Consider the following 57,671-nt stretch of genomic DNA (forward strand, 5'->3'; position numbering starts at 1 on the left):
AGAAAAACGTAATCACACGTAATTGTAGATTACTCAAAAGCATAAAAACATGATCACAGGAAAAAATTATATAGGAAATCAAACTTCTGCTCAAGGTGATAAAACCTTTAAGACGTTCAATCCATTGTTAAACATAGAGAATCAATGGGAATTAACAGAAGCAACAGTAGCAGAAGTAGAAGCCGCTTCTAACTTAGCAACAGAAGCTTATAAAACATATTCTAAAACTTCAGGTGCACAAAAGGCAACGTTTTTAAGAGCAATTGCTGAAGAAATTGAAGCTTTAGGAGATGAACTTTTAGAGGTGTATCAGTCAGAAAGTGGATTGCCAAATGGACGTGCCAAAGGAGAACGAGGAAGAACTTTAGGGCAATTAAGAGCCTTCGCTGATTATGTAGAAGCTGGTGAATGGGTAGAAGCTTCAATTGATACTGCCCAACCAGAACGTGAACCAATTCCAAAAGTAGATTTAAGAAAAATGAATATTGCTCTAGGACCAGTTGTGGTTTTTGGAGCTTCTAATTTTCCATTAGCATTCTCTACAGCTGGAGGAGATACAGCTGCTGCATTAGCTGCTGGATGTCCAGTGATTGTAAAATCGCATCCTATGCATGCAGCAACAGGAGAAATGGTTGCTGGAGCAGTGATTAAAGCCGCAGAGAAAACAGGTATGCCAAATGGTGTGTTTTCAAACTTAAACAGTAGCGGTATTGAAGTAGGACAACAATTGGTATTGAACCCAAATGTAAAAGCGGTTGGATTTACTGGAAGTATAAGAGGAGGACGTGCTTTATATGATTTAGCAGCACAACGCGAAGAACCAATCCCTGTATTTGCAGAAATGGGAAGTATCAATCCAGTAGTAATGTTACCAAATGCATTAAACAACAGAGCTGAAGATTTAGCAAAAACCTATGCAGGTTCAATTACATTAGGAACAGGGCAATTTTGTACAAACCCAGGATTAATTCTTGGTGTAAAATCAGAAGGTTTGGGTCGTTTTGTTCAAACTTTAGCTGAAGAGATTGTAAAAGTTGAACCATCATGTATGTTGCATCCAAATATTGCTGGTGCTTATGAATCTAATAAAGCTAATGCTTTAGCGCAAAATGGTATAGAGGTCTTAGCAAGTTATGCTTCAGATGTAAAACCAAATCATGCACGTCAAGTGGTAACCACTGTTGAAGGGGAAACATTTTTGAATAATCCAACATTACACCATGAGGTGTTTGGACCATTTTCATTAGTAGTACAATGTGAAAATGAAGCACAATTAGAAACTGTAATTTCAAAATTAGAAGGACAGTTAACAGGAACGATTATTTCAGACGCTAACGAAATTAGTAACCATCCAAAAGTGGTTTCAGCATTACAAAACAGAGTTGGACGTATTATTTTTAACGGTGTTCCAACAGGAGTAGAAGTGTGTCCATCTATGCAACATGGAGGACCTTATCCAGCAACAACAGATAGTAGATTCACAGCGGTTGGTGTAAATTCTATCAAACGATTTGTAAGACCATTTAGTTTTCAATCTTGGCCAAATGAATTATTGCCAGATGAATTAAAGAATGAAAATCCTTTAGGTATTGTAAGAACCATAAATGGCGTAGCTACAAAACAAACGCTTTAAGTCAATGAGCTAATGTTTCATTAAATCATTGAATATTATGAGAAAAACTTTTTTTTGTGTAGATGCACATACCTGCGGAAATCCAGTAAGAGTAGTAGCTGGAGGTGGTCCAAATCTAAAAGGTGCTAATATGAGCGAAAAACGCCAGCACTTTTTAAAAGAATATGATTGGATTAGAAAAGGACTAATGTTTGAACCACGAGGTCATGATATGATGAGTGGTTCTATTTTATATCCACCGCATGATCCTAATAATGATTTTGGAATCCTATTTATTGAAACTTCAGGTTGCTTACCTATGTGTGGACATGGAACTATAGGAACCATAACGATAGCTATAGAAGAAGGTTTAGTTACGCCAAAAATACCAGGGAAAATAAAAATGGAAGCACCTGCAGGATTGGTGGAAATAGAATACCAACAAACAGGAAAAAAAGTAGATTGGGTAAGACTAACCAATGTAAAGAGTTACCTAGCTGCTGAAGGATTAACCATAGAATTGGATGACCTTGGATTGATTACATTTGATGTGTCTTATGGAGGGAATTATTATGCTATTGTAGATCCGCAGTCTAATTTTGAAGGTATCCACAAATACACAGCCTCTGAGATCATTCGTTTTTCTCAAGAAGCGCGCCGAAAGATTAATGAGAAATATCCAGACTATTTTATCCATCCAGAAAATGATACTATCAGAGATGTCAGTCATATGCTTTGGACTGGTAACCCTATAGACCCAAGCTCTTCTGGAAGAAATGCCGTGTTTTATGGCGATAAAGCCATAGATAGAAGTCCTTGCGGAACAGGAACCTCAGCAAGAATAGCACAATTACATGCTAAAGGCCAATTGAAAAAAGGGGAAGATTTTGTACATGAGAGTTTTATTGGTTCAAAATTCATTGGTCGCATAGAAGAAGAAACTACTTTAGACGGAAAAACGGCTATTGTACCTAGTATTCAAGGTTGGGCAAAAGTTTATGGATATAACAATATTATTATTGATGATGAAGATGATCCATATGCGCATGGATTTCAAGTGATTTAACAATGCATAAAAAAGTTATTATCATAGGCGGAGGTATCATTGGTTTATGCTCCGCTTATTACCTTCAAAAAGAAGGCCATAAAGTTACTGTTATCGACCAAGGTAACATGAATGCTGGTGCATCTCATGTAAATGCAGGATACATTACACCTAGTCACATTATTTCGTTAGCAGCACCAGGAATGATTACCAAAGGCATCAAGTGGATGTTTAATACTGAAAGTCCGTTTTACGTAAAACCAAGGATCGATTTAGATTTTATGAAATGGGCTTGGGCTTTTAAAAAATCGGCAACAAAAGCTAAAGTAGAAAAAGCCATAAAGCCAATTTTAGATATCAATTTATTTAGTAGAGAATTGTATGAAGATCTAAAATTGAGTTCAGATTTTAATTTTCACTACGAGCGAAAAGGTTTATTAATGGCCTACAAAACAGATAAGGTTGGTGAAGAAGAATGGCATGTTGGCAAACGAGCTATTAAAGAAGGTCTAAATGTAAAAAACTTAACCAAAGCCGAAGTCACACAATTAGAACCTAATGCTAATTTAGATATAAAAGGAGCTGTGTATTTTGATTCTGACGCACACATGACACCTTCTAACTTTATATCTCAAATGGTTGCGTATTTAAAAGGTAAGGACGTTACGTTTTACACCAATGAAGAAGTTACCTCTTTTGAGCAAAACAACAATTCTATTTCAAAAATAACCACAAACAAACAATCTTTTATAACAGACGAAGTGGTTATTGCTACTGGTTCTTGGTCTCAAGATCTAGCAAAAAAACTAGCGTTGAACATTCCTGTGCAAGCAGGAAAAGGTTATAGAATAAATCATAAGTCTAAAACAGGTATTAGTATACCTACAATCCTTTGCGAAGCTAAAGTAGCTGTAACTCCTATGGAAGGTTTTACACGTTTTGCTGGCACTATGGAAATTGGAGGTATTAATCACAACATAAATCCTGTTCGCGTTAATGCAATTACAAAAGCTGCAAAAGCTTACTATCCAAATATTAAAATTACCGAAGAAGAAAAACAACAAGCAGATTGTGGATTAAGACCTTGCTCACCAGACGGATTACCATACATCGGAAAACCTTCAAAATACAATAACTTAACCATTGCTACAGGTCATGCAATGATGGGTTGGAGCTTGGGTCCTGCTACGGGAAAATTAGTAACTGAAATCATATCTAATCAAAAACCTTCATTACATTTGGAAGCCTATAATCCTGATAGAAAATTTTAACTATGATAGCAGAACGATTAGTTGCATTACGTGCCCAAATGAAGACACAAAATGTCGATGCATTTATAATTCCATCAACAGATCCTCATCAATCCGAATACGTTTCTGGACACTGGAAACTAAGAGAATATTTTTCAGGTTTTACAGGCTCTGCAGGAACTTTAGTCATAACACAAGATATTGCAGCACTTTGGACAGACTCACGATATTTTCTTCAGTTTGAAGACGAATGTGCCAATACCGAAGTACAATTATGCAAGCAAACTATTCCGCATGCACCAGAGCATGTAAAATGGCTTTGCGATTTATTACCAGAAGGCACAACTATTGGAGTAAATTACTTTCAGTTTTCAAAATCGCAAATAGACCTTATTAATACACATGCTAAAGCGAAACACATTCAGGTTAAAAACCAACCCGATTTTGCAGATGCTGTATGGACCAATAGACCTTCATTACCAAATGAAACTATAGACACACATCCTCTAGAATTTAGTGGTGAAACAACAGCTTCTAAATTAAAAAAAGTTAAGCATACAATTTCTACGCAAAAAGCTAATTACTATTTATTTTCGGCGTTAGATGAAATTGCTTGGCTGTTTAACATTCGTTCTCGCGATGTAGATTTTACACCATTAGTTACAGCCTATGCATTAGTTGGCATTGATAAAACACTTTTATTTTGTAAAAAAGAACGTTTATCAAGTACTGCAATAGAAGCATTTTCAAAATTAAATGTTGAAATAATAGATTACGACAAAATGGTTTCTGAAATGGAAAGAGTAGCTTCAGAAAGTGTCATAATCACAGATCCTTCATCCTTAAATTATGCAACATACAATGCTACAAAGGCAACATTTATATATCAAAAATCATTAGTAAAAAAACTAAAAGCAATTAAAAATGAGACAGAAATTGAAGGCGCAATTAACTGCATGCATAAAGATGGTGTAGCCTTAACAAAATTCTTTATTTGGCTAGAAAATGAATTAGAAAAACGTGAAATTTCAGAATATGAAATTGGTCGTAAACTCAATAGTTTTAGAGCGCAACAAGAGTATTACACAGGTGAGTCGTTTGCCGCCATTGTTGGCTATAAAGGTAATGGAGCCATTATTCACTATACAGCAGCAAAAGAAGGTTCTGCCATGGTTAAGAACGAAGGTATCTTACTCATTGATAGTGGTGCGCAATATCGTAATGGCACTACAGATATTACACGTACAATTTGGTTGGGAGGCACACCATCAAAAACCATTAAAACGGCTTATACTTCAGTTTTAAAAGGTTACATTCAGTTAGAAACACAACAATTTCCACAAGGTACTACAGGAACACAATTAGATACTTTAGCACGAATGCATATGTGGAATTCAGGTCTCAACTATCCACATGGCACAGGACATGGCATTGGTAGTTTTGGTATGGTACACGAACCAGCTCAAGGATTTGCAACTAGCGGAACCACAGAGAGAGGAACCACACCACACTTACCTAACCAATTTACAACCATAGAACCTGGATGCTATGTAACTAATGAATTTGGAATTAGAACCGAAAACGTAGTTGTTTCAAAAGCAATTAAAACAACACCTTTCGGTACATTTTTGGGTTTTACACCAATAACATTATGCTACATAGACACACAATTAGTTTCAGAAGAATTATTGACATCTACTGAAAAAACTTGGTTAAACAACTACAACGAAATGGTTTTTAACAAATTAAAACCACAATTAAACGACAACGAACAAAAGTGGTTAGCCAACAAATGTAAATCAATATAAAATGATAGGAATAGGAGGATCTACCATCGAAGCAGAATTAGCTGCCATACGACCAACAGCACATTTGGTAAAACCAATTCAAAAAGAAGAATTTGCAAAACGTATGCAGCACGCCACAACATTAATGCTAAAACACAATGTAAAGGCAATATATCTGCACGCAGGAACCAATTTGTTTTATTTTACAGGAATGCGTTGGAACTCTAGCGAACGTATGGTTGGCGCTATTTTATTTACTGATGGAACATTAGAATATATCACTCCTAAATTTGAAGAAGGTACTATTTTAGACTTTATGCTAATTGATGGTGAGGTGAAATGTTGGGAAGAACATGAGAGTCCGTATCAATTGTTTTGCAATTTAATTGCGGATAAAGGCATTTCTGAAGGTAATGTGTCTATAGATGAAGCAACACCTTTTTTTATTAGCAACGGTATTCAATTAGTAAATACAGCACTAAATTTAGTAGACGCCAAACCTATAATTGCAGGTTGTAGAATGATTAAATCTAAAGCTGAAATTGCAATCATGCAACACGCTATGAACATTACTTTAGACGTTCAAAAAGCGGCTGCTAGAATATTACGACCAGGAATTAGCGCACAAGAAGTTACTAATTTTATAAACGAAGCGCATAAACGTTACGGAGCTTCATCAGGATCTTATTTTTGTATTGTATTATTTGGAGTAGATTCCTCATTTCCGCATGGTGTAAAAGCACCTAAAAATTTAGAAGAAGGAGAAGTCGTACTTATAGACACAGGATGTATTATTCACGATTATATTTCAGATATTACCCGAACTTACGTATATGGAGAATCAACTGATGAACAACGTCGTATTTAGAATATTGAAAAAGAAACACAACAAGCTGCTTTTGAAGCTGCAAAACTAGGTGCTTCATGTGGCTCAGTTGATGATGCCTCAAGGAAAGTTCTAAAATCTTATAGTCTAAGTGGTGATTATGAACTTCCTGGCTTACCTCATCGTACAGGTCATGGTATTGGTTTAGATATTCACGAATGGCCATATATAGTTAGAAACAACAATACAGTTTTAAAAGAAGGCATGACCTTTAGCAATGAACCTATGATTTGTGTACCTAACAAATTTGGAATTCGTCATGAAGATCATATATACATGACTGCTGAAGGCCCAAAATGGTTTACTAAGCCAATGCACACTATCGAAGACCCTTTTGGTTATAACATATAGCTATAAGTTAGCTACATGAAATAGACATAAATAACTAGTACAATTATACAGACTAAAACACCAACTATTTTGGTATACTTCCAAGCAGCAATATTTACTTGATTAGTATACTCTTGTTGATAAGCAGTTAGTCTTGGTTTTGCTTTTCCTATAAGCAACATTATTATAACGTTAATCACAAATAGTATAGCCATAATATGTAAAAAATGTGGATAGTTATCATTACCAAACACAAATGGCTTCAGAATAAATTGACTAATACTATAAAGTGCAACTCCTGAAAGAATAGCAATTTTTGCTGCGATGGCAGGAACGTGTTTTGTGAGATAGCCTACTACAATGATGGTTAAGATAGGAATGCTATAACAACCATTGACTTCTTGTAAATAACCAAATAAACCATCTGGTGCATTAGCGATAAGTGGTGCAATACACATAGAGATTATGGCTAAAATAATTCCAAAGTTTTTTCCAGTTTTAACGACTTGCTTTTCGTCTGCATTTTTGTTGAAATGCGATTTGTAAATGTCAACACCAAATAAGGTAACCGAACTATTAAGAGCAGAGTTAAATGAACTTAAAATAGCTCCAAAAAGCACAGCTGCAAAGAAACCTAACCAAGCATCTGGCAATACACGCTCTACGAGCATAGGGTAAGCCTCATCTGGATTGTCTAGTTGCCCTCCAAACATATGGTAAGCAATAACTCCTGGAAGTACAACGATTAATGGTCCAAGTATTTTTATAAACGACGCTAATAATAAACCTTTTTGCCCTTCTTTTAAGTTTTTAGCACCCAAAGCACGTTGAATAATGGCTTGATTGGTTCCCCAATAAAACAATTGTACGAGCATCATTCCTGTAAAAATAGTTTCCCATGGAATGGATGATTTTGGATCACCTAATGATTTGAATTTTTCAGGATTTTCAGTGATCAATGTCGAAAACCCTTCAGTAACACTTCCGTCTCCAATGGCCATAAGTCCAAAAATTGGAATTAACATACCACCAATAAGTAATCCTATAGCATTGATAGTATCTGAAATAGCAACCGCTTTTAAACCTCCAAAAATAGCATATATAGAACCAACAATTCCAATACTCCAAACTGTTATCCAAAGTGCAGTAGATTTTGATACACCTAACAGTTCTGGGATGTCAAACATGTTACTTAATGCCAAAGCACCAGAGTATAATACAATAGGTAATAATACAATAGCATAGCCACTTAAAAAAAGTGCTGAGGTGAAGGTTTTTGTAGTTCTATCATAACGCTGTTCTAAAAATTGAGGTACTGTTGTTATACCACCTTTTAAGTAACGTGGCAATAAAAATACTGCGGTAACTACCATAGCTATAGCTGCAAGGGTTTCCCATGCCATAACTAAAATACCATCTTTAAAAGCTGCGCCATTAAGTCCAACAATTTGTTCGGTTGAGAGGTTGGTAAGTAATAGTGAACCTGCAATAACTACGCCTGTTAAACTTCGTCCTCCAAGAAAATAACCATCGTGGCTAGACTCGTCAGTTTTTCTGGTTTTCCAATAAGAAATGAACGCTACACAAAGTGTAAATAGGATAAAAGTAAGTATTTGCATTAGTTCTTAAGTGTTGGTTGAATTGTAAAATTGTAACTATAGGCTTTGTCTGTTGGAATGGTATATTCAGGATGCACTAGTCGTCCCCAAGAGGTGTCACCTCCAACTCCCATTTGAAGGTAATCGATATTCCATTGCACGAGGTCTCCTGTTTTTATATCTGCACCATGTTTTTTGGTTACTGGTACTAATCCTGAAGCAGATTGACCTCCTTCTTCATTACTAAAATCCAATTCGGTCATAGCAAAAGGCCATACACTAGAATTTAGTAAATCGGTACTTGAAGCCTTAAGTTTAAGAGCTTTATTTGAAATTGTAATCCAACGTACATCTGTTTTATTTCCGGTTTCTTGCGGACGTGAATAACGATGAAATTGGTCGCTGATATTTCCAGAATATAATCCTGTTTTTTGCCCAGTTTTTCTATCCCAATAGCTCTCGTTAGGACCTTTACCATACCAACTTACATCATCAAATGTATTTGATAAAGTCATATACATGCCAATACGTGGGATGTTTGGTAATTGTGTATCTCTAGGTTTTACAGTTAGCGTTACCGAAAGTGTACCATTCGTGTTTATTGCGAAATCACTACGAACTTCAGTCGCATTTTGCGGTAATTTATAATTAATGCTAAATTGCGCTAAGCCATTGTTATCTTTAGGCTTTTCAATTAAGCTAGCTTCATAATGATAGCTAGCATCTTGCCAAGTTTTAGCCCATTTTGGCATACCATTTCCGAGGTCATTGTCTGTTGGTGGTCTCCAAAAATTAGGTTTAATAGGCTGGTTTGTGACTTCGTTTCCTTGATGAAACCAAGACATAATTTCGCCTGTTTTTGAGTTAATTTTCAGATCAATGATGTCATTTTTAATTTGAATATTTTCACCTTCAACGATTTGTAAAGGATTACCTGATTCAGTAGAATTAATAATGTTTGATTTTTGAAGTACAAATTGATCCCAAGCAATTTCATGATCTTTCGGGATTAAATTATTGGCGTCTTTTTGAAGCAAACTAACTTCAAGAATATATTCGCTTTCAGGAATGAACATATCTGGAATTTCAGGGACTTTAATTGTGGATTTACTTCGAGGTGCAATATCTAATTCAATATTCGATGTTAATTCATGTGTTTTTCCATTTGCAATTAATTTTATTGAAAGCGTTTTGTCTGTTAGGTTGGTGAAGAAATTTTTGTTTTCAATTTCGATATTTCCGTTTCCTAGATAGTTAAACTGAACAGGCTCATATACTTTTTTGACTTCAGATAAATGTGGGTGAGGATTGCGATAAGGATCCACCAAACCATTGTTTAAGAAGTTACCATCTGTTGGTAAATCTGGGTGGTAATCATGACCATAAGCTAGGTAAGGTTTTCCGTTTTCGTCTTTATATTCTAAAGATTGATCGACCCAATCCCAAATATAACCACCTTGAAGATTGTCATAGGTTTCTATAATATCCCAATAATCTTGAAGATTCCCAACGCTATTTCCCATGGCATGCGCATACTCAATCATAATTGAAGGTTTGTCAGAATTGGATTGTCCATGTTTAATTAAGTATTCAGGTTTTGGATACATTGGACAATAAATATCTGTGTAGTCTTCTTTATAAGCAGGTTCATATTGTACAATACGATTGTTGTCTTGTTCCTTTAGCCATTTGTAAGTGTTTCTGAATATGTCACCTTCTCCAGCTTCATTTCCTAAAGACCATGAATATATTGATGGATGATTTCTATCACGATAATACATATGCTTAGTGCGTTCTAGATGCGCTAGTAACCAAGACATTTCATTACCCAGTTGTGTGTCTTCTGAAATGGCTAAGGGATGACTTTCAATGTTAGCTTCGTCAACAACATACAGTCCATATTTATCACATAAATCTAACCAATAGGTATTGTTTGGATAATGCGCAGAACGTACTGCATTAATATTGTTTTGTTTCATTAACTGAATGTCTTTGAGCATGGTTGCTTTGGTAACTACATGCCCTGTAAAAGGATCTGTTTCATGACGATCTACACCACGAATATAAATGGGCTTACCATTAATGAGTACTTGAGAATTTTTAATTTCTACACGTTTAAAACCTATCAGTTTGTTGATGTACTGTTCATCATTAAGATTGATTTTTAAAGTATAAAGATTTGGCGTTTCGGTACTCCAAGATTTGATGTTTTCTATGATAGTTTCTGGATTGAAATTCGATATACTTTCAGGTTTTAACTCAATGGTTTGATTGGTCTTAAAAAGCGATTGATTGTCGTCTATAAGTTCTAGTGTAATATCTTTTTTTACAAGTTCTGATGACGTATTGTTAATACTAATTTGCCCTTTGAAAATTCCGTTTTTGTAATCGTCACTTAAATTAGTATTGGCATAGATATTTTCAATAAATACTTTGGGACGTGTATATAAATATACCTCACGTTCAATACCACTCATGCGTAGCATATCTTGACTTTCTAAATAGCTGGCATCAGTCCAACGATACATTTGTAATGCAATCAGATTTTCACCTTCATTCAAATAGGTGGTAATATTGAATTCGGCAGAGGTTTTATTGCCTTGAGAATAACCAATATATTCACCATTGATATAGATATATACAGCTTTAATGGCTTCAAAATGAAGGATAACATCTTCAGATAGAAAATTTTTATCTAGTGTAATGATTTTTCTATAGGTGCCAACTGGGTTATAGTCTTGCGGCACATTTGGCCATTTAGTAGTAAATGGATAACGCTCATCTAAATAAATAGGTTTTCCAAAACCTTGTGTTTCCCAATTCCCTGGAACTTTAATAGAATTCCAATCGCTATCATCATAAGCGATGTGATGAAAATCTTTAGGTCTTTCATTTGGGTTTTTTACCCAATGAAACTTCCAATCGCCATTTAAACTTAGAAAACGTTTTGAGTTCTCTTTTTCTGAAAGTGTTTGATTCTCAAATGCAAAAAAAGAGGATCTAGGCTCTAAACGATTATCTTCAAAGATTTCGTGATTGTAATGAAACGTTTGTTCAGGAACTTCGGTAAGCAGTTCTTGTTTGCATGAAATGATGCATAAAATGATTGGTATTAATAGTAATTTTTTCATTCTGTTATATTAGTTCTCGATACAATTCGCTTTTAGCGAATCACTCGAACTGACAGAATTTGTCACATCGAGTGATTTTGGATTTTAATCAAAATCGTATCGAGATGTCATAAAATCTTCTTTCAAAATTTTGGTTAAATAAAAAATCAATTCTTCAGCATTATCTTTTGTAAACACAATAGGTGGTTTAATTTTTAGGACGTTATAATCTGGACCATCAGTACTCATTAAAATACCATGATCTTTCATTCTATTTGCGAGATAATCGGTTTGTTTAGCTAGTGGATTCATGTTGGTGTCTACGAGCTCAATTCCTAAAAACAAGCCTTGACCACGTACATCTCCAATAATTGGAAACTTCTTAGAAAGTTTTGTTAGTTCAGCTTTTAAAAACTCACCAACATCTAATGCGTTTTGTTGTAGTTTTTCGCGTTTAACGATTCGTAATACTTCGGTTCCTATAGCACAAGACACAGGATTACCTCCAAAAGTGTTGAAATATTCCATACCATTGGCAAACTTATCTGCAACTTCTTGCGTACAAGCTACTGCTGCTAATGGGTGTCCATTACCTAATGGTTTTCCAATAGTTACGATGTCTGGAATAACATTGTGTAATTGGAATCCCCAAAATGTTTTTCCAACACGTCCACAACCAACCTGAACTTCATCTGAAATACAAAGTCCGCCAGCGTTTCGCGTATATTCATAGGCTTTGGCAAGAAACCCTTCTGGTAATTCAATTTGTCCACCACAGCTAATAATAGGTTCTATAATAAAAGCACCAACACCACGACCTTTATCATGAATATTGTCAATACATTTTTGAACTTCTTCAGCATATTTTATTCCAGTGTTTTCGCCTCGATATTTTCCTCTAAAGGCATCAGGTAATGGAAATATCTGTGTGTGTTCTGGTGCTCCTTTTCCGCCTTTGCCATCAAATTTATAAGAGGATATATCAATACACATATTCGCATTTCCGTGGTAACCAACTTCACTAGCTATAATGTCGCGTTGTCCTGTATTAGCTTTTACCATTCTTATGGCAAGCTCATTGGCTTCGCTTCCTGAATTTACAAAGTGTAATACGTTCAATTCTGGCGGCAACGTTTCAATCAGCTCTTTAGCTAATTCGTTTATATTGTCATGCAAGTAGCGCGAATTGGTATTTATAAGTGCCATTTGCTGCTGGCCAGCTTCAACAACCTTTGGGTGTTCATGTCCAACATGAGCCACATTATTGACGGTGTCTAAATATTGTCTCCCAAATTGATCTACTAAATATTGACCTGCACCACGAACCATTTTAATAGGTACTTTGTATTGCAAGCTTAAACTTTTGCCTAAATGCTGTTTGCGATAGGAAATAAGCTCTTGGTTTGTAGTTGTATTTGAAGGTTGAAGTGTTTCAAGTTTGAACAATAAATTAGGGTCTGGACACAGACTTTTCCATACGTTCTGTTGACTGTAGTAAGCCACTCCAGGGAAATCTATGGTGTAATCTAGCATTGACAACATAATTTGAAAATGTAGATGTGGTGCCCAATTCCCATTCTCTGGATAGCTGGCTAATTCTGCTACTTTTTCACCTTTTTTAATACAATCTCCAATGCTGTGTTTGGTCGCGCTTTCAACCGTATTGTGACCATAAAGTGTAAAGAATTCAAAGGCTTCAGCTTTGTGTTTTAAAATGACTAAGCCGCCATATTCTTTGTTACCAGAATCATTGATAGCACAAACCACTTCACCATCAAAAAGTGCATGTACAGGTGTGTGTGCTGGTAGCCAGAAATCTACGCCTAAATGAATAGTTCTACTTTCGCGACCGTAATTGCCAATTTTATCATAAGAATCCGAAGTGTAAATGGAACGTGGTTCTAAATAACCTCCAGAGATAATTTTATTAGGATGTTCTTTTTGAAGTTTATCAATTTTGAATTGGAAAAAATCTAAGTCATTAAAATCTTTTTGATGTCCAATCCATGTACTAGAAACACTTAAATCTAAATGACGCGCTTCGGTTTTATTGATTGTTGGGAATAAAGTTTCTAATGAAAATTCTTGAGTTTTTGCCCAAGTTTCAAATTTTGTTTGATTTGGGTGTGCTTCAAACTCACAAGCTGCTCTAAAGGAATAATGAGCAAAATCTGGACTAATTTTAAACCATTTTTTAAGAACTTCCCAAGCAGGCTTTTCGCTAATTAAAAGGTATTTGTTATCAGGCTCTTTGATTTTATTGATAGCAGATTTTGTAACTGAGATAATCAATCGCATTGCAATGGCATCGTATAAATGCTCTAATTCCTGTTCTTCTAAAGGGTATGTAGAATGATACCCTTTTACAATTGGCAAAGCTGCATCCAAGACATCCTTATGATTCATGATGGCGTAAGCACATGCAATAGCAACGTCATTAATGATTTGTGTATGAATGGCATCGCCATAATCAATGGCTGCTTTAACTTTTGGATTGATTAACTCCGATGAAACAATCACATTATTGTCATTAGCATCGTTATGAACTACGGATGTTCTAAGTGAATCGTATGCGGTTTTTGAATGCTCAAATCTATTTTGAAAAGCGGTAATGATTTTTAATTCTTCACCTTCAAAAAGATGGATATGCGCTTTAGTCCAAAGCGATTGTGCGACGTCCCATTCAAAATCTCGATGTGCTTCTTTATGATCAAAACCTTGTAGTGCTTTGGTAAGTAAACCACATTGTTCACCTAAACTGAATCGCAAATCGTTTAGTTGCGGATTAACACTACTCCAAACACGACCAGAAACCCAAGTAAGCAAACGGACTTTTCTGATGTTTCCATGATTATCTGTAATTTCAGAAATAGATTTATCATCCTTGTCTTTGATGACTTTTGGCGCAATTATATTTTTGCCGTTAGTTTCAACATGTTGTAAAAGTTTTTGTTGAAAATCTAGATAATTAAGGTCTTCGTTAGGACGTGATATTTTTAAAATATAGCCTTCTTCATTTTCAACTTTAATTCTGAAATTAAAATCAACTTCTCCAGGTAAAGACGATGCTTTTCCTTTGATGTTAAAAAGCTTAAAGAGTATATCTTCAGCTTGCTTAGGTTCTATTTTTATCTGGTTGTAATCCAATGTCAATATGTTAGAGTTGTTTTTCAAAAGCTAAACGCAATGCGCCACTTGTTAATGTGATAATGCCACAATAGATATAACCAAGTGATTTGAGAATATGCTGCATTCCCAAATTGTCTTGATGTGTATCTATACGCATGGAACTAATGTTTTGTTTTTTTAGTTCTTGTTCACAATGTGCAATGATGAATTTTGCAACGCCTTTATTCGTGCAATTTTCTGCTACAGCAATGCGATGTATGACACCATATTTTGTTTGGTTATGCGTAAGCCATTTACCATCAATAGTATCATATGTAGGCTCTTTTGATGTGGTAAACATAAAAGTGGCTATGATTTGATTGGCTTCATCTAACAGCACAAAACTTTCTTTATTGAAGATGTCGTTTAAAATCTGTGCTTCATTGGGATAACCATCTTGCCATTGGTCAATTTTTAAGCTGGCTAAATAGCGTTGCGCATAATGGATAATGTCCATTATCGCTGGTAAATCGTATTGTGTTGTATTGCGAATTGTCATTAGTTAATCATTTTGTAACATCATTATTATATGTGCAGCACTCCAACTAAAGTTATGAGCATGCAAGCCTTTTCCAGTCAAAGGATGATAGTTTTCTCTGATTGCTTTTCCTTTTTCAAGTATACCATTGGCACCTTTTAACAATTGGATAGTAGCTTTGTCAGCGTCTTCAATATAACCATAATTGCGCAATCCTTTGATGCCAAAATACGCTTGGTCTAACCAATTTGGTCCACGCCAATAGCCTTTTAATGGATCAAATTTTTCATGGTCAGCGCTCATAGTTTGGAATGGTACTTTAGTGAAGAATTTTTCTGGATTCATCATTCTATTTTTCACTTGTTCTGCTTGCTTTTTTGTAGCTGCATTTGCCCAAAGTGTAGTCCAACCTTCACTACCTTCTCCTTTGATAAAAGTGTTGCCATCTAAGGTGGTGTCATAAAACCAACCATCTTCCTCATCATAGAATTGTGTTTGAATGTTTTGTTTTAAGGTTTCAGCTTCTTTTAAGTAGGTTTTAGAATCTTCATTTTGAAGTGCTTTAGCTAATTCTGAAAGGAATAATTTTTCGGCATATAAATAGGCATTAAGATCTACACTTTCTTGATCTAAAGAATAAGCGCCTTCACTGTTTTTTAGGATTTTTGAGTTGTCAAATCGGATAGCATTATCCATACCACTTTCCCATTTTGCTGCTACCAAGCTTCCGTCTGTTGAACCATATTCGCAAACACCATCTTTGTCATGGTCACGTTTGTTATACCACCAATAGTGATATTTTTTCAGTTTTGGATACATGTATTTTACAAAGGCAATGTCGTTGTCTTTCTCATAGATTTTTGCAACTGCCCAAGCAGAGAGTGGTGGTTTGGTATCTCTATAATTATGAGCTTCTATAGTAGTGTCGCGATACACGCAATCTGCTACAAAGCCATCTTCATTTTGAAACTTAAACATCAGCTTTATTTGTTCTTTTGCTAAAGGTAAATCGTAGTATGATAATCCAACTGAATGTTTCCAAGAATCCCAAGACCAAAAGCCATTAAACCATACATAGTGATAACTTGGGAATAAGCCTTCATGTGAGATTTCACCAGCAGGAATGCGCCAATTGTTTTGTAAAGTTAATTGTGCTTTAGCTAAAACTTGGGCATAAATACTATCTTGAAATTGTGGTTTTCTGTTTTCAATTAATGATTTTAACTGAGCATTTTTTTCTGATTTACGAGCACTTAAAACCGAGTCGAAATCTATAGAAGCTATCAGTTTTTGTTCGTCTTCCCAAGAGTATTCTGGGAAGATGAAGGATTGGGAAATGACGAAGGATTTTGATTCGTTTGGTTTTAAAAATGATGTTTCTAAATGCGAATTGTAAAACAAGCTATCAGACATTGTAGAAATATCTTCATTTAAAAACTGAATTACGCCTTTTGCTGACGATTTATTGGAATTGAAAGTAACCTGATTATCATTATGCGTGACTTCGGAAAATACTTCAAAAAGGTTAGCGCCAAAAGAAGGATGTATCGTCAGGCTTTCGATAGAGTTATTTGTTATAGTGAAACGTTGTAAAGCTGTATGGCCTGAAATAAAAACTAGCTCTTTTTTTAGTTCAATTTTATCATTTTTTTGAATTTCTTCAAGATGACTATTAAAGTTATTTGTTTTCGTTGAACTAAAGTTTAAAAACGAACTGTTTTTGTTATCTTTAAGTTTTAAGTTGGCTAAAGATGTACTCGACCAAACACCATTTTGCTGAGTCATTAAAAATGGTCCAGAAAAGCCATCAATTCCAGTAGAATCTGAAAAACTATAGGCAAACCAAGCGCCTTGGTCAGAAAACATTAAACCGTCTTTGTCGAACTTGTGCTTTGGTGTGATACGATAATCTAAACTGTTCTTGCTGAATTTGAGATGATAATATTCAATTTTAGTTTTTGGTTTCGAATTACAGCTAAAAAAAAACGCTAATGCAAAGAGTGTAATTAGTTTTTTCATCTAATTAAATTTTAGTGAAGACTATGAGTTAATAATTTAGATATGAAATTGTTATTTATAATACACAAATATCTATCATGGATATCTATCGTAAAATAAAACCATCTTTCATTGGATCTTTCGGGTCAATGACAAACGTTTGCATCCCAGTAATATGAGCAGTACCTTCCACTTGAGGAATGACGGCTTTAAAAGGTCCATAATCTTCTTCGGAAACAACAGAGCCTACAAACACAGAACCTGTAATACTTTCAATAGACATGGTGTTGCCAAAATCTATTTCTTTTCTTGCTTTATGAATGGCCATACGTCCAGAAACGCCAGATCCTGTTGGACAACGATCAACTTCGCCTTCTGCAAAAATGCAAACATTTCTACTATCTACGCCTGATGGTTGTTGTGTGTTATCAATAAAAATGGTTCCATAAAGAAAACTTAAATCATTTTCAAAAGGATGTAGAATTTCTTTATCAGCTTTCATAACAGCATGCTTGATGTCCATTCCTGTTTGAATCAGTTGACGATAAGAATTTGGACTTAAGTCAAAGTCAAAATTGTTCTTTGCCATATCTACATATGCATAAAAAGCACCTCCATAAGCTAAATCATAGGTTACAACTCCTAATCCTTCGATAGTTACAGTTCTGTCTAATCCAACTACAAAACTTGGTACACAGTGAAAACGAACTCCTGTTACTGCTCCATCTTTTACATGAGCATATGATGTAATACGTCCACAAGGTGCATCAATTTTAATAATATTGTCACCTTCTTTTACGTCTATCCAATTCATTTCTATAGCCAAAGTTGAAATGGCAATAATAGCATGACCACACATCGTGGAATAGCCTTCATTGTGTAAAAATAAAATTCCGAAATCGCCTTCATCATCATTTGGTGGAACCAAAATGCAACCATACATATCAGCATGACCACGAGGTTCAAACATTAAAGCTGTACGTAAATGATCATAATTGTCTTTACAATAGCGTCTATAGTCTAAAACAGAATTTCCTTTTAATTCAGGGAAACCATCAACAATGACACGAAGTGGTTCACCTCCTGTGTGCATGTCAATAGTTTTGATTTGTAACCAATCTTTTGATGGTGTAAATTCTGTGTTGTTTAGTATGTTTTGGTAAGTATTAGACATTGATAAATTGATTATAATAATATTTGGCAGCAATCAAATCTTCTAGCGCATGACCAACCGATTTAAATAGTGTGATTTCATCCTTTGATTGTCGTCCTTGTTTTTCTTTAGAGCAGAGTTGAAATAAATCTGCTTTTATATCAGCTTCGTTAATAATTCCTTTTTCTAAGGGAATTACAATATCTCCACTTTCTTTTAGTCCACCTTGCATAGTATCTACAAATACCGAAGCTGTTCTAATAGCGTCATCATCAGCTTCTCGCATATCTTTTTTGTAGGCACCAACTAAATCTACATGTTGACCAGCTTTAAGGTGTTTTCCTAATACTAATGGTGTTTTGGATAAGGTAGCACATGAGATGATATCAACTTCAGCTATTTTATCTTCAATATTTTGAATAGTTTCTACCGAGAATCTTGAGTTTGATAGTGCATCGCAAATAGCTTGAGCTTTTTGAATATTCCTTCCCCAGACATAAACGGTCTTTATAGGTCTTATTGATGCATGCGCCTTAATTAGATTAATGGAAAGTGCACCTGTTCCTATCATCAATAAACTTGATGCTTCTTTTTTTGCTAAAAAATTGGATGCAAGTGCTGAAGCAGCAGCAGTGCGTTTTGCAGTTAAGCTTTTTGCTTCTAGAATAGCTTTAAGAGCGCCAGTTTTAGCATCCATATAGATGTATGTTCCATGAATGGATGGTAAATCGAATTGACTATTTTCTGGACTAACGGTTACTATTTTAACGCCAGCTTCCTTACTAGGATTCCATGCAGGCATTAATAGTAATGTAGAGTCTGCTTCAACTTCAGGATTAGGAAAATCGTGATGATGACGCATTGGCACAATCACATTTTTCGAAGAAAACCCTGAGTCGAGTTCTGAAATTAAAGCAGGAAAATTTGTGTTTTCTTCAATGAATTTTGCGTCAATCAGCTTAATGTTTTCCATTAACTAAATATAGTCAAAACATCGAACAGCAGCGTATTTTATCCTTAAACAAGTTAAAATAGCATAATGATTGGATAATATTTCATCAAAACAGAAAGACTCCTATTCCATTAATTGTTTATCCAGGCATTTACTATTTTATATATACGTTCTTGATCCTCTGAGCTAAAACTTTTAATTCGGGTTCTATGATCTCCCTTTTCTTTTACAAACTTGTACAAACCTCTTTGTTGAGCGTTAGAACTTAAATCTACAGCTGTTGCACTCCAAGCATCATATTCACCATAAATGAATAGAATATTTTCGGCTGACGTATCTAAATATGTTTTTATTTCTTGCATAGGCTTTGCATCAAATGGCTTAGAAACACCTTCAGGGAAAGCCCAATCGAATTTATAAACTTCTTCAGTATTTAAATACTCTTTAAAAGGTGCTGTTTCGTAACCATAAATTCCTTGCTGAGTTAAAGCTGCCCAGAAATAAGGCTGTAAATCATCTACAGCTTTTTCTTCAAAAAAACCATAACCAACCACTGCAATAAGGTGCTTATACATCGTTTCTACAGAAACCCCTTCTTTAGGAATACTACTTGCCGGAATTCCCCATTGCCAAAAAGCAAATGAATATTCTAAAATAGTATAATCAATAGCTTTATCTACACCAAACTCCCAAGTCATTTTTTGCTTCTCCGCTTCTTGCTTCATCATTGCTAACAATGCAGCTCTATTTTCAAAACACAACTTCTGAAACGCTTCAACCTTATCTCTATCTGCTTTTGTAGCAACCGTCTTTAAAAATTGATATACTCGTGGATCTTCACGTTTATAATTTAGAGGCCCTACATAACACACACTTGCATCTACATTGTTTGGAAAAAATCTACGATGCGCCATTGTTGTTTGACAGCCTTTAGAAATTCCGGTAGATACAAATTTTGCTTTAGGAAAAAGCGCAGCTCTTATAGCATCTATAATTCTTGCCTGATCTTTTGCTGCATTTTCAATAGTTAAAGTATTCCAATCAATAGTCTGTGGACGAGAGTCATTAAAATAACGATGCTCAATAGTTAACTGATTAGCTTGATAATGCGCAGCTAACTCACCAGCTCTTTCAGAATAAATACCATACCCTTGCAACTCCACTATCACTGGTAATGTGTCATTTTCAAAACCCAATAACACACGTTGTTGAAACGTACCTTTTGAAGCGTCATTGTAATCTACAGGCTGTGCAAACCACAATTCATAATTCTCATCAAAATGGCTCGTTATTGTTTTCTTTTCTATTCTTACAACATTTTCAATCGAAGCTAATTTTTCAAAATTAGACACTTTCTGATTTATTGTAACAACTTCTTGGGCGCTTTTACAGCTAAAAAGAAGACTAACTAAAAGAAGGCTAAAAATAAGATGGTTGGTTTTCATTGTTTTGTTTTTCTATAATTCTACAAAGTAAAGCTTGCTTTGTGTAAAACTAATAAAATCTTTATACAGAATAACTATTAGCTAAAAAATTCATAAAACCCATCTTTAAATCCTTTTATTTTTGTTAAGTTTCCATTACATATACGACAAACAACTCATAAAAATATTTCTATGTCTAAAACCTATTATGACCCAGCAGATTTAAGAAAATTCGGAAAGATCACAGAATGGAATGAAGAGCTAGGAAACAAGTTTTTTGATTACTACGGAAAGGTATTTGAAGAAGGCGCCTTAACTGCACGTGAAAAAGCTTTAATTGCTTTAGCTGTTTCACACACAGAACAATGTCCATATTGCATTGATGCTTACACTAAAGACACTCTACAACGTGGAGTAACTAAAGAAGAAATGATGGAAGCTATACATGTTGGTGCAGCTATTAAAAGCGGAGCTACTTTAGTACACGGTGTACAAATGATGAATAAAGTAAATAAGCTAGACAGCTAATTACAAATGACAAAATTAAAAACACAATCCTTAAAAAAACGCGAAAGCGAATTAGCTAATAGTAAACGACAGCTTGAAATTCTTTCTAATGGTATTTTTAAAAATGGTGAACTTCCTACATTTGCTAATAAAATTGCAGAAAGCAATCAGTTTCCACTTAAATCTAAAGCCTTAGAAATTCTACAGATTAATCTTGGCTATATGTGCAATCAAGTATGCGAGCATTGCCATGTAGATGCTGGTCCAGATCGCAAAGAAATTATGACCAAAGAAACAATGCAGCAATGTTTAGAAGTCATAAGAACTACTGGTGCACACACCTTAGATTTAACTGGAGGTGCTCCAGAAATGAATCCTAATTTTAGATGGTTTGTTGAAGAAGCTGCAAAAGCAGGTATTAAGGATTTTATTGTACGCTCTAACCTTACTATTATTCGCGCCAATAAAAAGTATTACGATTTACCAGAGTTTTTCAAAAAACATAATGTACATGTGGTGAGTTCAATGCCACATTGGACACGAGGAAAAACAGACAAACAACGTGGAGATGGTGTTTTTGACAAATCTATTAAAGCATTACAAGAGTTGAATGCTGTAGGTTATGGCATACCAGATAGCAATCTTAGATTAGACTTAGTTTATAATCCATCTGGAGCTTTTTTACCAAGTGACCAAGCTTCTATGGAAAAGGATTTTAAGAAAGTCTTAATGGAAGATTTTGAAATTCAATTTCATAATCTATTTGCTATTACCAATTTACCAATAAGTCGATTTTTAGATTATCTAATTGCTTCAGATAATTATGAAGATTACATGTATCAATTGGTAGATGCTTATAACCCAACAGCAGTAAGTAATGTAATGTGTACCAATACACTATCAGTTAGTTGGGATGGCTATTTATATGACTGCGATTTTAACCAGATGTTAACCTTACCTGTAAACAGTAAAATAAAGCATATTTCGGAATATAGCGAACAACTACTAGAAGGCAGAAACATTGTTATTTCTCAGCATTGCTATGGTTGTACTGCTGGCGCAGGAAGCAGTTGTCAAGGAACTGTAGCATAATTCGGTGTGAAGTTAAATATAGACTTATGAAAACTAAAATAAGCTACATACTATTATTTATTTCAGTATTTGGATATGCTCAAGAATCACTTTCAGAATTACTAAAAAAACATAATAATGAAAGTATACCTTATATCTCTGTACAAGAATTAGCTATGCCCAAAACCAAAGCTATCATTCTAGATGCAAGAGAAATAGCTGAATATAATGTTAGTCACCTTAAAAATGCTATTTATGTTGGTTATAAAAGTTTTAATACAGAAACAGTAACAAAACAAATCACCAATAAGCAGCAAACTATTGTAGTTTACTGCTCATTAGGTATTCGATCAGAAGATATAGCAGAGCAAATAAAAAAAGAAGGCTACACCAATGTTTACAATTTATTTGGAGGTATTTTTGAATGGAAAAACAACGACTATATCGTTTACGACAACAATAATGAACCTACTGAAAATGTACATGCATTTTCTAAAGAATGGAGCCAATGGCTTTTAAAAGGCAATAAAATATATGACTGATGCACTTGTAATTGTATTTGTTAAAAATATAAAACTAGGTACTGTAAAAACTAGACTTGCAAAAACTATTGGTAACTATGGTGCTTTTGAAGTATATTCTGAATTGGTGAAAATCACCGAAAAAGCAACTAGCAACTTAAATGTAGATAAGCACATTTATTTCTCTACCAAAATAGAAGATGTACTTTGGCAGGACGATCATAAAACCGTTCAAAACGGAAAAGATCTAGGAGAACGTATGCTGAATGCTTTTAAAAATGGTTTTGAAGCAGGTTATAAAAGAATTGTTTTAATTGGTTCAGATCTTCCAGACATCAATGAAACTCATATTAAAAAGGGCATTGAAACATTAGAGAATAATGAAGTAGCTTTTGGTCCTGCTGAAGATGGCGGATATTATCTTATTGGTTTAAAAAAACTAATACCCGAAATCTTTTTAAATAAACCATGGAGTCAACCTAATTTACTCAACGAAACGTTACAAGAGTTACAAAGGCTTAACACAACTGTTAGTACTTTAGAACCCTTGAATGATATTGATACTTACGATGATTTAATTGCCTCTAATTTTTATAAAAACAATATAAAACTACAAGAAAAAATACAAGAGCTTTATGATTAAACAAATTACTGAAAGCACCGAATATCTACAAAGCAAAGGCTTTGACAATCCTGAAATAGGCATTATTCTAGGTACAGGATTAGGACAATTGATCAATGAAATAGACATTATAGCTCAAGCCAGCTATAATCATATTCCTAATTTCCCAACAGCAACGGTAGAGTTTCATAAAGGCAAACTAATTTTCGGAAAACTCGAAGGTAAAAAAGTTGTAGTAATGCAAGGGCGTTTTCATGTTTATGAAGGATACACGCTTCAAGATGTTACCTTTCCTGTAAGGATAATGGAAAAGCTAGGCATTAAAACACTGCTAGTATCTAACGCAGCAGGAGCTGTTAATTTAAACTTTAAAAAAGGAGAATTAATGCTTATTGACGATCATATTAATCTTCAAGGTAGTTCTCCTCTTGCTTTTAAAGGTGTATCAGAATTAGGTGAGCGATTTGCAGACATGAGTGCTCCTTATGATTTTGAAATCAATTCTAAAATTGAAACTATTGCCAAAAACAACAACATAAAACTTCATAAAGGTGTATATGCGAGTGTGGTTGGGCCACAATTAGAAACCAGAGCTGAATACAGAATGTTAGGAATCATAGGAGCTGATGCTGTTGGCATGAGTACTGTGCCAGAAATTATTGTTGCTAATCATTTAAAATTAAAAGCCGCAGCCGTGTCAGTTTTAACAGATGAATGCGACCCAGATAATTTAAAACCTGTAGATATTGCAGAAATCATTGATATGGCAAACAAAGCAGAGCCAGATATGATTACGCTATTTAAAGAATTGATTAAAAACCTATAAGTAATAAAGTGTAAAATGAATAATTGATTTACATTAATTACTTTACACTAAACTACTAATTACAAAAACATGAGCTACCTAGAAACCACAAAAGATGTTTATAAAGAAGCAGCCTTAACACCAGATGTTGGCCTATGCTGTACTACAAATCCTATTTGGGAATTACCAGGCTTAAAGATTCCTAAAATTATGCAAGAAATGAATTACGGTTGTGGTTCTACCGTGCATGCTCGCGATTTAACCAACAACCCAAAAATGCTATATGTTGGAGTTGGAGGTGGTATGGAACTATTACAATTCTCATATTTTAATAGACAAAAAGGTGGTGTAATTGGTATAGATGTGGTGGACGAAATGCTGCAAGCTTCACGCAAAAACTTTAAAGAAGCCGAAACACTTAACCCTTGGTTTAAATCTGAGTTTGTAGATCTTAAAAAAGGAGACGCTTTACATCTTCCTGTTGACGATAATAGTATAGATGTTGCCGCTCAAAATTGCTTATTCAATATTTTTAAAGAAGACGATTTAAAAGCAGCAATTGCAGAAATGTATCGTGTTTTAAAACCTCATGGTAGGTTGGTAATGAGCGATCCTACCTGCGAACAACCAATGAATGATGAATTAAGAAATGACGAACGCCTTAGAGCGCTTTGTTTAAGTGGGAGTTTACCAATTGCAGAGTATGTGAAAATGTTAACTGATGCTGGATTTGGAACGATAGAAATCAGAGCCAGAAAACCATACAGAATTTTAGATCCTAAGAATTACCCAACAGAAGAATTGATCTATATTGAATCTATAGAAGTTGCAGCCATCAAAGACCCAATGCCAGCTGATGGACCATGTATTTTCACAGGTAAAGCAGCCATTTATTATGGAAAGCAAGATTATTTCGATGACAACGCTGGTCACGTTTTACTTAAAAACCAACCGTTAGCTATTTGTGATAAAACTGCTGGAGTTTTAGCCAACTTAGATAGAGATGATATTTTTATAAGCGAATCTACATACCATTATGATGGTGGAGGTTGTTGTTAAGTAACAAATAATCATATTATAAATAATGAGATTATCTTTTTTAATTATTATAATTTTCTCTATTTCTTGTTTAGGTTTTTCTCAACAAGTACACAAAGGAAGCGTTATAAAGGATCGTCAATTCTTAATAGATAAAAAAGAACTTACGGCAAGTGATAGTTTAGGCAACTTTGTATCTATTAGACCGCACACTATTAATGGCACACTACGAAATTACTTTGTAGAACTCTATGAAAACCTTGATTTCACCAATCGTATTGAAATTGAAACAAAGGGTGATACCGATATTCTAAAGACTTTTTTGTACAATGGTAAAAGTTATGTTTTTCTAAAAGAGAAAAACGGAAAAACTATTTCTTTAATACTCAATAGTATTGATATAAAAACTAAAAAAATATCAAGTCAATTACTCTATTCTGTTAGTAAAGAAGAGGATTCTTCAATATTCAAAGCTCTTAAAAACAATTTCTTCATTGATCTTGATATTGCCTCAGAAATCACTCTAAGTTTTCCTGTACTAAACAATAAAGTAAACCATGTTATTGTAAAAATATTTTCAAAAGATTTACAACTCAAAAGCACATTCACTATTTCTCCAAACGCATCAAAATCATACAAAAACATTAAGTTTTTAACCACAATGCGTTTTGATGATAAAATCTATACGCTTTTTCAAGTTAATAATTCTGAAGATGATAATTTCTATGAGCTAATAAAAACCTCAAATAACAAAACACAATCATTAAAAATACAAATCCCCTCAAAGAGTTATGAACTCATCAACTCTAAAATAAAGAATAATCATTTTATTATTAGCGGCATTTTTTCTAATGTAAAAAAAGGAGGATATAAAGGATTTACTTATTACAATATTGATCTTAATACTTTTACATTAAATTCCTCAAAACAGAGCCTTTTTCAAAATAAAAAAGCCGAAACCTATTTTTCTGGATTTTTTAAAGACAATAGAAGTATTGATATTAAAGATATTTTTATAAACGATGCATTAGAAACCTATATTGTAGGTCAATTCTACATAAAAAAACGACAAAGCTTACCTGTTGGGATGCCTATTGCTTCATTTTCATTTTCGGGATTTGCTGGCTATATTACCATAAACCCTATTAGTACGAGTTATAAAGTTTTTGATGATCTCTTAATCGGAAAAATTAAAGCCAACGGCTCTTTAGAATGGGATAATTTATTACAATTACGACAAACCGAAAAAATTACTTCTAAATCTAACAAAAGAGACTCTTCTACGTTTACATTTTTTGCTAATGAACAAATAAATATTCTCATCAATGGCTTTATCGAAGAAAAAAAAGGACGATTATTTGTAAAACAAGACAAGCGCCCAAATAAGACTAATTTCTATAACATTACTGTAAACCCTTATGGAGGCATTTCGCAGAATATTATATTTTCTAATGCTAATTCTGAAACTATTTTTAGAGCTGAAAACTCAATAAAATCTAATAATATCATCCATATTTTAGGACAAGGAAATATGAGAAAGCAATTATTGATGTTAAAATTTTAATCTTTGGAAAAGTACATAGATATTATAAAAAACTCGTATTCTAATTATTGGAATTATCTAAAACACGAGCTTATAGACCTCAACCATTGGGATAACTATTTCTATGGACTTATAATCATTTCTATTTTGGTTTGGATTTTAGAAATTGCATTTCCTTGGAGAAAAGAACAAGCATTGTTTAGAAAAGATTTTTGGTTAGACACATTTTACATGTTCTTTAATTTCTTTCTACTTAATCTTATTGTTCTAATTGCCTTATCTAATACAGTTGCAGAGATATTTAATGACATATTAGATTCTATTGGCTTATCCTTATCTAGTTTTCAGTTATTTGACTCTACCGATTTACCTAAATGGTTAGGCTTACTCATTTTCTTTTTAGTAAATGATTTTGTGCAATGGAATACACATCGTCTTTTACATAGATTTGAATGGCTTTGGAATTTTCATAAAGTACATCACAGTGTAAAACAAATGGGATTTGCAGCACACTTACGCTACCACTGGATGGAACCAATAGTTTATAACTCTATACGTTATATTCCTTTAGCTATTATTGCTAATTACAGTTCACAAGATGTCGCCATTGTTTATTTCTTTGCCATAATAATAGGTCATTTAAATCATGCCAATCTAGGTTGGGATTATGGTATTTTAAAATACATTTTTAACAACCCTAAAATGCATATTTGGCACCACGCTAAAGAATTACCGCAACATGTAAGGTATGGAGTTAATTTTGGACTAACATTGAGTATTTGGGATTACATCTTTAAAACCAATTATATACCACATGATGGTAGAGATATTGAATTAGGTTTTGAAGGTGACGAAAATTTTCCTAAAGATTTTGTGGGTCAAGAATTATATCCCACATTCTCGGCTAAGCGAGAATCTCATGAATAAAATAACCTAACATGAAATATCTTTCAATTTTAATTGTATTCATTTTTTCACCTTCAAACTTTGAAACTAAAAATGAATTTACACAGAATCAAAATATTAAAACTACCTCTAGTATATCTAAACAACTTAAACCTCTAAAACTAGAAAAAACCGAAGTAATCTATAATTATTACAATGAAGAGTTTGATCATTCGTCTTTTAGCACTTTACTTAAAAAGTATGTTTCTACCCAAGGTAAAGTAGATTATAATGGTTTAAAAAGCCAAAATAAACTATTAAGAAATTATATAAAATCTTTAAGCAGCAATACACCTAAAGAAAAATGGAATGACTCTAACAAACTCGCTTATTGGATTAATGCTTATAATGCTTTAACTATTGATCTTATAATACGTAATTATCCTTTAAAAAGTATTAAAGATCTAAAAGACCCTTGGGATCAAAAACTTTGGAAATTTGGAGATAAGTGGCTTAATCTTAACGATATTGAACACCAGATTTTACGCAAAATGAATGAACCAAGAATTCATTTTGCCATTGTTTGCGCATCAGAATCTTGCCCTAAACTTCAAAACACAGCTTTTACAGCTAGTAATTTAGAAGAGCAATTAACTAACGCTACAAAAGGCTTTTTGTCAGACACATCTAAAAATGAAATATCTAAAAACAACATAAAGTTATCTAAGATATTTAAATGGTTTAAAAAAGATTTTGAACGAAATGGAAGCATTATTGATTTTTTAAATCAGTATTCAGATATTGAGATTTCAAATAAAGCTAAAAAGAGTTTTAAAGATTATAACTGGGATTTGAATGAGTAAAATTTCAATAATAATTCCTGTTCTTAATGAAATCGAAATGATTGGAAGTTTACTAAGGCATTTGGTAGACAGCTCCAACTCTAAAAACATTACAGAAATTATTGTTATTGATGGTGGAAGTAGTGATGGTACACAAGATATTGTTAGAGACTTCCACTCAAAATTTAAAGATCCAAAAACAACACTTCGACAAGCTCAGTGTGACAGTTCAGGATTGATAAATCCATCAAAATTAGTTTTACTTAATTCGCCTAAAGGAAGGGCAAAACAAATGAATATTGGTGCTAAACACGCTAAAGGTGATATTCTTTATTTTTTACATGCCGATTCATTTCCACCTAAAGATTTTGACCAACATATTATTAATGAAGTTAGTAAAGGAAATAATGCTGGTTGCTTTAGAATGCAGTTTGACAGCTCACATTGGTGGTTGCGTCTTGCCAGTTGGTTAACACAGTTTTCTTGGCGTGCATGCAGAGGTGGTGACCAAAGTCTATTTATTACAAAAACGCTTTTTAATGAGATTGGAGGCTATGATGAAAGCTATACTATTTACGAGGACAATATTTTAATTAACGAGCTTTATAAACGTAAACAATTTGTTGTTATCAATAAAAAAATACGAACCTCAGCAAGATTATATAAAAAAGTAGGCGTTTGGAAATTACAATATCACTTTTGGGCAATTTACGTAAAGCGTTGGTTTGGTGCTTCAGCAGATGACATGTTGGTTTATTATAAGAAAAACATAAGCTAACCTATTTATTCCTTCCTTTTTCATTAGGATATAACTCTGGTAAAACATCGCTCTGAAACACGTCTTTTGTATCGATATTAATTGCAGATAATTTTCCTGTAAATGCAGCACCTGTATCTACATTCCATATATTTATTGCTTGCATTGGATTAGATTTATGATAACGTATTGTTGGTGTATGACCAATATATATTTCTTGGTAATGCTTTAAACGATTAGGATACAAATCTGAATTCTTTTCAATACGCTTATCCATGGTCAATGCCATTTCCCATAGTGTTCTGTCGTAGTAAAATGTTTCTTTGTGCACCTCTCTTTCTACACCATGCATAGATGTAAAACCAGCATGTATAAAAAGACGTTTTTCATCATCTATATGATATAATGGCATAGTCTCAAAAAAATTGAGATGTGCTTTCTTTTTCTCATCAGTAAAATTACTATAACTCTCTATCGTTTCTTTTCCACCATGTACATACCAAATATCATTTACTGTTCTGTCTAACAACCAATGTTCACACCACACATCATGGTTTCCTTTAATAAAAATACAAGTATTGGTTTTGGAAAGTTGAATTAAATACTCGATTACTTGAGCTGACTCACTCCAACCATCAACATAATCTCCTAAAAAAATAAGTGTATCGCTCTTAGTTACATCAGCTCTTTCTAACACTTGTGTTAGGGCTTTTAATCCGCCATGAATATCACCAATTGCTAATGTTCTCATATTTCTCACCTTTTACACAAAACTAACTGTTAAAAGCTAAATACAATTTACACAAAATTAAATTACAGTTAAAAATATTGTCCAATACCAAAAACAATTCCGTTGTTGGCTTTATTACCAGACAAACTTAATCCATAATCTATTCTAAATACAGCATTAAAAATTCGTTTATGTATAAATCTTAACCCTAAACCTGTATATAGACTTGTATTATTTCCTTTTACCAAATCTTTAATATTACCACCAGGATTTTGCCAAGTACCAGCATCTATAAAAGCATTAGATTGTAAAGCAAACCATCCTTTTTCATAAACTGTATGTCTGTATTCTGTATTCAAAACAACAGATGCTGTTCCTCTATCTATGACATTACCAACTCCTCTTATATTTAGCTGATTATCTAAAGCAAAAGGTGCAAATGGTGTAGTGTCATTTGTTGCATAACCTAAACGCAATCTATTTGCCCAATTACCCTTATCTCCTATACGTTTATAATACTCAAAATCATTTCTACCTATAAAAAAGTTTTTAAGTAAATCTTTATTACCACTAGCATTAACAGTAAAATTATAATTAAAAGTACTTCTAAAACCTTTTATATATTGATAATCTATAGTAATATTATTGTAAGCATATTCACCCACAACAGAAGTTCGTCTTAGATTTAATTTTTCTGGAATTTCAATTGGCAAATCACCATCAATAAAACTGTAGTCTTCATCTGCGATATTTAACCCAAACTCTATTCGATTTTTAAAATCAAACTCGTAAAACACTCTAAACTCAATAGCTTTACTATTAAACTTGTAGTTAACATCACTTTTGTTATCAAAAAAAACAGGTTGTTGCAAAATGTTATTTTGATAGTTAACACCTATTCCTAATTTTCTTGTAAACAAATTAGGTGCTTCCCAAAAAAAACCATAGGAATTAAATACATTTTTACTATAAAAACCGCCAATAGTTTGATTTTGACCTAGCAAATTAAAATCGAAAACCGACAATCTATATGCAAGATCCTGATTAACATCTTGCGAAACATTTAACCCAGGAATTATGGCAAAATTCTCAACCACTTTGTAAGTTAATCTGTATGTTTTATTCTCTAACTTTTCAACAGCAAAAGAAGCACTTGCAACAGACGGTAACAACTTAAATCGCCTTATATCTGATGCCATTTTTACAGAATCTAACACATTTCCTTCTTTTACAAGTGCTAGTCGTTTAAGAAAACTACTTTTTGTTCTTTTATTACCTTCAATCTTAATTTCTGAAATATAATCTTGTGAAAAACTAAATTGACCTATAAGAAGTATTAAGGCCACCCCTATTAATTTAATGTTCATTATTAATTAGTATATGCACCTATACCATAAGCTTAGGAGCGATTCATCATTGCTTTTTAATAAAATTTTAGACGAATTCTAACAAATTACATTACAAGAGGTATTAATGTAAAACTATTTATACGCAGCATACTGTTTAGAAATCACTACTTCTACTGGCTTGTTTTGTGGTGTAAACATAGGATCATTTTCGCCACCTACTTCATCGTGCATAATAAACCATTTCCATATAAAACCACCAGCAAACCATTCTTCTTTCCAAAACGTTTCAAAAAGTGCTCTAGTAGTATTTACTTGCGCTTCTAGATTTACATCTGTCATGGTATGATCAGATACCCAAGGTTCTTTACCAGAATAATCAACACTCCTATATCCATATTCTGTAAAAAGAATAGGTTTATCTATCGCTTTAGTCATTTTTTCTATTCTAGGTTTATGAGTTCCCCAACCCTCTATACAATCTTGGTATGTTGGTGTTTTTTTATCACTAACAGGAAAATAAGCATCAATACCTATATAATCTAATTTATCCCAAAAAGGAGTGCGTCTAAACTCATCCCAATTAGCTGCATAGGTTAGTTTCCCTTTATAAATACTTCTAATTTTTGTTATTAATTTAAACCAATATTCTGGTCTATATTTAACAAACAACTCAAGTTCTGTTCCTATACATAATAACTCTGCATTAACCTCTTCTGCTAATTCGGTATATTCAAGAATAAAGCTGGTATAGGAGTCTTCTAACGCCTTCCATGCTTCTTCAGATGTCATCATAATTTTACCTGTAAACTCACCTCGCCAAACCCATATTTGAGGTTTTATCATTACCTTAATGTTTTGCTTTCTAAGTACTTCAATATATTGTTTTGCTCCTGCTCTGGTTTCACCAAACCATTGTTTATCTGTATTATGGTCTATATTGGGATGCTCTAAACTTTTTATAAACCCAAAAGGCATTATAGCAGCATAATTGGCATTAACATTTACCACAGGTATAACATGAGTATCATCTACTTTCTTAGGCGCTGCAACAAAGCTAACTCCGTTAACCTTACTTTGCTTGTATGGAGCAGCAGAACAATTAAAAATTAAAACAAGTAAAAAAAGTATTATAATCCTCATTTAGTAAAATTACATAAAAAACACTTTTCAAAAAAAAACCTAAACCTTACAACGCCACACCAATTTAAATTCTTTCTAAATTGAAAGCATCTATTAAGTTCTTATCTTTAAATTCGACAGACTTCACATCCAACAATTAAAAAGTTACCCAACTTTTAGGGCAGAAATTATGGAACATATTGTTATTATAGGAAACGGAATTTCAGGCACTACACTCGCAAGACACATAAGAAAGCTTTCCGACAAAAAAATTACTATTATTTCGGCTGAAACGGATTATTTCTTCTCACGCACTGCTTTAATGTATGTATACATGGGACATATGAAATTTGAGCACACTCAACCTTATGAAAATTGGTTTTGGAAGAAAAACAGAATCAATCTCAAAAAAGGCTATGTAGAAAACGTTGATACAAATTCCAAAACACTTCACTTTGCTAAAGGAGATACATTACAATATGATAAGCTTGTCATAGCTACAGGAAGTAAACCGAACAAGTTTGGTTGGCCAGGACAAGATTTAGATGGAGTTATGGGCATGTACCATAAACAAGATCTAGAAAATCTTGAAAAGCATGCTCCCAACAAAGAGGTTTGTAAACGTGCTGTCATTGTTGGTGGTGGACTCATAGGTATTGAATTAGCCGAAATGTTAAATAGTCGAAGTATTCCTGTTACATTTCTCGTTCGTGAATCTAGCTTTTGGAATGGTGTTTTACCAGATGGCGAAAGCGCAATGATAAACAGACATATAAAAAATCATCATATCGATTTACGTCTATCTACCAATCTAAAAGAAATAAAATCTGATGAAAACGGAAAAGTGAAATCAGTCATTATTGAAGAAACTGGAGAAGAGATACCATGCAATGTTGTTGGGCTTACAGCTGGTGTCTCACCAAATATAGATTTTATAAAAGGTTCTAAAATTGAAACAGGAAGAGGTATAAAAGTAAATCGTTACCTAGAAACCAATATACCAGATGTATATGCAATTGGCGATTGTGCTGAGCAACATGAAGCCATAGGAAACCGCAGACCTATTGAAGCTGTTTGGTATACAGGTAGAATGATGGGCGAAACCTTAGCACAAACCATTTGTGGAAATCGCATTCAATACAAACCAGGTCACTGGTTTAATTCTGCCAAATTTATGGATATAGAATACCAAACCTATGGCTGGGTTTTTGGATCTAAAGGCAAACCAGATTACGAACAACATTTTCATTGGAAACATAATGATGACACTAAATGTATTACTGTTGCTTACCATAAAGAAACCAACGAATTTTTAGGCATTAACACTTTTGGAATTAGAATGCGTCATGAAACCTTTAACAAATGGCTTAATGAGAAAAGAGACATTGAATATGTAATAAATCATCTCTCTGAAGCCAACTTTGACCCTGAATTTTATTCAAAATTTGAAAACGACATTTTATCAGCCTATAACAAGCAATTACAAACCGCATAATTATGAGTAATAAATTAAATCATAGTATGTCTTTAGCAAGACCAGATGCACTAGACATAACTACAAAACAAAAAGTTGCTTTAGCAGTTGGAGTTGTTGGTCTTTTTATATTAGCACTCGCGCTTTTCAACACTAATTTCCCTAACAAAGGGTTATTTTTAACACTATCTCTCGGTTTAATCAGTGTTGGAACTATAATCTATTCTAGAGAAGCGTATTTAGCCAAATTAGAAGGTATAAAAAATGATGGTGTTTGGTTTAAGTCTATTTCCTCTCGTGGAGTTTGGGGCTGGATTCTTGGTGTAATTCTTACTGCCTTTTATATTGTTTTATATTTCTATCCTCAATATTTAGGATTAGGAAAAGATGGTGCAGAAAACACAGGATTAATAAGTCTTTTTGATCCTTTAAGCCAGCTATTAAGTGGTAGAAATGCCAGCCAATGGTTTGTTTACGGAACTCTTTATACAGTTGCTATCTTACTTTTTGGATATAAATTTATTCTTAAATATAGACACAACCGCTATCAACAAATAAGGACGATATCTGTTATGTTCTTTCAATTAGGTTTTGCCTTTTTAATTCCAGAATTCATGTATGTCATGAATAACGATTTACCTTATTATGACTTAAAAAGTGTTTGGCCATTAAACTATTACATTTTTGATGAATGGTCTATAAAAGGCTTTTTGTCTAATGGCAATATTGGGCTTGCATTAATTGCATTTGGTATTTTATCAATATTTGTAATTACACCTATTCTTACCTATAAATTTGGAAAACGTTGGTATTGTTCTTGGGTTTGTGGTTGTGGAGGTTTGGCTGAAACTGCTGGAGATTCATTTAGACAATTATCTTCTAAAAAACTATCAGCATGGAAACTAGAACGCTGGTTAATTCATACTGTTTTAGTTTTTTCTGTGGTGATGACAACTGCAATGGTTTATACTTATCTAGGATATGACAGTAATAATTTTTGGTTAACAAGAAATGTATTCATCACTTTTGTTATTGCATTTTTAACCATTGTTTTTGTTGGCGTTATGTATTTTAAAAGACAAGAATTAGGAAAAGATGCAAAATTTGGCGCTATAGGTTTCTTTGCAACTATTGCTTTGCTAATTATTATGCATTTTACAGGCACAACAAATGAATTATTCTTTATTAAATCTAGTGCTTTAAGGTCTACTTATGGCATTTACATTGGCTCAATATTTTCAGGAGTTATTGGCACAGGGTTTTACCCTATATTAGGCAGTAGAGCTTGGTGTAGATTTGGCTGTCCTATGGCTGCCATTTTAGGATTCCAACAACGTCTATTTTCAAAATTTAGAATAACAACAAATGGAGGCCAATGCATTTCTTGCGGTAACTGTTCTAACAGTTGTGAGATGGGAATCGATGTTCGTGCATATGCCCAAAAAGGAGAAAATATTGTGCGCTCTAGCTGTGTTGGCTGTGGTATTTGCTCTGCTGTTTGCCCAAGAGGTGTACTAAAATTAGAAAACGATAGTATGAAAGGACGCATAAATCCTACCGAAGTTTTGCTAGGCAACGACGTTGACCTTATGAAACTTGTAAATCAAAAATAATGCGACTCTTTATTGTAGCTCTTTTTCTTTCTGCTTTTGCTTATAGCCAAGAATGGTATCATAAAATCCGTTTTAAAGATGGCAAAATAAATTCTGAAGGTTGGACTCTTAATGATATTAAAAATGGTTATTGGAAATTCTATTTCAAAAACGGACAAGTATCTAAAGAAGGTCATTTTAAAAATGGAAAAAAAGATGGCTTTTGGGCATTTTACAATTCTGATGGTCAGCTTACAGAAAAAGGACATTTTCTCAATGATCTAAAAACCAGTTACTGGACAGTTTACAAAGACAATCAAATTATTGAAAAAGGGCATTATAATAATAACAAGCGCATAGGACATTGGATGTTTTTCTATGACAACAGACAGTTAAAAGAAGAAGGCTATTACAAAAACGGTTTAAAAACCAATTTCTGGAAAACCTACTATGACAATGGAAAATTAGCTTATCAAGGTCATTTTTTTAACGGAAATCAAGATGGTTATTGGGTGTTTTATTACGAAAACGGACAATTAAAAAAAGATGGGCAATTCAAATTAGGAAAATCCATAAGCTATTGGCAATTTTACAACCCAAATGGTAAAAAGACGTCCGAAGGTCATTTTAAAAATGGTAAAAAGCAAAATTGGTGGTTGTTTTATGACGAAAATGAAAAAATTAATCATAAATGTCAATTGCACAATAATCAAAAAAACGGTTATTGTTTAAAGTATAAAAACGAAAAACTAATTTCAGCCATTAAATTTAAAAACGGAAAACGCATCAAAGAATGGACAGATTTAAAATCATTTAAAAAAGAAAACAAACTATCAGATCTAAGAAATTAATGACAAAAATTGTAGTTATTATCCCTGCCTTTAATGAAGAAAACTCTATCGCTCATGTTATAAAAGACATTCCTAACATAGTTAAAGAGATTATTGTTGTTAGTAATAACTCTACCGACAATACCGAAGAAATGGCTAAAAAAGCAGGAGCAACAGTTTTGTTAGAGCATCAAAAAGGTTACGGTTATGCATGTTTAAAAGGCATGGACTATGTAGCAAAACAAAAAGAAAAACCAGACATTGTTGTATTCTTAGATGGGGATTATAGCGATTACCCTGAAGAGTTAACGAAAATTATTCAACCTATTATTAAAGATAATATTGATTTTGTTGTTGGCGCTAGAGTAAAAGAGTTACGAGAAGAAGGTTCTATGACTGGTCCGCAAATTTTTGGCAATTGGCTAGCCACATCTTTAATGAAATTATTTTTTAGTTCTACTTTTACAGATTTAGGACCTTTTAGAGCTATAAAATATAATAAGCTATTAGAGCTTAATATGGAAGACAAAACCTATGGTTGGACCGTAGAAATGCAACTAAAAGTATTAAAGCAAAAACTAAGCTATAAGGAAATCCCTGTTAATTATAGAAATAGAATTGGCGTTTCAAAAGTTTCAGGAACGGTAAAAGGTGCTATATTTGCAGGCGTAAAAATCCTAGCTTGGATTTTTAAATACAGTTTTAAGTGATCTATTTACACTATTTTATAATTGTTGTTTACACAATTGCCATCATACTTATTTTTATGTATGCCTTGGCTCAATTAAACTTGTTATATAATTATCTTTCTTCTAAGAAGAAGCGAGAAAACTGCGACACTTATGACTTAAGTAACCCTAAAGAGGTTCCTTATGTTACAGTTCAACTCCCTGTGTTTAATGAAATGTATGTTATGGAACGTTTACTAGATAACATCGCTTTATTAGATTACCCAAAAGACAAGCTAGAAATACAAGTTTTAGATGATTCTACTGACGAAACTGTACACTCTACCAAAACACATATAGAAAGATTAGCAAAAACAGGTCTAGACATAAAACACATCACCAGAGAGAATCGTGTTGGTTTTAAAGCTGGAGCATTAAAAGAGGGATTAGAGATCGCTAAAGGTGAATTTATCGCCATTTTTGATGCCGATTTTTTACCACAACCCAATTGGTTAAAACGAACTATTCCATATTTTAAAGATAAAGACATTGGTGTTGTACAAACGCGTTGGGGACATATTAATAGAAACTACTCATTACTAACAAAAATACAGGCATTTGCATTAGATGCCCATTTTACTCTAGAGCAAGTTGGAAGAAACTCTAAAGGGCATTTTATAAATTTTAATGGAACAGCTGGTGTATGGCGCAAAACATGTATTATTGATGCAGGTAATTGGGAAGGTGACACATTAACTGAAGATTTAGATTTAAGCTATAGAGCACAACTTAAAAACTGGAGATTCAAATATCTTGAAGACGTTGAAACTCCAGCAGAATTACCAATTGTTATAAGTGCTGCTAGATCTCAACAATTTCGCTGGAATAAAGGTGGTGCCGAAAATTTTAGAAAAATGCTTTGGCGTGTTATCAAATCTAAAAACATCTCTGCTAAAACGAAAATACATGGGTTACTTCATTTACTAAACAGCTCTATGTTTTTAAGCATCTTTATAGTTGCGGTTTTAAGCATACCAATGTTATATATAAAGAATGAATATGCACATTTAAGAGACTATTTTTATGTAATGAGTTTCTTTATAATGAGCACTATTATCTTCTTTGTTTGTTACTGGTTTATGTACAGAAACATTTACGGAAGTGGCTTTAAAAAATTCTTTGGTTATGTAGGTATGTTCTTTACATTCTTCTCTATAGCAATGGGCTTTTCTTTACACAATTCTATTGCTGTTATAGAAGGCCATATTGGCAAGAAAAGTGAATTTGTAAGAACACCAAAATTTAATATCAGAAAGTTTAAAGACAACTGGAAAAACAACAAATACCTTAAAAAGAAATTATCATCTAATGTTATTATTGAAGGTATCTTAATGCTTTACTTCGGATTTGGACTTTATAGTGCATTTATAGTTGGTGACCAAGGCGGTGATTTTGGACTCTTCCCTTTTCATTTAATGTTATTCATTGGATTTGGATATGTCTTCTTTAAATCACTTAGATCTAAGGTTTAATACACTTATTCCCTATCCTTAAAAGGAACAATGATTCCTTTTTCCACATAGTCTTTTAGCCCTTTTAACAACATTGCCCAGCAATATGATGAATGTTTAAAATGTGTATTGCATTTTGGCCAACCTTTATGAAAAAACTTAAGGCATATGTCATTACCTTTTTCTTCTAAGTCAAACCCAAAGGTAGTAGAATTCCAATCAACATCAGACTTTGTCATTTTATAATGAATATGTTTCTGTTGCTTAACACTCTTAACTTCTGCATACCAATCATACTCATCTGTAAAATTAAAATTATATGTTTCTCCTTTTTTTGGTATTCCTGTACATTTTAATGGCCACCAATTAATTAAATGTTCTGGCTCAGAAACTGCACTGTAAACACTAACTTTATCACTATTAATCATAAGATTAAAATAAATAGAATGGCTCATTCTTTTTAGTTTTTAATTCTAATAAAGTTATTATTCTTTTTTTAATCCGACTACTTACCAGATTTAAATAATTCTATCTTTGATACCCATGCTAGGACTATCCAACATCCTTAAACACAAAAAAACTACTATAGCGTACATCTTAATCAGTTGCATACTCTATCTATGGTTTGCTTATAATCTTCAGCGTACTGAAGCTTTAAAGCTTATTCTTTTATATGTTGCTTTATTTGTTTGTGCTTCTCAAATTATTAAAACATCTGGTTTTTATTTTAGAATATTGGTAATAGCAGCAATTTTATTTCGATTATTGTTTCTGTTTGCTATTCCTAATTTATCACAAGATTTTTATCGATTTATTTGGGATGGACAAATGCTATTAGAAGGGTTTAACCCTTATTTATATACACCAGACCAAGTAATTCAATGGGGAACCTCAATTCCATTAGCAAATGAATTATACAGTGGCATGGGTTCATTGAGTTCATCTCATTTTACAAATTACCCACCATTAAATCAAATATGTTTTGTACTTGGAAATCTATTTCCAGGAAAAAGCATTTTGAGTTCTGTAATAGGAATGCGACTTATTATTATTGCTGCAGATTTAGGAACTCTTTACTTTGGAAAAAAATTATTAGAGCGTCTAAAACTTCCTTCTAATAGAATATTTTGGTATATCTTAAATCCGTTTATCATTATAGAATTAACTGGCAACCTTCATTTTGAAGGTGTTATGATTTTCTTTTTGGTTTGGAGTTTATACCTATTACATTCTAAAAAATGGAAATCGGCAGCTGTTTTATTAGCCTGCTCCATTTCTATAAAATTGATTCCGTTAATGCTTTTGCCTTTGTTTTTACGATGGTTCACTTCTACTAAGTTCAGCAACCAAAATGATAATATTCTAATACAAGTTAAGGGTGACAAACTTGGAATAACAAAGTTGATTTCTTTTTACAGCATTATTGGTGTGACTCTACTGCTTTTTTTCCTTCCATTTTTCTCAATGAAATTCATAGATAACTATTCTGAAACCGTTGGGCTTTGGTTTGGGAATTTTGAGTTTAATGCCAGTATTTACTATCTCATTAGAGCTATTGGTTATTCTATTACAGGATATAATGAAATTGCTATAATTACTAAGATTCTGCCTGTTGTTTCTGTACTAATTATTTTAGGGTTTTCATTGTTTAAAAAGAATAATTCCATTCCAAAACTAGCCTCTTCTATTCTATTAGTTTTTACGCTTTATTTATTTTTAAGCACAACGGTACACCCTTGGTACATTACAACTTTGGTTATGATTTGTGTTTTCACAAATTATAAATACCCTCTAATATGGAGTTTAATAATAATTGTAAGCTACCTTTCTTATCTTGGTATTGGCACTGCTGATAAATCTGAAAATTTATGGGTAATAGCTCTAGAATACTCTATAGTATTCTCAGCATTTATTTGGGAAGTTATACTAAAAAAAAAGATTAAAATTTAATCTTCCAAATCTTCAGGTGATTGAACTTCACTTTCATTGTCAGCATCAAAATTTTCGTAATCATCTTCATCATAATTCTCCATAGTTGCAGCTAACTTAGTACTTACTTTTACTAAATATTTGGTATCTATTGTAGTTACTTCTACAGCTTCAATCATTTCGTTTTTAACATTTCTAAAAGTAATAATATGGTCATCGTCATAGCCATCTGGATATTTTTCTACCAACATCGCAAGAATTTCAGGTGTTAATTTTTTATAATCTACAATAACGCGTTTTAAGTGTTGGTTTTTTCTGTTCATCATGTTAGGTTGGATTTACATACCTAAAAGGTAAGCGAAAATTAATGGAGCAACAATTGTCGCATCACTTTCTATGATAAATTTAGGTGTATTTATATCTAGTTTTCCCCAAGTTATTTTTTCGTTTGGGACAGCTCCAGAATACGATCCGTAGCTTGTTGTACTGTCGCTAATTTGGCAAAAATAAGACCAAAACGGAGTATCTGTTTGTTCCATATCTTGATATAGCATTGGTACGACACATATCGGAAAATCGCCAGCTATTCCACCACCAATTTGAAAGAAACCAATACCTTTTTCTGAGTTCTCTGTGTACCAATTGGCTAAAAACGTCATGTATTCAATACCAGATTTCATTGTACTTGCTTGTAACTCACCTTTAAGCACGTAACTCGCAAAGATATTACCCATAGTACTATCTTCCCAACCAGGACAAACCATTGGTAAGTTCTTTTCTGCTGCTGCATACATCCAAGAATCTTTTAAGTCGATTTCATAGTATTCCTCTAATACACCAGACAACAATAGCTTATACATATATTCATGTGGCAAGTAGCGCTCGCCTTTGGCTTCAGCATCTTTCCAAATCTTTACAATATGCTCTTGTATACGCCTAAAAGCTTCTTCCTCTGGAATACATGTATCAGTAACTCGATTTAAGCCTTTTTCTAATAAATTCCATTCATCTTGTGGAGTTAAATCGCGATAGTTAGGCACGCGTTTATAATGGCTATGTGCTACTAAATTCATAATATCTTCTTCGAGGTTTGCACCTGTACAAGAGATAATATGTACTTTATCTTGACGAATCATTTCTGCAAAAATCTTACCCAATTCTGCAGTACTCATAGCACCAGCTAAGGACACTAACATCTTAGCGTCATTATTAAGCTGATCTTCGTAAGCTTTTGCAGCATCAACCAAGGCTGCTGCATTAAAGTGCAGATAATACTTCTCTATAAATTGTGTAATATGTCCTTTATTAGTCATCAGCTATATTTTCATTTTTAAATTTATAACTCAACATTTTGTAATACAACTTAGCAGCCAAAAAGTCTGGAGATTTATTGTTTTCATTTGGGCAAAGCTCTACAATATCAAAACCAACCACATTTTTCTCTTCAAAAACCTGTTTTAAAAACTCAAGCGTTTCGTACCACAATAAACCTCCTGGTTCTGGTGTGCCTGTACTTGGCATTATTGATGGATCTAGAGCATCTAAATCGAAAGTAATAAATACATTATCTGTCATTTGGTCAATAGCAGAGTCCATCCAGCTATCATCTACAGCCATCTCGTGAGCAAAGTACGTTTTATCCTCATCCATTACTGTTTTTTCAATAGTATCCATAGAGCGAATACCAACTTGTATTAGATTGGTGTTTTGGCTCGCCTCATACACAGCACAAGCATGGTTGCACTTAGAACCTTCATAACTTTGACGCAAATCTGCATGAGCATCTAATTGAAGTACTGTCAGGTCTTCAAACATTTCATTAAAAGCTCTTATACTGCCTATTGAAATTGAATGCTCTCCACCAAAAAGCGTTACAAATTTGCCCTTTTTAATATATTGTTTTGTTGTTTGATGCACAGCATCTACCATAGTTTCTGGTGATGCATTTTCGGTAATTGCTTCTGCTAGATGAATTCCTTGACGATAAACCTCAGAATCCGTTTCAATATCATACAATTCCATATTTTCTGAAGCGTGTAAAAACGCTTCTGGACCTTTATCTGCACCTTTTTGCCAAGTACTAGTACCATCGTAAGGCACAGGAATTAAAACAACTTTGGATTGTTCTAATTTTGAATATTCGGCTGGAATACCAGCAAAAGTTTTTGTTTTCATATTTATCTTTCCGTGAAAACGGTAATCTTTAAATTGCTACTAATTTTAATATCCTAAAATATTTAGTAAATCTTCACTTTTTTGTTGTTCTGCAAAAACTTTAGTTGTTAAGTTTCCGTTATCATCATGTTGTATTAATACATGTTTTGGAGATGGAATTAAACAATGCTGCAAGCCTCCAAACCCACCAATACTTTCTTGGTATGCACCTGTATTAAAAAAGCCTATATACAATGGTTTGTCTTTGTGATATTTTGGTAAATAGATGGCATTGACGTGTTGTTCACTATTGTAATAATCATCACTATCACAAGTTAATCCACCAAGCAACACACGCTCGTAACCTTCTTGCCAACGGTTAATTGGCAACATTATAAAGCGTTTATTTATAGCCCAAGTATCTGGCAATGTTGTAATAAACGATGAATTAATCATATTCCACTTTTCACGATCGTTTTGCTGTTTTTGGTAAAGCACCTTGTAAATAGCACCACCACTTTCACCAACAGTAAAGCTTCCAAACTCAGTAAAAATATGTGGAACATCTACCTCTTCTTCCTCGCAAACGGTCTTTATTTGGTTTACAATTTCATCTACCATATAGGCATAATCAAAATCGAAAGCCAGCGAGTTTTTAATTGGGAATCCTCCACCAATATTCAAACTATCTAAAGATGGACAAATCTTCTTTAAAGAGGTATACACTTTAAGACATTTTGTGAGCTCATTCCAATAGTAGGCATTATCTCTAATGCCTGTATTGATAAAGAAATGTAACATCTTAAGCTCTACTTGCTCATTATTCTGGATCTGATTTTTATAAAATGGCACAATGTTCTTATAACCAATCCCAAGACGTGATGTATAAAACTCAAACTTTGGCTCTTCTTCAGACGCAATTCTAATACCTACTTTAAACTTACCGTTTATTTCTTCAGAGAGTAAATCTAATTCTTCATAGTTATCTATAATAGGTATACAATTTTGGTGTCCTCCGTTGATTAAATCGGCAATATTATTAATGTACTTTTCACGCTTAAAACCGTTACTAATTACAAAGGTTTTATCTGTAATTTTCCCTTCTTTCTTTAGGCTATTTACAATATCAACATCAAAAGCCGAAGAAGTTTCAATATGTATATTATTCTTTAAACATTCATATAGCACATGCTTAAAGTGCGAACTCTTTGTACAATAGCAATAGCTATATGTTCCTCTATAATTGTGTTTCGAAAAAGCATCTGCGAACCATTCTTTGGCACGCTGAATGTTATTAGAAATTTGTGGTAAATAGGTAAACTTTAGAGGTGTTCCATATTGCTCTATCAGATCCATTAAATTAACATCATGGTATCTTAAAGTCTTACTTTCTAACTTAAATTCTGCTTGCGGAAAATCGAAAGATTGATTAATTAAATCAATATATTTTGTATTCATTTAACCTGATTATTAGTGATGATGATATTTTTTAATAAAATAATTCTCATAATCAAATTTGACATGAGTTTTTGTAACATCCAAAGTTACAAATCACTAAAACAGATAATTGATCGGAAGTTAGCTCTAAAATTCGGCCACCTATCTTATAAGCTGCTTTTGAATATGACTTCCTAATTTTCAAAAGCCCGAACGTAAAAACAATTTTCAATGTGTTCAGCTAAATTTAGAACCTATTATGTTGATGATTCTAAATTTCAAGACAAATGTAGACTATTTTTTAATACGCAAAGCTTTTTTATGATTTTTTTGAAACCACCTCCACTAAACCAATAAACAACTAACTAACAGATATTTACAATTAATTCAAAACATAAATAATTTTAACATTCAAAGACCTATGAACTAGATTAATGTAACTTTTTAAGCTAAAAATAAAAATTGTAGTCCTATTCGGCTTAATTCTAGTTTTAAAAGAAAAAAGCTATCATATAGCAATCAACTTAGTTAATCCCAACTAAATTTCCCTCAACGCAATGCCTACTTTACTCAACCAAAGGCATTAATAACTCAAACCTATTTTATATCTTTAACCAAAGTCTATAACTTAGTGGTAAATAAAACTTAGAAAATATGAAAACACAAACTTTAACACAGACAAAAAAAAACACAACTTTTGGTTTTGTAATGATTTTAATAATCGCCTTATTTTCGTTTAACACATCTTTTAGCCAAGCTACTGAGGCTGCGCAAGAACGCACTATAAAAGGCATAGTATCTAACGAAGATGGTCCTTTACCAGGAGCAAACATTACTCTAGATGGTACCAGAATTGGAGCTATTACTAATGACAATGGTGAATTTACTTTTCCTAAAAAACTAAAAACAGGTGATGTCTTGGTATTTAGCTACCTTGGTTATGAAACTCAAAAAGTCAGCATTAAAGCCAATACTAGTTTTATAAAACTAGAGCTTACACCAGATATGGTAGAAATGATTGGAGATTTAGACACTAACAAGCCTTATAAATCTAAGCGTAAAAAAAATTAATTAACAAGCTTTGCAAAAATCTTTACAACTCCTACTGTTTTTTGTATTTACAGGTTATATAAATGCTCAGATTTCTGATTTTAACCACATAGATTTTAAAAAAGCAGATAGTATTGCACTGTCTTTAAAAGAGGAAAATCTATCAAATCTACCACAACTTGCTTACAAATTAACCGCTAACCTTAATACAGATATAGAACGTTTTAGAGCCATATATAGATGGGTTTGTGATAACATTGCTAACGATTATGGCCTGTATATTAAAAATAATCGTAAACGACAACGTTTTAAAGAAGATAGTATAAAGCTAAATGCATGGAATACTAAATTTAGACTAAAGCTATTTAACACCCTTTTAAATAAAAAACGTACCATTTGTACTGGTTATGCTTATTTGGTAAAAACCTTAGCAAATTTTGCTCATCTTGAATGTGAGATTGTACAAGGCTATGGTCGTGTAAGTACTACAAATATTGAGACTTTAGATTTACCTAACCATTCTTGGAATGTTATAAGGTTAAACAAAAAATGGTATCTGTGTGATCCTACTTGGGCAAGTGGTATTCCAAACCCAAAAACCAACAAATTCAACTTTAATTATAACGATGGTTTCTTTTTAACAAACCCAGAGTTATTTGCTGTAAATCATTTTCCTATTGAGAGCAAATGGTGGCTTTTAGAAGATAATATTCCGTCTTTCAGTAATTTTTTAAAAGCTCCTGTTATTTATGGAAATGCTTATAAAAATCTTGAGTTGCATTATGCTCCTCAGCAAATGCATCATAACATTAAAAAACATGAAAAGGTGGCTTTTAAATATGAACTTAAAGACACACTAAACATTAAAGATGTACAACTTTTTTTTGATAATGGATTTAATACATGGAAAGATAAACCAACTTCAATCTCTTTAAAAAACAAATCACTAGAACTTGAACATCAGTTTAACCAAACAGGATTTTACGATGTTCACCTTTATTTAGGTGAGGACTTAATTTCTACGTATACAGTTGAAGTAAAAAACAACTAAAGCATCTTTAAAGTATTAACCTCTTGCTCGGTTAAATGTTTCCAATGTCCTCGTGGAATATCTTTCTTTGTTAAATGGCCAATTGCAACACAATCTATCTTTACTAAATCGTATTTAAGTGTCTCAAAAATAGTTCTTAAAATAGAATTCCCAGTATTCTTTATTTTAATACCTATGGTGTTTTTAGACTCACCTTCAACATAACTCACTTCTTCTACAGTAATTAATTTTCCGTCTACTTTGAAGCCTTCCTGAATTTTTTTAAGATCTTCGAACTTTAAATTCTTATCTAATTCTACTTGAAACAATCGTGCTACTCCATTTTTAGAATTAGTAAATTTCTGCACAATTTTATCATCGTTTGTAAAGAGTAACAAACCTAAAGAATTTCTTCCAAGGCGACCAATAGGCTTTATATTGGCACTGGTAGCATTAGCTACTAAATCCATCACTGTTCTTCCTTTACCTTCTGCTGTAGTAGTTGCAAAACCCTTTGGTTTGTTTAATAAAACATACACTTTAGCTTCTGGCGTAATACGTTGGCCATCAAAACGAACATCATCGGTACGCTTTACTCTATAACCCATTTCTGTAACTACTTTTCCATTTACAGTTACAAGACCAATGGCAATATTCTCATCAGCTTCACGACGTGAGCACACACCTGAATTTGCGATGTATTTATTTAAACGAATTTCATCTGGATTTGATGAATTCTTAGATTGAGATTTCTTTTTAACAGGTGCATTGCCTCTTCCTGAAAACTTTCTTTTTCCTTTGCTACCTTGATTTTTGCTCATGTTTTATTTTTTTAATCCTAAGCTAAAGCTTCGATAAATTTTGATGCAAAGGTATAACAATAGTTAAAATAAACTATTTAATTTCAACTGTTGTTTGTCGTTCTGTATTGACTGTGAGTTTTGTAACATCTGGCCTAGAATAATGACCTACTGGGTCAAAATTTTGACGCTCCTCTAACACACGACTAAAATCTATAGTTTGAATTATTAAACCTTCTTTATGTAAAACAGGTTCAACAACCCATTCACCATCAGGTCCTGCAATACAACTTCCGCCATTAGCCAAAGTATCTGGCGCATTTTTAAGAATTTTATCTAAATGTGGTGTGTCTTTAGGAAAATCATGTTTAGTCATTAAACTTGATACTGAAACCACAAAAGACCTAGATTCTCTAGCAATAAAACGTGTAATATCTTTAGTATTGTGATCGCTACCAGGCCAAACAGCAATGTGTAAATTTTCTCCTTGACCATATAAAGCCGTTCTTGGTAATGGCATCCAATTTTCCCAACAATTTAGGCCACCAATAGTAAACGCTTTTAGTGAATGAACCTGTAACCCGTTACCATCTCCTGGTGCCCAAGTTAAACGCTCATCATAAGTAGGCTGTAATTTTCTATGTGAAGATTTTATCTCTCCTTTTTCGTTAATATAAACTAAAGATGCATAGATACTATGACCTCCTCTATCTAATGGACGCTCTATAACACCTAAATAAACTGCTATTTCATTATTCTTTGCTAATTGACATACAGCATCTAAATCCCCTTTTTCTATACAAATAGAATTGCTAACATAATGCGCATGTAATGCTTTATTAACTTCTGTATTCCATTCTGCACCTCCAGTTAATGCTAACCAAAATGGATAACCTGGAAGTAATGCTTCGCCAAAAACTATAAGTTCGCAATTATTATTTGAAGCTTCTTTAATAGAGTTTTCTATCTTTTTTAAAGTTGCTATTTTATCTAACCATACTGGCGAAATTTGCGCCATAGCTATCTTTAAGGAAGTATTCATTTATATACGATTTAAAACAACTGATATGTCAATTAATAAAATAGAAATAACACCAGATACAATAATAAATTTCAAAATATTATGAAGCATTAAATAATGCGGTTTTCTATTTGATTTCCATAGTATAAGTAGAAAAAGCATGAGTAACATTACACTTAAATAAAAGAAATAATACATATACCCTATTTTAAAAAATAAGATAAGTACTATACCAGATATTATTGTTAACACGCTTAGTACTGTAAGCATTTGCTTAGACGTTTTTTCACCATAAACCACAGGAACAGTCTTATAATCTAATGCTAAATCTCCTCTTATATTTTCTAAGTCTTTGGTTAATTCTCGCATAGAAATCAATAAGAACAAGAAAATAGCATGAGCAAAAATGACCAACTCAAAATTCTTATAATAAATAAAAATGGCAAAAAAAGGGGTTACTGTTAATATAGCAGAAATTAAGTTCCCTGTCATTGGTTGCTTTTTAAATCGATGCGAGTATAACCAAATTGCAAAAATATAAAGTGCAAAAAACAATACTGCCTTAAAAGACACATAGCTAGCAAATACAACTGCTAAAAAATTGAGCACAAAGTAAAATGATAACTTAGTATTTTGACTCACTAAACGATCTAACATTGTTTTTCTTGGTCTATTAATTAGATCTTTTTCTGAATCATAAAAATTATTAATAATATAACCTGCTGCTATTGTTGCTGAAGATGACAACACCAACATTAAAAGATTAACATCAAAAAGCACTGACCTTAATGGTTTGTCTGGTGCAAAAATGTAAATAGAAGCTAAGTATTGAGCAATTACTACAACGAGTATATTGTAGCCTCGTACGACAGAAAAGAGGCTGAAAAATTTAAGTAGTATATGTTTCTGCCGTCTTGAAAGCATATATAATTTTGTGAGATCCTAAAAACACACTTAGGGTGACATATCAAAAATTGTAAACAACTTCTAATTTTTGCCCTTTTAATGCCACTTTAGCTCTTTCAATATCTTCAGTAAAGCCTAATATATAGCCTCCACCACCAGAACCACAAAGTTTAAGGTAATAATCGTTAGTTTCAATACCGTTTTTCCAAAGCTCATGAAACTGCTTTGGTATCATAGGTTTAAAGTTGTTTAACACCACTTTAGATAATTGCTTAGTGTTTCTAAACAACGATTTTATATCACCTTTTAAGAAATCATCTACACAAGCATCTGTGTGTTTAATAAATTGTTCTTTAAGCATACTTCTAAACCCTTCACTCTTCATATTTTCCATAAAGATGCTTACCATTGGTGCTGTTTCACCCACAATACCACTATCTAGTAAAAATACAGCGCCTTTTCCTTCTGAGCTTTGTGAAGGAATTCCTGTAGCCTCAATATTATCTTTAGACTTTATTAAAATAGGAAGACTTAAATAACTATTTAAAGGATCTAAACCTGAAGATTTACCGTGAAAAAACGATTCCATTGCCGAGAAAATTGCTTTAAGCTTTAAAAGTTTTTCTCGAGTTAAATTTTCTAAAACCGTTATCTTATCTGAAGCGTACTTATCATAGATTGCTGCCACCAAAGCTCCACTACTACCAACGCCATAGCCTTGGGGAATTGAAGAATCAAAGTACATACCAGCTTCAACATCTGATTTTAGTTTATCAACATCAAAAGATGCTAAATCTTTATCTATGTTTTCTAAATAAGAGGCAAACTGTATTAAGCTCTCATTAGATTTAATAGCTTCTTCCGAAGGATTTTCATCTACTTTTAATGCTCCATTATAAAAGTTATATGGTATAGATAATCCTTTAGAATCTTTGATAATTCCATATTCACCAAAGAGTAAGATTTTAGAGTAAAAAAGGGGTCCTTTCATTGCGATTTAAACAATTTATTACAACAAATATACGTATTTTAATCCTATATGGTTTGCAATCAATATTTAACGTTGTATTAAATTTCTATTAATTGCGCACCTTTACCTACATAATCTGTAATAAAATGCTCGTTTTGGCAATACGTTGCTAAATCATTTTTTATGAATTGTAGGATATTGTCTTTTTCGTTTTCTGGGTATAACACATGTACATTTGCACCTGCATCTAAAGTAAAGCATACTTTAGAATTGGTTTCATTTCTATACTGCCAAATTCTATTTATAATACTGAGTGTATTGGGTTTCATAAGTATAAAATAAGGCATGCTAGTCATCATCATTGCATGAAGCGTTAACGCTTCACTTTCAACAATTTTTATAAATGCATCTAAATCACCTAAAGCTAAAATAGTTTTAAGCTTTGCTAAATTATTATGTGCTTGAGAAAAACGCTCTTTAGCAAAAGGGTGACCAAACATTAGCTTATGACCAACTGTACTACTCACTTGTTTTTCACCTTTATCTACTAAGAGAATAGTGTCTTGATAATTTTTAAAATTAGCATGAACATCATCATCAAACTTTATTCCATATAAATCTGAACTTTCTGTACTCTCATTTTGTCCCCAAACCACTAATTCTCCTTCTATACTTCTACAAGCACTTCCTGAACCTAATCTTGCTAAAAACGAAGCTTTTTTATTAAAGTATAAATTAGTCATTTCGGTTAAACTCAGTGACCGTTCTAAACTCATTAAACAAAGAGCCAACGCACTCATACCAGAAGCAGAAGATGCAATACCAGAACTATGCGGAAACGTATTAGATGTTTCTATTTTAAAATGATAATCTCTCAGAAATGGCATATAGCTTTCTATACGCTCAAAAAAAGTTTGAATTTTCGGCTTAAAAGCTTCATTTTTTTCACCTTCAAAATACACATCAAAACTAAAATCTTTATTAGCTTTTTTAGTATAAGTGACTTCTGTAATTGTTTTACAATTAGATAATGTAAAACTAATAGAAGGGTTTTCTGGAATTTGATGTTCTCTTTTTCCCCAATATTTTATTAAGGCTATATTACTTGGCGAAGACCATTTTACTTTGCCTTTTTCAATATTTGAATTATAAGATTCAAGAATAAAATCTTGTGCTGTCATATACATGTTTTTCTAATGCAAAAATAACTAAAATCAATAGTTAGATTTAGTTTTATAAAGACATTGCTAATAATTTTACCATGGTTTTATAGTTTCTAGAAGTAGCATTGATTTTCAATTTCCTTTCAAAAAAATTTAAACTGAATTTTGCATTACCATAACCTTTGCCACAATAAAAATAAATAGCGTCATTAACTATAGCATACTCTTCATTTTCGTAAATTTTATTGCTTGCTTCTTTTACCAAATCTTTATCTGGTACTTCTGAAAGAATAGCAAAATAGCTATTAGTTTTTTTCTCTTCAGGAAAAGGGCAATCATCAAAAATAGTTTTTAGTTGTGCTCTGGTTCTTACCAATACAGAAACTTCAAAGCCAAAATGATCGATCATCGCCATTTGGATTTGATTTTCTATATTTAAAATATTTGTATTATTAGTTTGAAAAATAACATTACCAGTCTGAATATAGGTTCTCACATTCTCTAAACCCAATTTAGACAACAGCAGTCTAAGCTCTGCCATGGGCACTTTCTTATGTCCGCCAACATTAATCCCTCTTAATAATGCAATAAATGTATTCATTATTTAGTAATTGATTTTGCCACAATATAAGCTCCTGTCCACGCATTCTGAAAATTAAAACCTCCTGTTACCGCATCTACATTAATGACTTCTCCTGCAAAAAACAGATTTGGGATTATTTTACTTTCAAAGGTTTTAAAGTTAATCTCTTTTAAATCTACACCTCCAGCTGTAACAAATTCTTCTTTAAACGTGCTTTTTCCTGTTACTTTAAAAACAGCTCTTGTTAGTTGACTTGACAAGGCCTCAATTTGAACTTTATTGACATCTGCCCAACGTGTGCTTTCGTTAATATTTGAAGCTAAAACCAATTGCCTCCAAAGACGTTTTGGCAAATCGAATTGCGTATAATTAACTACTTGTTTTTTAGATAATTCTTGCTTTAAATCTTTAAGCGTTGCTTTACACGATTCTATTTCCTGTTTGATGAAATTAACTTCTATGTCAAATTGATAGTTTAGCTTCGCTAGTTCCACAGCTCCAAATGCTGATAGTTTTAAAATGGCTGGAGCGCTCATACCTACATGAGTCACCAACAATGGCCCTTCTGAAATCAAATCTGTTCCCACGACTTTAATTTCTACATCTTTTGCGACTACTCCTGGTATATTTTTAATGCGTTTATCTTTGATATCAAAAGTAAATAGTGATGGTACTGGTGGTATAATAGTGTGTCCTAAATCTTTAAGCAAACTCCATACTTTCGGATTGCTTCCTGTAGCAACTACAAGTTGTTTGCATCTTAAAGTGTCTTGAGATGTTTTAATTAAAAAATCACCTCCCCTAATATCTATTGATTGCACAGAATGATTATAAAGCATTTCGACATTATGCTTTTTGGCCTCGTATAAAAAGCAATCGATAATAGTTTGAGAAGAATTGGAAACTGGAAACATTCTGCCATCCTCCTCAATTTTAAGTTCAACACCTCTTTTTTCAAACCATTCAATCGTATCTCCAGTCATAAAAGTGTGAAAAGGACCCAACAATTCTTTTTCGCCACGTGGATAATTCTTCACTAATTCCGAAGGCATAAATTCTGCATGTGTTACATTACATCGTCCACCACCAGAAACCTTTACTTTTTGCAAGCCTTGCTTACCACGTTCTAAAATTGCAACAGATAATTCTGGGTGCTGTTCGGCTATATTAATGGCTGCAAAAAAACCAGCAGCTCCTCCTCCAATAATTATAATATCTTTACGCTTATTCAAAAGTTTATGTTTAGAAAATCTAAAATTACAATGTTAAAGCCCAAAAGACTAATATTTCTTTTACTTCTTGTTGTAAGTTGCGAAACCGGAAACCTAACCACTTTAATCGATTTACCTTTAAGTCTTAGCGAAGTTTCTGGTATTGCTATAGATAGACCAAACAATGTTATTTGGATGGTTAATGATAGTGGCAACAAACCTATTCTTTATGGATTAGATGCTTCTGGTGACATAGCGCAAGCCATAAAAATAAAAGCAAAAAACAGAGATTGGGAAGATTTAACTATGGATCCTAGAGGCAACTTATACATTGGTGACTTTGGTAATAATGGTAATGACAGAAAAAACCTTTCTATACTAAAAATTGCTGCGGATTCTTTAAAAATGGAACCCAAGTCTATTGTACCAGAAGTGATTCGTTTTAAATATCCTGAGCAAAAGAAATTCCCTCCCAAAAAGAATAAACGTCATTTTGATTGTGAAGCGTTTTTCTACCATAACGATAGTTTATATCTTTTTACCAAAAGCCGTTCTTCAAAAGAAAAAGGAAAAACTAACCTTTATAGCTTACCAGCTAAAAAAGGAAAATATAAAGCTAAACTTATAAGCTCATTAAATACTTGTGATGAATCTAAATGCTGGGTAACATCTGCTGATATTAATGCAAAAGGCGATAAAATGGCTATTTTAACAGAAAACTCTGTTTTTGTTTTTTCTAATTTAGATACAAAAAATTTCCTTCAATCTGAAGCTAAACGTTATACTTTCTCTTATAATTCTCAAAAAGAAAGTGTGGTATTTAAAAATGATAGCACACTCTATATTGCCGATGAATATTTAGGAGTTGATGGCGGCAATTTATATGAATTTAACATCGATTAATAGTCCTTATCAATTGTGGTTACTAGGCTGCCAACTTTTTCAATTTAGCTGACAACCTGTAACACTTTTTAATTCTTAAAACTGAAAAACACTATTTTACTGAATGGTATAAGTAGTTCTTACGACTTCACTTAATCTAAAATACCCAAGCACTTCCTCGTCTGCATTATTAGGGTTTATACAGTTTCCTTTTAGCTGCACTGGTGTCGTCTGAAAAGGACCACCTCCATCACTTTCAGACTGTTCAATTAATATATCTATGTAATTATAATACTGCTCAGAGATACCATAAACACTAATATCTACTGTTGCACCTTCAACTAAATCTTCATTATCAAACTCAATAAAGTTTTCGTTACCATCTGTAAATTGATCGCTTAAGGCTTCTAATGTAAGTAATGTATTTACCGAAGAATTAAATTCACCTAAATAAAAATTATCTATACCAATAGGATCATCAAAAAATACTTTAATCTGAATTTCATCATCATCAAAACCTCCCTCAACCGTTTGCTCTATGTCATTAATATCTGTAACTGGCGTTAAAGTTTCTGTAGCAACATAGGTTTCATTATTATACAATATTTCTAAAGTATACGTTTTATCTATTTCAGGTTGAAAAGTATTGGTGATATAATCACCATTATTTTGATCTTCAAAAACAAATTGCATTCCATCATCTACTTTAGTTACTATTACGGATGCACCTGTTACTGGAACATCTGGATTGCTGTCAAAAAAGGCAGTAGATTGACTTAGTTTAATGGTCTGTGTTTGTCCCGAAGTGCCTTTTTCCCAATTAATGGAAGCCTCCACCACTAATCTGGATCCACCATTCGGGACATCCACATCCACCGTGTCAGTACACGAGCTAAATAAACCAATCACTATTAAAACTAAGGCTATATTTTTATATCTATTTTTCATTATTCTAAAATTTAAAATTATAAGACACTGAAGGTATTATGCCAAAAATTGCAGTACGTGTAGCTTCATTTACACCTGTATCTGTATTTTGCCCAAAGGTTATAGAAGCTGCATTTTTTCGATTGTAAACATTATATATACTAAACACCCATTCACCTTTCCAATTGCGGTCTTTATTTTTACGTGGTGTTAGTGTTGCCGAAAGGTCTAGTCTATGATAAGCTGGTAATCTATCTGCATTTCTTTCAGAATATGTAGCTACGGACAATCCGTTATACTGAAATTGTCCATTAGGGTACGTTACAGGTCGCCCTGTTTGAAAGGCAAAATTACCTCCAAAACGCCATTTATCATTTAATTTATAGCTTCCAGTGAATGAAATGTCATGTGTTCTATCATAAGGTGTGCTATACCATTTACCATTATTAATACCTAAACCACCTGCTTCACCTCCTGGTGTGCGTTGCTCTGACTTAGAAAGCGTATAGGCTAACCATCCCGTAAATTTTCCTTTATTTTTACGCAACAACAGCTCTAATCCATAAGCCCTAGATTCACCAACAAGAATTTCGGTTTCTATAGTATTTTGCGCTATAAGATCTGCACCATCTATGTAATCTACTCTATTATCAATGGTTTTGTAATATGCTTCAGCCTCTATAGAAAACATATTGTTTTTGAAATTCCTAAAGTAACCCACAGCAAACTGATCTGCTATTTGTGGCTCTATAAACTTACCGCTTGGTGCCCAAACATCTAAAGGTGTTGCAGAAGTAGTGTTAGAAATTAAATGTAAATATTGCGCCATTCTATTATAACTTGCTTTAACTGAAGATTTTTCGTTAAGCTGATATGATAATGCAAAACGCGGTTCAAAATTTCCAAAATCTGCAATACTTTTTCCACTGCCATACTCGGTTTCTCCTATAGGATTAGCACGCTCATATATATCTAATTGTTCGTTATAGACTACAGGCAAACCATTAGCATAATTATTTAATGTTTGCTTTCCTAATCTATTAAAATAACTATAACGTAGACCATATTGCGCAGTAAGCTTGTCTGATATTTTATGCTCTAATCCTGCATACACACCAGCTTCAAATGCAAATTTATCGTCTAAATTCATAGCATTAATACCAGAACTTTCATTTAACGGATTTAATTGCCCAGGATTAAAATTGTAATATATACCACTAATACCTAAATCGAACTTTAGTTTATCACTAGCGTAATAACCCAAATCGTATTTAACATTATAATTGTTAATATCAGATTTCCAATCAATACCTTCTGCATCAATTTCAAGATTATAATTATAGCGACTGTAGATTAAAGAAAAATTAGAAAACAATTTGTCGTTAAAGATGTGATTCCAACGTAAATTACCTGAAAGATTTCCATAAGAATTGGTGAAGAAATTAGACAAGCTAAAACTATCATTACCAAAATAACCTGAAAGGTATAGCTTATTTTTTTCGTTAAGTTCGTAATTGGTCTTTAGGTTTAAATCATAAAATCCTGCGCGATTGTCATTATTAGCCAGAGCTAAAAATATATTAGCATAAGAAGCACGACCAGATAAAAGAAAAGAGCCTTTATCCTTAAACGTTGGTCCTTCTACTGTAAGTCTACTAGAAATTGCACCTATACCACCAGAAAGTTTAAAATCTTTACTATTTCCGTCTTTTTGACGAATATCTAATACTGATGATGCACGCCCTCCATAGCGTGCTGGTATACCTCCTTTATATAGTTTAATATCCTTAATCGCATCTGTATTAAACACCGAAAAGAAACCAAATAAATGAGATGCATTATAGATAATAGCCTCGTCTAACAATACTAAATTTTGATCCTCAGCACCACCTCTAACATTAAAACCCGAGGCACCTTCACCTGCATTAGTAACACCTGGAAGCATTTGTATAGATTTTATAACATCTACTTCTCCCATAACTGCTGGCATTTGCTTTATTGTTTGGCTAGACAATTTTGCCACACTCATTTGTGGTGTTCTAAGATTTACTTTTTTAGACTCTTCGGCAGTAATAACAACTTCGTCTAACTGCCCAGCATCTTCCTCAAGTTCTGTATTGAACTTAATATTTTTATCTAGCACTATATTTTTCTCAATCGTAGCGTAGCCCATGTATGAAATCACCAAAGTGTAATTTCCTTTTGGTGCAGTGAGTGAGTAAAAACCATATTCATTGGTTGTAGCTCCTATAGTAGTTCCTTTTAATAAAATACTGGCACCTAAAAGGGTTTCGCCATTGGATTGATCTTTTAAAGTTCCGCTTATGGAAAACTTTTCTTGTGCTTGGCTAAAATTAACCAGTACAAGCAATCCTAAAATCAACAGTTTATTCATAAATATTTTTGTTTGGTTCGCCAAATATAACGACGTCTACATGGTCTAATTACAAGCTATTGTTGAGATAGGTGCAGAACGACTTTTTTTGGTGCGAAATGATTTGAGTTTAACATTTTGTTAAAAGACCCACAGATTTTTTAAACCATTAAGAGAAGGGTTACTATGAAACGTCTATAACAAATTGCACAATATTAATACAAGCTTTATGCTTTATGTAATTTCGGTATTTGTGAGTTTAATTTTCTAAAACAAAGAATAGAAACAGATACAAAGTTTACTATTAACTTGAAGTATAAAATGCGAAATTAATTTTTTATTACTAATTCCTAATAACCTAAAATAATAGTAGGATAAACCATAAATCAGCAAATTGTGTTATTAATATCTAGAAAGTTGCAATTTCACATCCTTAAGGTAGGTTTTGGATACAGGAATCTTTATGGTTTGCATTTCGTCTAAAACCACATTAGGCTTTTGATTAATGTTTATTAACTCTTTCACATTTAATAAATTGACAGCATAAGAACGATGACACTTTAAAATGCTAGGAACATC

The 57,671-nt window shown here is 32.9% G+C and carries 49 protein-coding genes and 1 pseudogene (1 of these 50 running past the window's edge); 24 read left to right on the plus strand and 26 right to left on the minus strand.

Features of this window, described 5'->3' with window-relative positions; all coding sequences use genetic code 11:
• The first annotated feature begins 49 nt into the window (after window positions 1-49).
• From N4A42_RS08175 to N4A42_RS08195, 5 genes and pseudogenes are all read left to right on the plus strand, one after another.
• Window positions 50-1,633, plus strand: a complete 1,584-nt coding sequence (locus N4A42_RS08175) for an aldehyde dehydrogenase (NADP(+)) (RefSeq protein ID WP_294072603.1) — start codon at window positions 50-52, stop codon at window positions 1,631-1,633.
• Window positions 1,634-1,667: 34 nt separating this feature from the next.
• Window positions 1,668-2,678, plus strand: a complete 1,011-nt coding sequence (locus N4A42_RS08180) for a 4-hydroxyproline epimerase (RefSeq protein WP_294072751.1) — start codon at window positions 1,668-1,670, stop codon at window positions 2,676-2,678.
• 2 nt (window positions 2,679-2,680) lie between these two features.
• Window positions 2,681-3,928, plus strand: coding sequence for an FAD-binding oxidoreductase (locus tag N4A42_RS08185; protein ID WP_294072606.1), 1,248 nt, complete (start codon window positions 2,681-2,683; stop codon window positions 3,926-3,928).
• Window positions 3,929-3,930: 2 nt separating this feature from the next.
• Entirely contained in the window at window positions 3,931-5,715 is a 1,785-nt protein-coding gene (locus tag N4A42_RS08190; RefSeq protein WP_294072610.1) for an aminopeptidase P family protein, read from the plus strand.
• Between the two features lie 103 nt (window positions 5,716-5,818).
• A pseudogene (locus N4A42_RS08195) lies at window positions 5,819-6,931 on the plus strand (M24 family metallopeptidase).
• A gap of 11 nt (window positions 6,932-6,942) precedes the next feature.
• Here N4A42_RS08195 and N4A42_RS08200 read toward each other — a convergent pair.
• The 8 genes from N4A42_RS08200 to N4A42_RS08235 form a co-directional block, all read right to left on the minus strand.
• A complete protein-coding gene (locus N4A42_RS08200; RefSeq protein ID WP_294072616.1) occupies window positions 6,943-8,529 on the minus strand; it encodes a solute:sodium symporter family transporter in 1,587 nt (528 codons plus the stop codon).
• Window positions 8,529-11,639, minus strand: a complete 3,111-nt coding sequence (locus N4A42_RS08205) for a glycoside hydrolase family 2 TIM barrel-domain containing protein (protein ID WP_294072618.1) — start codon at window positions 11,637-11,639, stop codon at window positions 8,529-8,531. The genes N4A42_RS08200 and N4A42_RS08205 overlap by 1 nt, the downstream gene beginning before the upstream one ends.
• Window positions 11,640-11,723: 84 nt before the next feature.
• Entirely contained in the window at window positions 11,724-14,765 is a 3,042-nt protein-coding gene (locus tag N4A42_RS08210) for an aminotransferase class III-fold pyridoxal phosphate-dependent enzyme (protein ID WP_294072621.1), read from the minus strand.
• 10 nt (window positions 14,766-14,775) lie between these two features.
• A complete protein-coding gene (locus tag N4A42_RS08215) occupies window positions 14,776-15,285 on the minus strand; it encodes a GNAT family N-acetyltransferase (RefSeq protein ID WP_294072623.1) in 510 nt (169 codons plus the stop codon).
• A gap of 3 nt (window positions 15,286-15,288) precedes the next feature.
• Entirely contained in the window at window positions 15,289-17,283 is a 1,995-nt protein-coding gene (locus N4A42_RS08220) for a trehalase family glycosidase (RefSeq protein ID WP_294072625.1), read from the minus strand.
• A gap of 85 nt (window positions 17,284-17,368) precedes the next feature.
• Window positions 17,369-18,436 carry a proline racemase family protein gene (locus N4A42_RS08225; protein ID WP_294072627.1) on the minus strand — a complete coding sequence of 356 codons (1,068 nt, stop codon included), beginning with the start codon at window positions 18,434-18,436 and terminating at the stop codon, window positions 17,369-17,371.
• Complete coding sequence (locus tag N4A42_RS08230; protein ID WP_294072629.1) at window positions 18,429-19,388, minus strand: ornithine cyclodeaminase family protein; 960 nt, start codon at window positions 19,386-19,388, stop codon at window positions 18,429-18,431. Before N4A42_RS08230 ends, N4A42_RS08225 begins: the two co-directional genes overlap by 8 nt.
• 110 nt (window positions 19,389-19,498) lie before the next feature.
• A complete protein-coding gene (locus tag N4A42_RS08235; protein WP_294072631.1) occupies window positions 19,499-20,812 on the minus strand; it encodes a S28 family serine protease in 1,314 nt (437 codons plus the stop codon).
• A 171-nt stretch (window positions 20,813-20,983) separates the two neighbouring features.
• Here N4A42_RS08235 and N4A42_RS08240 point away from each other — a divergent pair, with 171 nt between their 5' ends.
• The 10 genes from N4A42_RS08240 to N4A42_RS08285 all read left to right on the plus strand — a co-directional run bounded on the left by N4A42_RS08240 (window position 20,984) and on the right by N4A42_RS08285 (window position 29,403).
• Window positions 20,984-21,319, plus strand: coding sequence for an arsenosugar biosynthesis-associated peroxidase-like protein (locus N4A42_RS08240; protein WP_294072633.1), 336 nt, complete (start codon window positions 20,984-20,986; stop codon window positions 21,317-21,319).
• A gap of 6 nt (window positions 21,320-21,325) precedes the next feature.
• Window positions 21,326-22,390 (plus strand): arsenosugar biosynthesis radical SAM (seleno)protein ArsS, encoded by a 1,065-nt coding sequence (arsS, locus tag N4A42_RS08245; RefSeq protein ID WP_294072636.1) that lies wholly within the window; start codon window positions 21,326-21,328, stop codon window positions 22,388-22,390.
• 26 nt (window positions 22,391-22,416) lie between these two features.
• Window positions 22,417-22,911, plus strand: coding sequence for a rhodanese-like domain-containing protein (locus N4A42_RS08250; RefSeq protein WP_294072638.1), 495 nt, complete (start codon window positions 22,417-22,419; stop codon window positions 22,909-22,911).
• Window positions 22,904-23,533 carry a TIGR04282 family arsenosugar biosynthesis glycosyltransferase gene (locus N4A42_RS08255; RefSeq protein ID WP_294072640.1) on the plus strand — a complete coding sequence of 210 codons (630 nt, stop codon included), beginning with the start codon at window positions 22,904-22,906 and terminating at the stop codon, window positions 23,531-23,533. The genes N4A42_RS08250 and N4A42_RS08255 overlap by 8 nt, the downstream gene beginning before the upstream one ends.
• Entirely contained in the window at window positions 23,526-24,338 is an 813-nt protein-coding gene (locus tag N4A42_RS08260) for a purine-nucleoside phosphorylase (RefSeq protein ID WP_294072643.1), read from the plus strand. Before N4A42_RS08255 ends, N4A42_RS08260 begins: the two co-directional genes overlap by 8 nt.
• Window positions 24,339-24,407: 69 nt before the next feature.
• Entirely contained in the window at window positions 24,408-25,376 is a 969-nt protein-coding gene (gene arsM / locus N4A42_RS08265) for an arsenosugar biosynthesis arsenite methyltransferase ArsM (protein ID WP_294072645.1), read from the plus strand.
• Between the two features lie 25 nt (window positions 25,377-25,401).
• Window positions 25,402-26,919 carry a hypothetical protein gene (locus tag N4A42_RS08270; protein ID WP_294072647.1) on the plus strand — a complete coding sequence of 506 codons (1,518 nt, stop codon included), beginning with the start codon at window positions 25,402-25,404 and terminating at the stop codon, window positions 26,917-26,919.
• Window positions 26,920-26,922: 3 nt separating this feature from the next.
• A complete protein-coding gene (locus tag N4A42_RS08275) occupies window positions 26,923-27,825 on the plus strand; it encodes a sterol desaturase family protein (protein WP_294072649.1) in 903 nt (300 codons plus the stop codon).
• 11 nt (window positions 27,826-27,836) lie between these two features.
• The gene (locus N4A42_RS08280) at window positions 27,837-28,646 is read left to right on the plus strand and encodes a DUF547 domain-containing protein (protein WP_294072651.1); all 810 of its coding nucleotides are present in this window, start codon (window positions 27,837-27,839) and stop codon (window positions 28,644-28,646) included.
• Window positions 28,639-29,403 carry a TIGR04283 family arsenosugar biosynthesis glycosyltransferase gene (locus N4A42_RS08285; protein WP_294072653.1) on the plus strand — a complete coding sequence of 255 codons (765 nt, stop codon included), beginning with the start codon at window positions 28,639-28,641 and terminating at the stop codon, window positions 29,401-29,403. The genes N4A42_RS08280 and N4A42_RS08285 overlap by 8 nt, the downstream gene beginning before the upstream one ends.
• Before the next feature lies 1 nt (window position 29,404).
• Here N4A42_RS08285 and N4A42_RS08290 read toward each other — a convergent pair whose 3' ends face one another.
• The 3 genes from N4A42_RS08290 to N4A42_RS08300 all read right to left on the minus strand — a co-directional run bounded on the left by N4A42_RS08290 (window position 29,405) and on the right by N4A42_RS08300 (window position 32,601).
• Window positions 29,405-30,133, minus strand: coding sequence for a metallophosphoesterase family protein (locus N4A42_RS08290; RefSeq protein WP_294072655.1), 729 nt, complete (start codon window positions 30,131-30,133; stop codon window positions 29,405-29,407).
• 68 nt (window positions 30,134-30,201) lie between these two features.
• Window positions 30,202-31,479, minus strand: coding sequence for a POTRA domain-containing protein (locus N4A42_RS08295; protein ID WP_294072657.1), 1,278 nt, complete (start codon window positions 31,477-31,479; stop codon window positions 30,202-30,204).
• A 114-nt stretch (window positions 31,480-31,593) separates the two neighbouring features.
• On the minus strand, window positions 31,594-32,601 hold the full coding sequence (locus tag N4A42_RS08300; protein ID WP_294072659.1) for a glycoside hydrolase: 1,008 nt from the start codon (window positions 32,599-32,601) through the stop codon (window positions 31,594-31,596).
• Window positions 32,602-32,770: 169 nt separating this feature from the next.
• On the opposite strand from N4A42_RS08300, the gene N4A42_RS08305 reads away from it, so the two are divergent.
• The 5 genes from N4A42_RS08305 to N4A42_RS08325 are packed head-to-tail and all read left to right on the plus strand — an operon-like array spanning window position 32,771 to window position 38,676.
• Window positions 32,771-34,075 carry an FAD-dependent oxidoreductase gene (locus N4A42_RS08305; RefSeq protein WP_294072662.1) on the plus strand — a complete coding sequence of 435 codons (1,305 nt, stop codon included), beginning with the start codon at window positions 32,771-32,773 and terminating at the stop codon, window positions 34,073-34,075.
• 2 nt (window positions 34,076-34,077) lie between these two features.
• Window positions 34,078-35,667 (plus strand): 4Fe-4S dicluster domain-containing protein, encoded by a 1,590-nt coding sequence (locus N4A42_RS08310; protein WP_294072665.1) that lies wholly within the window; start codon window positions 34,078-34,080, stop codon window positions 35,665-35,667.
• Window positions 35,667-36,497, plus strand: coding sequence for a hypothetical protein (locus tag N4A42_RS08315; RefSeq protein ID WP_294072668.1), 831 nt, complete (start codon window positions 35,667-35,669; stop codon window positions 36,495-36,497). The genes N4A42_RS08310 and N4A42_RS08315 overlap by 1 nt, the downstream gene beginning before the upstream one ends.
• Window positions 36,497-37,186 (plus strand): glycosyltransferase family 2 protein, encoded by a 690-nt coding sequence (locus tag N4A42_RS08320; protein WP_294072671.1) that lies wholly within the window; start codon window positions 36,497-36,499, stop codon window positions 37,184-37,186. Before N4A42_RS08315 ends, N4A42_RS08320 begins: the two co-directional genes overlap by 1 nt.
• A 56-nt stretch (window positions 37,187-37,242) precedes the next feature.
• Window positions 37,243-38,676, plus strand: coding sequence for a cellulose synthase family protein (locus tag N4A42_RS08325; RefSeq protein WP_294072754.1), 1,434 nt, complete (start codon window positions 37,243-37,245; stop codon window positions 38,674-38,676).
• Between the two features lie 5 nt (window positions 38,677-38,681).
• Here the strand turns inward: N4A42_RS08325 and N4A42_RS08330 are convergent, their stop codons facing one another.
• Window positions 38,682-39,110 (minus strand): SRPBCC domain-containing protein, encoded by a 429-nt coding sequence (locus N4A42_RS08330; RefSeq protein WP_294072673.1) that lies wholly within the window; start codon window positions 39,108-39,110, stop codon window positions 38,682-38,684.
• 88 nt (window positions 39,111-39,198) lie between these two features.
• Here N4A42_RS08330 and N4A42_RS08335 point away from each other — a divergent pair, with 88 nt between their 5' ends.
• Window positions 39,199-40,605, plus strand: coding sequence for a mannosyltransferase (locus N4A42_RS08335; RefSeq protein ID WP_294072675.1), 1,407 nt, complete (start codon window positions 39,199-39,201; stop codon window positions 40,603-40,605).
• Here the strand turns inward: N4A42_RS08335 and N4A42_RS08340 are convergent.
• The 4 genes from N4A42_RS08340 to N4A42_RS08355 are packed head-to-tail and all read right to left on the minus strand — an operon-like array spanning window position 40,602 to window position 44,196.
• Window positions 40,602-40,907, minus strand: coding sequence for a hypothetical protein (locus tag N4A42_RS08340; RefSeq protein WP_294072756.1), 306 nt, complete (start codon window positions 40,905-40,907; stop codon window positions 40,602-40,604). The two genes, N4A42_RS08335 and N4A42_RS08340, sit on opposite strands and share 4 nt — an antisense overlap.
• A gap of 15 nt (window positions 40,908-40,922) precedes the next feature.
• Window positions 40,923-41,897: a deoxyhypusine synthase family protein gene (locus N4A42_RS08345; RefSeq protein ID WP_294072678.1), complete on the minus strand. Its 975-nt coding sequence runs from the start codon at window positions 41,895-41,897 to the stop codon at window positions 40,923-40,925.
• On the minus strand, window positions 41,890-42,759 hold the full coding sequence (gene speB / locus N4A42_RS08350) for an agmatinase (RefSeq protein WP_294072681.1): 870 nt from the start codon (window positions 42,757-42,759) through the stop codon (window positions 41,890-41,892). Before speB ends, N4A42_RS08345 begins: the two co-directional genes overlap by 8 nt.
• A 45-nt stretch (window positions 42,760-42,804) precedes the next feature.
• Window positions 42,805-44,196, minus strand: a complete 1,392-nt coding sequence (locus N4A42_RS08355) for an arginine decarboxylase (protein WP_294072684.1) — start codon at window positions 44,194-44,196, stop codon at window positions 42,805-42,807.
• Between the two features lie 633 nt (window positions 44,197-44,829).
• On the opposite strand from N4A42_RS08355, the gene N4A42_RS08360 reads away from it, so the two are divergent.
• Window positions 44,830-45,246 carry a carboxypeptidase-like regulatory domain-containing protein gene (locus tag N4A42_RS08360; protein ID WP_294072687.1) on the plus strand — a complete coding sequence of 139 codons (417 nt, stop codon included), beginning with the start codon at window positions 44,830-44,832 and terminating at the stop codon, window positions 45,244-45,246.
• A gap of 10 nt (window positions 45,247-45,256) precedes the next feature.
• Window positions 45,257-46,276 carry a transglutaminase domain-containing protein gene (locus N4A42_RS08365; protein WP_294072690.1) on the plus strand — a complete coding sequence of 340 codons (1,020 nt, stop codon included), beginning with the start codon at window positions 45,257-45,259 and terminating at the stop codon, window positions 46,274-46,276.
• Here N4A42_RS08365 and N4A42_RS08370 read toward each other — a convergent pair.
• The 7 genes from N4A42_RS08370 to N4A42_RS08400 form a co-directional block, all read right to left on the minus strand.
• Complete coding sequence (locus tag N4A42_RS08370) at window positions 46,273-47,076, minus strand: pseudouridine synthase (protein ID WP_294072693.1); 804 nt, start codon at window positions 47,074-47,076, stop codon at window positions 46,273-46,275. The two genes, N4A42_RS08365 and N4A42_RS08370, sit on opposite strands and share 4 nt — an antisense overlap.
• Window positions 47,077-47,149: 73 nt before the next feature.
• Window positions 47,150-48,097, minus strand: coding sequence for a carbon-nitrogen hydrolase family protein (locus tag N4A42_RS08375; RefSeq protein ID WP_294072696.1), 948 nt, complete (start codon window positions 48,095-48,097; stop codon window positions 47,150-47,152).
• Entirely contained in the window at window positions 48,098-49,000 is a 903-nt protein-coding gene (locus N4A42_RS08380) for a geranylgeranylglycerol-phosphate geranylgeranyltransferase (protein ID WP_294072699.1), read from the minus strand.
• Window positions 49,001-49,043: 43 nt separating this feature from the next.
• Window positions 49,044-49,973: a mevalonate kinase gene (locus tag N4A42_RS08385; RefSeq protein ID WP_294072702.1), complete on the minus strand. Its 930-nt coding sequence runs from the start codon at window positions 49,971-49,973 to the stop codon at window positions 49,044-49,046.
• 77 nt (window positions 49,974-50,050) lie between these two features.
• Window positions 50,051-51,133, minus strand: a complete 1,083-nt coding sequence (mvaD, locus tag N4A42_RS08390) for a diphosphomevalonate decarboxylase (RefSeq protein WP_294072705.1) — start codon at window positions 51,131-51,133, stop codon at window positions 50,051-50,053.
• A 52-nt stretch (window positions 51,134-51,185) separates the two neighbouring features.
• A complete protein-coding gene (locus N4A42_RS08395; protein WP_294072708.1) occupies window positions 51,186-51,716 on the minus strand; it encodes a DUF1697 domain-containing protein in 531 nt (176 codons plus the stop codon).
• The gene (locus tag N4A42_RS08400; protein ID WP_294072711.1) at window positions 51,716-52,930 is read right to left on the minus strand and encodes an NAD(P)/FAD-dependent oxidoreductase; all 1,215 of its coding nucleotides are present in this window, start codon (window positions 52,928-52,930) and stop codon (window positions 51,716-51,718) included. Before N4A42_RS08400 ends, N4A42_RS08395 begins: the two co-directional genes overlap by 1 nt.
• Window positions 52,931-52,960: 30 nt before the next feature.
• On the opposite strand from N4A42_RS08400, the gene N4A42_RS08405 reads away from it, so the two are divergent.
• Entirely contained in the window at window positions 52,961-53,812 is an 852-nt protein-coding gene (locus N4A42_RS08405) for a hypothetical protein (RefSeq protein WP_294072714.1), read from the plus strand.
• Between the two features lie 96 nt (window positions 53,813-53,908).
• Here the strand turns inward: N4A42_RS08405 and N4A42_RS08410 are convergent, their stop codons facing one another.
• From N4A42_RS08410 to N4A42_RS08420, 3 genes are all read right to left on the minus strand, one after another.
• On the minus strand, window positions 53,909-54,739 hold the full coding sequence (locus tag N4A42_RS08410) for a DUF4249 domain-containing protein (RefSeq protein ID WP_294072717.1): 831 nt from the start codon (window positions 54,737-54,739) through the stop codon (window positions 53,909-53,911).
• Between the two features lie 4 nt (window positions 54,740-54,743).
• The gene (locus N4A42_RS08415) at window positions 54,744-57,113 is read right to left on the minus strand and encodes a TonB-dependent receptor (protein ID WP_294072720.1); all 2,370 of its coding nucleotides are present in this window, start codon (window positions 57,111-57,113) and stop codon (window positions 54,744-54,746) included.
• Window positions 57,114-57,494: 381 nt separating this feature from the next.
• Window positions 57,495-57,671, minus strand: the 3' portion of a protein-coding gene (locus N4A42_RS08420; RefSeq protein WP_294072723.1) for a LytTR family transcriptional regulator DNA-binding domain-containing protein. The gene runs 732 nt beyond the window's last position; only the last 177 of its 909 coding nucleotides appear in the window; its start codon lies off the right edge, out of view — the gene reads right to left on this strand; its stop codon occupies window positions 57,495-57,497.

The sequence above is a fragment of the Winogradskyella sp. genome (assembly GCF_025210595.1).
Lineage (GTDB): Bacteria > Bacteroidota > Bacteroidia > Flavobacteriales > Flavobacteriaceae > Winogradskyella.

Excerpts from the sequence above, each read along its gene's own strand:
- N4A42_RS08340 (WP_294072756.1), bottom strand. The coding sequence starts at position 40,907 with ATGAACAGAAAAAACCAACACTTAAAACGCGTTATTGTAGATTATAAA.
- N4A42_RS08305 (WP_294072662.1), top strand. The coding sequence starts at position 32,771 with ATGGAACATATTGTTATTATAGGAAACGGAATTTCAGGCACTACACTC.
- N4A42_RS08255 (WP_294072640.1), top strand. The coding sequence starts at position 22,904 with ATGACTGATGCACTTGTAATTGTATTTGTTAAAAATATAAAACTAGGT.
- N4A42_RS08375 (WP_294072696.1), bottom strand. The coding sequence starts at position 48,097 with ATGAATACTTCCTTAAAGATAGCTATGGCGCAAATTTCGCCAGTATGG.
- arsS (WP_294072636.1), top strand. The coding sequence starts at position 21,326 with ATGACAAAATTAAAAACACAATCCTTAAAAAAACGCGAAAGCGAATTA.
- N4A42_RS08385 (WP_294072702.1), bottom strand. The coding sequence starts at position 49,973 with ATGAAAGGACCCCTTTTTTACTCTAAAATCTTACTCTTTGGTGAATAT.
- N4A42_RS08270 (WP_294072647.1), top strand. The coding sequence starts at position 25,402 with ATGAGATTATCTTTTTTAATTATTATAATTTTCTCTATTTCTTGTTTA.
- N4A42_RS08235 (WP_294072631.1), bottom strand. The coding sequence starts at position 20,812 with ATGAAAACCAACCATCTTATTTTTAGCCTTCTTTTAGTTAGTCTTCTT.
- N4A42_RS08410 (WP_294072717.1), bottom strand. The coding sequence starts at position 54,739 with ATGAAAAATAGATATAAAAATATAGCCTTAGTTTTAATAGTGATTGGT.
- N4A42_RS08185 (WP_294072606.1), top strand. The coding sequence starts at position 2,681 with ATGCATAAAAAAGTTATTATCATAGGCGGAGGTATCATTGGTTTATGC.
- N4A42_RS08370 (WP_294072693.1), bottom strand. The coding sequence starts at position 47,076 with ATGAGCAAAAATCAAGGTAGCAAAGGAAAAAGAAAGTTTTCAGGAAGA.
- N4A42_RS08205 (WP_294072618.1), bottom strand. The coding sequence starts at position 11,639 with ATGAAAAAATTACTATTAATACCAATCATTTTATGCATCATTTCATGC.
- N4A42_RS08295 (WP_294072657.1), bottom strand. The coding sequence starts at position 31,479 with ATGAACATTAAATTAATAGGGGTGGCCTTAATACTTCTTATAGGTCAA.
- N4A42_RS08230 (WP_294072629.1), bottom strand. The coding sequence starts at position 19,388 with ATGGAAAACATTAAGCTGATTGACGCAAAATTCATTGAAGAAAACACA.
- N4A42_RS08380 (WP_294072699.1), bottom strand. The coding sequence starts at position 49,000 with ATGCTTTCAAGACGGCAGAAACATATACTACTTAAATTTTTCAGCCTC.
- N4A42_RS08395 (WP_294072708.1), bottom strand. The coding sequence starts at position 51,716 with ATGAATACATTTATTGCATTATTAAGAGGGATTAATGTTGGCGGACAT.
- N4A42_RS08285 (WP_294072653.1), top strand. The coding sequence starts at position 28,639 with ATGAGTAAAATTTCAATAATAATTCCTGTTCTTAATGAAATCGAAATG.
- N4A42_RS08405 (WP_294072714.1), top strand. The coding sequence starts at position 52,961 with ATGTTAAAGCCCAAAAGACTAATATTTCTTTTACTTCTTGTTGTAAGT.
- mvaD (WP_294072705.1), bottom strand. The coding sequence starts at position 51,133 with ATGACAGCACAAGATTTTATTCTTGAATCTTATAATTCAAATATTGAA.
- N4A42_RS08335 (WP_294072675.1), top strand. The coding sequence starts at position 39,199 with ATGCTAGGACTATCCAACATCCTTAAACACAAAAAAACTACTATAGCG.
- N4A42_RS08175 (WP_294072603.1), top strand. The coding sequence starts at position 50 with ATGATCACAGGAAAAAATTATATAGGAAATCAAACTTCTGCTCAAGGT.
- speB (WP_294072681.1), bottom strand. The coding sequence starts at position 42,759 with ATGAAAACAAAAACTTTTGCTGGTATTCCAGCCGAATATTCAAAATTA.
- N4A42_RS08250 (WP_294072638.1), top strand. The coding sequence starts at position 22,417 with ATGAAAACTAAAATAAGCTACATACTATTATTTATTTCAGTATTTGGA.
- N4A42_RS08215 (WP_294072623.1), bottom strand. The coding sequence starts at position 15,285 with ATGACAATTCGCAATACAACACAATACGATTTACCAGCGATAATGGAC.
- arsM (WP_294072645.1), top strand. The coding sequence starts at position 24,408 with ATGAGCTACCTAGAAACCACAAAAGATGTTTATAAAGAAGCAGCCTTA.
- N4A42_RS08320 (WP_294072671.1), top strand. The coding sequence starts at position 36,497 with ATGACAAAAATTGTAGTTATTATCCCTGCCTTTAATGAAGAAAACTCT.
- N4A42_RS08360 (WP_294072687.1), top strand. The coding sequence starts at position 44,830 with ATGAAAACACAAACTTTAACACAGACAAAAAAAAACACAACTTTTGGT.
- N4A42_RS08355 (WP_294072684.1), bottom strand. The coding sequence starts at position 44,196 with ATGAATACAAAATATATTGATTTAATTAATCAATCTTTCGATTTTCCG.
- N4A42_RS08330 (WP_294072673.1), bottom strand. The coding sequence starts at position 39,110 with ATGAGCCATTCTATTTATTTTAATCTTATGATTAATAGTGATAAAGTT.
- N4A42_RS08260 (WP_294072643.1), top strand. The coding sequence starts at position 23,526 with ATGATTAAACAAATTACTGAAAGCACCGAATATCTACAAAGCAAAGGC.
- N4A42_RS08300 (WP_294072659.1), bottom strand. The coding sequence starts at position 32,601 with ATGAGGATTATAATACTTTTTTTACTTGTTTTAATTTTTAATTGTTCT.
- N4A42_RS08240 (WP_294072633.1), top strand. The coding sequence starts at position 20,984 with ATGTCTAAAACCTATTATGACCCAGCAGATTTAAGAAAATTCGGAAAG.
- N4A42_RS08225 (WP_294072627.1), bottom strand. The coding sequence starts at position 18,436 with ATGTCTAATACTTACCAAAACATACTAAACAACACAGAATTTACACCA.
- N4A42_RS08220 (WP_294072625.1), bottom strand. The coding sequence starts at position 17,283 with ATGAAAAAACTAATTACACTCTTTGCATTAGCGTTTTTTTTTAGCTGT.
- N4A42_RS08415 (WP_294072720.1), bottom strand. The coding sequence starts at position 57,113 with ATGAATAAACTGTTGATTTTAGGATTGCTTGTACTGGTTAATTTTAGC.
- N4A42_RS08325 (WP_294072754.1), top strand. The coding sequence starts at position 37,243 with ATGTATGCCTTGGCTCAATTAAACTTGTTATATAATTATCTTTCTTCT.
- N4A42_RS08280 (WP_294072651.1), top strand. The coding sequence starts at position 27,837 with ATGAAATATCTTTCAATTTTAATTGTATTCATTTTTTCACCTTCAAAC.
- N4A42_RS08345 (WP_294072678.1), bottom strand. The coding sequence starts at position 41,897 with ATGACTAATAAAGGACATATTACACAATTTATAGAGAAGTATTATCTG.
- N4A42_RS08190 (WP_294072610.1), top strand. The coding sequence starts at position 3,931 with ATGATAGCAGAACGATTAGTTGCATTACGTGCCCAAATGAAGACACAA.
- N4A42_RS08315 (WP_294072668.1), top strand. The coding sequence starts at position 35,667 with ATGCGACTCTTTATTGTAGCTCTTTTTCTTTCTGCTTTTGCTTATAGC.
- N4A42_RS08200 (WP_294072616.1), bottom strand. The coding sequence starts at position 8,529 with ATGCAAATACTTACTTTTATCCTATTTACACTTTGTGTAGCGTTCATT.
- N4A42_RS08310 (WP_294072665.1), top strand. The coding sequence starts at position 34,078 with ATGAGTAATAAATTAAATCATAGTATGTCTTTAGCAAGACCAGATGCA.
- N4A42_RS08290 (WP_294072655.1), bottom strand. The coding sequence starts at position 30,133 with ATGAGAACATTAGCAATTGGTGATATTCATGGCGGATTAAAAGCCCTA.